This window comes from Pseudovibrio sp. WM33, from assembly GCF_001623165.1.
Lineage (GTDB): Bacteria > Pseudomonadota > Alphaproteobacteria > Rhizobiales > Stappiaceae > Pseudovibrio.
Genome location: NZ_LMCK01000126.1, coordinates 1 through 57,671, shown reverse-complemented (window position 1 = coordinate 57,671; position 57,671 = coordinate 1). Strand labels below are relative to the sequence as shown.

The 57,671-nt window shown below is 51.6% G+C and carries 54 protein-coding genes and 1 other RNA gene (1 of these 55 running past the window's edge); 38 read left to right on the top strand and 17 right to left on the bottom strand.

The features are described from left to right. Positions 1-1,256, bottom strand: partial view of a DNA polymerase III subunit gamma/tau gene (locus PsWM33_RS22235; RefSeq protein ID WP_063301670.1) — the 5' portion only. 667 nt of this gene lie to the left of the window's left edge; 1,256 of the gene's 1,923 nt are visible here — the first part of the coding sequence; its start codon is at positions 1,254-1,256; its stop codon lies off the left edge, out of view. Between the two features lie 49 nt (positions 1,257-1,305). Further along, positions 1,306-1,404: signal recognition particle sRNA small type (gene ffs / locus PsWM33_RS22230), an RNA gene on the bottom strand. Between the two features lie 192 nt (positions 1,405-1,596). Between ffs and nudC the strand changes: the two genes are divergently transcribed. The 10 genes from nudC (at position 1,597) to PsWM33_RS22185 (ending at position 9,309) form a co-directional block, all read left to right on the top strand. After that, positions 1,597-2,562 (top strand): NAD(+) diphosphatase, encoded by a 966-nt coding sequence (gene nudC, locus PsWM33_RS22225; RefSeq protein WP_063301669.1) that lies wholly within the window; start codon positions 1,597-1,599, stop codon positions 2,560-2,562. A 61-nt stretch (positions 2,563-2,623) separates the two neighbouring features. After that, entirely contained in the window at positions 2,624-3,238 is a 615-nt protein-coding gene (locus PsWM33_RS22220; protein WP_063301668.1) for a histidine phosphatase family protein, read from the top strand. Positions 3,239-3,240: 2 nt separating this feature from the next. Next, positions 3,241-3,423 carry a hypothetical protein gene (locus PsWM33_RS28535; RefSeq protein WP_244276738.1) on the top strand — a complete coding sequence of 61 codons (183 nt, stop codon included), beginning with the start codon at positions 3,241-3,243 and terminating at the stop codon, positions 3,421-3,423. Further along, positions 3,383-4,057 (top strand): sulfate transporter family protein, encoded by a 675-nt coding sequence (locus PsWM33_RS22215; protein WP_063294837.1) that lies wholly within the window; start codon positions 3,383-3,385, stop codon positions 4,055-4,057. Before PsWM33_RS28535 ends, PsWM33_RS22215 begins: the two co-directional genes overlap by 41 nt. 46 nt (positions 4,058-4,103) lie before the next feature. After that, positions 4,104-4,580, top strand: a complete 477-nt coding sequence (locus PsWM33_RS22210) for a GNAT family N-acetyltransferase (RefSeq protein WP_063301667.1) — start codon at positions 4,104-4,106, stop codon at positions 4,578-4,580. 261 nt (positions 4,581-4,841) lie between these two features. Next, positions 4,842-5,372 (top strand): dihydrofolate reductase family protein, encoded by a 531-nt coding sequence (locus PsWM33_RS22205; RefSeq protein ID WP_063294839.1) that lies wholly within the window; start codon positions 4,842-4,844, stop codon positions 5,370-5,372. A 465-nt stretch (positions 5,373-5,837) separates the two neighbouring features. Then, positions 5,838-6,236, top strand: a complete 399-nt coding sequence (gene sdhC, locus PsWM33_RS22200; RefSeq protein WP_063294840.1) for a succinate dehydrogenase, cytochrome b556 subunit — start codon at positions 5,838-5,840, stop codon at positions 6,234-6,236. Between the two features lie 13 nt (positions 6,237-6,249). Beyond that, complete coding sequence (gene sdhD, locus PsWM33_RS22195; protein ID WP_208994707.1) at positions 6,250-6,630, top strand: succinate dehydrogenase, hydrophobic membrane anchor protein; 381 nt, start codon at positions 6,250-6,252, stop codon at positions 6,628-6,630. A 5-nt stretch (positions 6,631-6,635) separates the two neighbouring features. Continuing rightward, a complete protein-coding gene (sdhA, locus tag PsWM33_RS22190) occupies positions 6,636-8,501 on the top strand; it encodes a succinate dehydrogenase flavoprotein subunit (RefSeq protein ID WP_057462992.1) in 1,866 nt (621 codons plus the stop codon). Between the two features lie 25 nt (positions 8,502-8,526). Then, complete coding sequence (locus PsWM33_RS22185; protein ID WP_063294842.1) at positions 8,527-9,309, top strand: succinate dehydrogenase iron-sulfur subunit; 783 nt, start codon at positions 8,527-8,529, stop codon at positions 9,307-9,309. An 80-nt stretch (positions 9,310-9,389) separates the two neighbouring features. Here the strand turns inward: PsWM33_RS22185 and PsWM33_RS22180 are convergent, their stop codons facing one another. Together PsWM33_RS22180 and PsWM33_RS22175 are read right to left on the bottom strand one after the other, a co-directional pair. Continuing rightward, entirely contained in the window at positions 9,390-10,076 is a 687-nt protein-coding gene (locus PsWM33_RS22180) for an outer membrane protein (RefSeq protein ID WP_063301665.1), read from the bottom strand. 250 nt (positions 10,077-10,326) lie between these two features. Next, entirely contained in the window at positions 10,327-10,926 is a 600-nt protein-coding gene (locus PsWM33_RS22175) for a TetR/AcrR family transcriptional regulator (RefSeq protein ID WP_057462990.1), read from the bottom strand. A gap of 209 nt (positions 10,927-11,135) precedes the next feature. Here PsWM33_RS22175 and PsWM33_RS22170 point away from each other — a divergent pair, with 209 nt between their 5' ends. Both PsWM33_RS22170 and PsWM33_RS22165 read left to right on the top strand, forming a co-directional pair. Continuing rightward, positions 11,136-11,489, top strand: coding sequence for a carboxymuconolactone decarboxylase family protein (locus tag PsWM33_RS22170; protein ID WP_063301664.1), 354 nt, complete (start codon positions 11,136-11,138; stop codon positions 11,487-11,489). 138 nt (positions 11,490-11,627) lie between these two features. Next, positions 11,628-12,452, top strand: a complete 825-nt coding sequence (locus tag PsWM33_RS22165) for a DNA polymerase beta superfamily protein (RefSeq protein ID WP_208994702.1) — start codon at positions 11,628-11,630, stop codon at positions 12,450-12,452. A 142-nt stretch (positions 12,453-12,594) separates the two neighbouring features. Here the strand turns inward: PsWM33_RS22165 and PsWM33_RS22160 are convergent, their stop codons facing one another. Next, the gene (locus PsWM33_RS22160) at positions 12,595-12,972 is read right to left on the bottom strand and encodes an MAPEG family protein (protein ID WP_063286410.1); all 378 of its coding nucleotides are present in this window, start codon (positions 12,970-12,972) and stop codon (positions 12,595-12,597) included. 262 nt (positions 12,973-13,234) lie between these two features. Between PsWM33_RS22160 and PsWM33_RS22155 the strand changes: the two genes are divergently transcribed. The 9 genes from PsWM33_RS22155 to lpdA all read left to right on the top strand — a co-directional run bounded on the left by PsWM33_RS22155 (position 13,235) and on the right by lpdA (position 25,413). Continuing rightward, positions 13,235-13,693 carry an arsenate-mycothiol transferase ArsC gene (locus PsWM33_RS22155; RefSeq protein ID WP_063301662.1) on the top strand — a complete coding sequence of 153 codons (459 nt, stop codon included), beginning with the start codon at positions 13,235-13,237 and terminating at the stop codon, positions 13,691-13,693. A 188-nt stretch (positions 13,694-13,881) separates the two neighbouring features. Beyond that, the gene (locus tag PsWM33_RS22150; protein ID WP_063294848.1) at positions 13,882-14,421 is read left to right on the top strand and encodes an AprI/Inh family metalloprotease inhibitor; all 540 of its coding nucleotides are present in this window, start codon (positions 13,882-13,884) and stop codon (positions 14,419-14,421) included. Positions 14,422-14,655: 234 nt separating this feature from the next. Then, entirely contained in the window at positions 14,656-15,813 is a 1,158-nt protein-coding gene (gene zapE / locus PsWM33_RS22145; protein WP_063301717.1) for a cell division protein ZapE, read from the top strand. A gap of 188 nt (positions 15,814-16,001) precedes the next feature. Beyond that, on the top strand, positions 16,002-16,964 hold the full coding sequence (mdh, locus tag PsWM33_RS22140; protein WP_057462983.1) for a malate dehydrogenase: 963 nt from the start codon (positions 16,002-16,004) through the stop codon (positions 16,962-16,964). A 93-nt stretch (positions 16,965-17,057) separates the two neighbouring features. Beyond that, positions 17,058-18,257, top strand: coding sequence for an ADP-forming succinate--CoA ligase subunit beta (sucC, locus tag PsWM33_RS22135; RefSeq protein ID WP_063294851.1), 1,200 nt, complete (start codon positions 17,058-17,060; stop codon positions 18,255-18,257). Next, positions 18,257-19,180 (top strand): succinate--CoA ligase subunit alpha, encoded by a 924-nt coding sequence (sucD, locus tag PsWM33_RS22130; protein ID WP_063301661.1) that lies wholly within the window; start codon positions 18,257-18,259, stop codon positions 19,178-19,180. Before sucC ends, sucD begins: the two co-directional genes overlap by 1 nt. A 183-nt stretch (positions 19,181-19,363) precedes the next feature. Next, positions 19,364-22,333 (top strand): 2-oxoglutarate dehydrogenase E1 component, encoded by a 2,970-nt coding sequence (locus tag PsWM33_RS22125; RefSeq protein WP_063301660.1) that lies wholly within the window; start codon positions 19,364-19,366, stop codon positions 22,331-22,333. Between the two features lie 66 nt (positions 22,334-22,399). After that, on the top strand, positions 22,400-23,908 hold the full coding sequence (gene odhB / locus PsWM33_RS22120; RefSeq protein WP_063301659.1) for a 2-oxoglutarate dehydrogenase complex dihydrolipoyllysine-residue succinyltransferase: 1,509 nt from the start codon (positions 22,400-22,402) through the stop codon (positions 23,906-23,908). Positions 23,909-24,009: 101 nt separating this feature from the next. Beyond that, positions 24,010-25,413, top strand: a complete 1,404-nt coding sequence (gene lpdA, locus PsWM33_RS22115) for a dihydrolipoyl dehydrogenase (protein WP_063301658.1) — start codon at positions 24,010-24,012, stop codon at positions 25,411-25,413. Positions 25,414-25,470: 57 nt separating this feature from the next. Here lpdA and PsWM33_RS22110 read toward each other — a convergent pair whose 3' ends face one another. The 6 genes from PsWM33_RS22110 to PsWM33_RS22085 form a co-directional block, all read right to left on the bottom strand. Beyond that, positions 25,471-25,902, bottom strand: a complete 432-nt coding sequence (locus tag PsWM33_RS22110; protein WP_063301657.1) for a hypothetical protein — start codon at positions 25,900-25,902, stop codon at positions 25,471-25,473. A gap of 79 nt (positions 25,903-25,981) precedes the next feature. Further along, positions 25,982-26,623 carry a thiamine phosphate synthase gene (thiE, locus tag PsWM33_RS22105; RefSeq protein WP_063301656.1) on the bottom strand — a complete coding sequence of 214 codons (642 nt, stop codon included), beginning with the start codon at positions 26,621-26,623 and terminating at the stop codon, positions 25,982-25,984. Continuing rightward, positions 26,607-27,419 (bottom strand): hydroxyethylthiazole kinase, encoded by an 813-nt coding sequence (thiM, locus tag PsWM33_RS22100; protein ID WP_063301655.1) that lies wholly within the window; start codon positions 27,417-27,419, stop codon positions 26,607-26,609. The genes thiE and thiM overlap by 17 nt, the downstream gene beginning before the upstream one ends. A 234-nt stretch (positions 27,420-27,653) precedes the next feature. Then, complete coding sequence (locus PsWM33_RS22095) at positions 27,654-28,613, bottom strand: tyrosine recombinase XerC (RefSeq protein WP_057462974.1); 960 nt, start codon at positions 28,611-28,613, stop codon at positions 27,654-27,656. 81 nt (positions 28,614-28,694) lie between these two features. Further along, positions 28,695-29,780 carry a phospholipase D-like domain-containing protein gene (locus tag PsWM33_RS22090; RefSeq protein WP_063301654.1) on the bottom strand — a complete coding sequence of 362 codons (1,086 nt, stop codon included), beginning with the start codon at positions 29,778-29,780 and terminating at the stop codon, positions 28,695-28,697. 90 nt (positions 29,781-29,870) lie between these two features. After that, positions 29,871-30,605, bottom strand: a complete 735-nt coding sequence (locus PsWM33_RS22085; RefSeq protein WP_063301716.1) for an endonuclease — start codon at positions 30,603-30,605, stop codon at positions 29,871-29,873. A gap of 288 nt (positions 30,606-30,893) precedes the next feature. On the opposite strand from PsWM33_RS22085, the gene PsWM33_RS22080 reads away from it, so the two are divergent. Next, the gene (locus PsWM33_RS22080; protein WP_063301653.1) at positions 30,894-31,448 is read left to right on the top strand and encodes a transglutaminase domain-containing protein; all 555 of its coding nucleotides are present in this window, start codon (positions 30,894-30,896) and stop codon (positions 31,446-31,448) included. A 51-nt stretch (positions 31,449-31,499) separates the two neighbouring features. Here PsWM33_RS22080 and PsWM33_RS22075 read toward each other — a convergent pair whose 3' ends face one another. Both PsWM33_RS22075 and fsa read right to left on the bottom strand, forming a co-directional pair. Continuing rightward, positions 31,500-31,988, bottom strand: a complete 489-nt coding sequence (locus tag PsWM33_RS22075) for a DUF523 domain-containing protein (protein ID WP_063301652.1) — start codon at positions 31,986-31,988, stop codon at positions 31,500-31,502. 118 nt (positions 31,989-32,106) lie between these two features. Further along, the gene (fsa, locus tag PsWM33_RS22070; RefSeq protein WP_057462970.1) at positions 32,107-32,760 is read right to left on the bottom strand and encodes a fructose-6-phosphate aldolase; all 654 of its coding nucleotides are present in this window, start codon (positions 32,758-32,760) and stop codon (positions 32,107-32,109) included. Positions 32,761-32,997: 237 nt separating this feature from the next. Between fsa and PsWM33_RS22065 the strand changes: the two genes are divergently transcribed. The 6 genes from PsWM33_RS22065 to PsWM33_RS22040 all read left to right on the top strand — a co-directional run bounded on the left by PsWM33_RS22065 (position 32,998) and on the right by PsWM33_RS22040 (position 40,337). Next, on the top strand, positions 32,998-35,175 hold the full coding sequence (locus PsWM33_RS22065; RefSeq protein WP_063301715.1) for a primosomal protein N': 2,178 nt from the start codon (positions 32,998-33,000) through the stop codon (positions 35,173-35,175). Positions 35,176-35,389: 214 nt separating this feature from the next. Next, entirely contained in the window at positions 35,390-35,950 is a 561-nt protein-coding gene (locus PsWM33_RS22060; RefSeq protein ID WP_082596855.1) for a F0F1 ATP synthase subunit delta, read from the top strand. Continuing rightward, complete coding sequence (gene atpA / locus PsWM33_RS22055; protein WP_063294239.1) at positions 35,950-37,479, top strand: F0F1 ATP synthase subunit alpha; 1,530 nt, start codon at positions 35,950-35,952, stop codon at positions 37,477-37,479. The genes PsWM33_RS22060 and atpA overlap by 1 nt, the downstream gene beginning before the upstream one ends. A 33-nt stretch (positions 37,480-37,512) precedes the next feature. Next, complete coding sequence (locus PsWM33_RS22050; protein ID WP_057462967.1) at positions 37,513-38,400, top strand: F0F1 ATP synthase subunit gamma; 888 nt, start codon at positions 37,513-37,515, stop codon at positions 38,398-38,400. A 25-nt stretch (positions 38,401-38,425) separates the two neighbouring features. Then, positions 38,426-39,850 carry a F0F1 ATP synthase subunit beta gene (atpD, locus tag PsWM33_RS22045; protein ID WP_063294865.1) on the top strand — a complete coding sequence of 475 codons (1,425 nt, stop codon included), beginning with the start codon at positions 38,426-38,428 and terminating at the stop codon, positions 39,848-39,850. A 79-nt stretch (positions 39,851-39,929) separates the two neighbouring features. Next, on the top strand, positions 39,930-40,337 hold the full coding sequence (locus PsWM33_RS22040; RefSeq protein WP_063294866.1) for a F0F1 ATP synthase subunit epsilon: 408 nt from the start codon (positions 39,930-39,932) through the stop codon (positions 40,335-40,337). A 133-nt stretch (positions 40,338-40,470) separates the two neighbouring features. On the opposite strand, the gene PsWM33_RS22035 is transcribed toward PsWM33_RS22040, so the two are convergent. From PsWM33_RS22035 to PsWM33_RS22020, 4 genes are all read right to left on the bottom strand, one after another. After that, a complete protein-coding gene (locus tag PsWM33_RS22035) occupies positions 40,471-40,686 on the bottom strand; it encodes a hypothetical protein (RefSeq protein ID WP_063294867.1) in 216 nt (71 codons plus the stop codon). 382 nt (positions 40,687-41,068) lie between these two features. Beyond that, entirely contained in the window at positions 41,069-42,697 is a 1,629-nt protein-coding gene (locus tag PsWM33_RS22030; protein WP_063301651.1) for an NTP transferase domain-containing protein, read from the bottom strand. Position 42,698: 1 nt separating this feature from the next. Continuing rightward, positions 42,699-43,757 (bottom strand): XdhC family protein, encoded by a 1,059-nt coding sequence (locus PsWM33_RS22025; RefSeq protein WP_063301650.1) that lies wholly within the window; start codon positions 43,755-43,757, stop codon positions 42,699-42,701. A 200-nt stretch (positions 43,758-43,957) separates the two neighbouring features. Beyond that, a complete protein-coding gene (locus PsWM33_RS22020) occupies positions 43,958-45,568 on the bottom strand; it encodes a phosphoenolpyruvate carboxykinase (protein WP_063294870.1) in 1,611 nt (536 codons plus the stop codon). A 424-nt stretch (positions 45,569-45,992) separates the two neighbouring features. Here PsWM33_RS22020 and PsWM33_RS22015 point away from each other — a divergent pair, with 424 nt between their 5' ends. From PsWM33_RS22015 to PsWM33_RS21965, 10 genes are all read left to right on the top strand, one after another. Beyond that, positions 45,993-46,691, top strand: a complete 699-nt coding sequence (locus PsWM33_RS22015) for a response regulator transcription factor (RefSeq protein WP_037036395.1) — start codon at positions 45,993-45,995, stop codon at positions 46,689-46,691. Between the two features lie 79 nt (positions 46,692-46,770). Next, entirely contained in the window at positions 46,771-48,600 is a 1,830-nt protein-coding gene (locus tag PsWM33_RS22010; RefSeq protein ID WP_063301649.1) for a sensor histidine kinase, read from the top strand. Continuing rightward, positions 48,597-49,091, top strand: coding sequence for an HPr kinase/phosphorylase (locus tag PsWM33_RS22005; protein WP_063301648.1), 495 nt, complete (start codon positions 48,597-48,599; stop codon positions 49,089-49,091). The genes PsWM33_RS22010 and PsWM33_RS22005 overlap by 4 nt, the downstream gene beginning before the upstream one ends. 108 nt (positions 49,092-49,199) lie before the next feature. Continuing rightward, complete coding sequence (locus PsWM33_RS22000; RefSeq protein WP_057462958.1) at positions 49,200-49,604, top strand: PTS sugar transporter subunit IIA; 405 nt, start codon at positions 49,200-49,202, stop codon at positions 49,602-49,604. Between the two features lie 6 nt (positions 49,605-49,610). Further along, complete coding sequence (locus PsWM33_RS21995; protein ID WP_063294873.1) at positions 49,611-49,895, top strand: HPr family phosphocarrier protein; 285 nt, start codon at positions 49,611-49,613, stop codon at positions 49,893-49,895. Positions 49,896-49,920: 25 nt separating this feature from the next. Next, on the top strand, positions 49,921-50,373 hold the full coding sequence (locus PsWM33_RS21990; protein ID WP_063294874.1) for an NUDIX hydrolase: 453 nt from the start codon (positions 49,921-49,923) through the stop codon (positions 50,371-50,373). Positions 50,374-50,549: 176 nt separating this feature from the next. Continuing rightward, on the top strand, positions 50,550-51,950 hold the full coding sequence (ahcY, locus tag PsWM33_RS21985; RefSeq protein WP_063294967.1) for an adenosylhomocysteinase: 1,401 nt from the start codon (positions 50,550-50,552) through the stop codon (positions 51,948-51,950). A 317-nt stretch (positions 51,951-52,267) separates the two neighbouring features. Then, a complete protein-coding gene (locus PsWM33_RS21975; protein WP_208994700.1) occupies positions 52,268-54,784 on the top strand; it encodes a PAS domain-containing sensor histidine kinase in 2,517 nt (838 codons plus the stop codon). 251 nt (positions 54,785-55,035) lie between these two features. Further along, a complete protein-coding gene (gene tsaE, locus PsWM33_RS21970) occupies positions 55,036-56,547 on the top strand; it encodes a tRNA (adenosine(37)-N6)-threonylcarbamoyltransferase complex ATPase subunit type 1 TsaE (protein WP_063301645.1) in 1,512 nt (503 codons plus the stop codon). Between the two features lie 31 nt (positions 56,548-56,578). Beyond that, positions 56,579-57,313: a nucleotidyltransferase family protein gene (locus PsWM33_RS21965; RefSeq protein ID WP_063301714.1), complete on the top strand. Its 735-nt coding sequence runs from the start codon at positions 56,579-56,581 to the stop codon at positions 57,311-57,313. The last annotated feature ends 358 nt before the right edge of the window (positions 57,314-57,671 follow it).

Sequence of the window (57,671 nt, the reverse complement as noted above, 5' to 3'; positions counted from 1 at the left end):
TTCAGCGCCTCTTCCGGATCAGGAAGATCGGAGGCGTAGCACAAGCGCACCAGAACCATGTCAGCCGCAGCCAACGGCTTAGGCGCATTCTGTACTTCGTTAATTCCCTTCAGCAATATCTGCCATGTCCGGGAAAGAACACGCATGGAAAGCTTTTCAGCAAAGTCCCGCCCACGCTGCCGTTCGCTCTCAGTCACAGAGTTCTCTTCACCCGCCTTCGGCACTGCTTTCAGCCGAGTCACCAAATGGGTAAAGTCTGCAAGGTCAGAGAGGACAACTGCCGGATCGGCACCCACATCGTATTGGGCTTTGAGCTCATCAAGAGCGCTGGCAATGTCGCCGCGCATCACGTGCTCAAACAAATCTATCACCCGGCTGCGGTCAGCAAGGCCTAGCATCTGGCGCACTTCATTGGCTTCAATGCGGCCCGCACCATGCGCAATGGCTTGATCCAGAAGGGATAAACTGTCTCGGGCAGAACCTTCACCAGCGCGCGCAATGAGGGCCAACGCCTCATCAGAAATTTCTATGCCCTCTTTGCCGGAGATCTCGCGCAGCAGGGACACAAGCGTAGAGCTCTCAATCCGGCGCAGGTCAAACCGTTGACAACGAGAGAGGACAGTCACAGGAACCTTGCGGATTTCTGTGGTCGCAAAAATGAATTTCACATGCTCCGGCGGTTCTTCCAGCGTCTTCAACAACCCGTTGAACGCCGACTTGGAGAGCATGTGCACCTCATCGATGATGTACACTTTGTACCGCGCACTCGCCGGACGGTACCGCGCTGCTTCGGTAATCTCGCGAATATCATCAATACCAGTATGAGACGCAGCATCCATCTCGATCACATCGACATGACGCCCTTCCATGATCGCCTGGCAATGAGTGCCGATTTTGTCTAAGTGTATGGTTGGTTTATCGATTTCACCCGGAATGTCGTAGTTCAAGCCGCGAGCAAGGATACGTGCCGTTGTTGTTTTACCAACACCGCGAACCCCGGTTAGCATCCACGCTTGAGCGATACGGCCAGTCTCAAATGCATTCTGCAGAGTCTGAACCATCGGCTCCTGACCATAAAGGTCATCGAACGTACTAGGTCGGTATTTCCGGGCGAGAACGCGATATGCACCATCGCTGCTGGAAGAATTATCTTCCGCGCCTGTTGTTGTCTGGTGCTCGTCTTGAAGGTCTATTCCGTCCATATCGCCCAAATCCTCAGCCACTTCAAAGGCAAGGTAAAACTTACTCCCGGCCATTCAAGACGAAGACCGGCCGCTTGTCGAGTATGGGCGCGGGGAAAATTAGGTGGGAGGCTGGCACGATGACCCGTGCCATGGACTCGTTAGGGCTGCTTCCTTCCGGATCTGACCCGGTTGGCGAGTGGCTCGTCCACCACCAACCTCCCGAACGTGTATATGGTCGTTTTACCTGTATTTTGCAAGCGTTCATTGATGTTTACCGCTTGCTACTGTGGACGAGACTGTGAATCTTCAAAGAGTTCTACCAAATCCGAAATCAGAAAATGTCGCCACAACATTGCATTTCAGTGTTATCTCGGGTTCACTTTACATAAGTTTATAATTTAAGGAATTCGAAATGCTGGCCGAAACAGCCGAGGTGTATGATGCCTCTGCGGCTCTTTGTTATTCTGCCAACTCGCTTAATCGCTGTGGTGAAAAACGTAAAGATACCGAATGGGTTAACTCGCTAAAGACAAGCCCGGATGCCCGCTTTCTAATTCAGGCAAACGATGCTTTCATCTTCAATAAAGAGGTCATGACTGAGCCTTTCATCCATCCCGTTGAGATGCTCAAAACTCTGAATATCACTGATCGGACAACCATCTTTCTTGGCATTGACGAGACTGATGGAGACCGCCCATACTTTGGTGTGCGTTACACAGCGGATGCTGAAACGCTTGATGAGGAGCTGGAAAAACTCGGGGCTTTCGCGGCATATGGACTGCGCGGAATAGCGATGAAACGAGCAGCCAGCCAGAGAGTGCTTGGAATGATGGCGCAGGCTGCTTCTGTAGGCCGGTGGCATTCCTCCCATAAGATGTGTTCTCAGTGTGGGCAGCCAACGGAACTCGCCGAATCTGGCTATCGACGGGATTGTCCGTCTTGCTCAGCGCAGCATTTCCCAAGAACGGACCCTGCGGTGATAATGTTGATCACCCACGGGGACAAATGCCTGATGGGGCGTCCTTACCATCTGATGGAAAATGTCTACACAACACTCGCTGGGTTTGTGGAACCAGGCGAAACCTTTGAAGATGCCGTCCGCCGAGAAGTTTTTGAAGAAGCAGGCGTTAAAGTCGGCAAAGTGGAATACGTCGCCAGCCAACCATGGCCGTTCCCGTCAAACATTATGATCGGGTTCCACGGCGAGGCGCTGACGACTGACCTGAATATCGACTATGAAGAAATGGAGGATTGTCAGTGGTTTTCCAAAGAGGAGACACTGAAGATGCTCCAAGGCGAAGCAGGGTCAGGATTAATTTGTCCCCCTGACATCTCTATCGCGCATCATTTGATCAAGAAATATATCGAGGAAAAATGACCCATGGACGAGTAGAGCCAGTGGTTATTTAACAGGTGCCTGATGGCACCGGGGAGGTGCCATGACTTACTGTATATATTTGACCCACCCAAATGTTGACATCGATCCGGCAACCCCAGTTCCGCACTGGGATTTGTCGGATAAAGGTCGCGAACGTTTAGAACAAGGCCTGCGCCAGCCATGGCTTTTGCAAATCGATCATGTCATTTCCAGTCGCGAAAAAAAGGCAATCGAAACTGGTCAGATTATCGCGAGCCACCTGGGTATGGAGCTGATCACATCCGCAGGCCTCCACGAAAATGATCGCAGCTCCACCGGTTTTCTTGAGCCAGATGAGTTTGAGCGAGTCGCTGATGAGTTCTTCAGCCGCCCCGCAGTGAGCGTTCGCGGCTGGGAACGAGCGCTGGATGCACAAAGTCGTGTCATCACTGCAATTAAACAGACGCTCACCACAATTCCAAGCGGCGAACCTGTTCTATTCTCTGGCCACGGAGGCGTAGGAACATTGCTCAAATGCCACCTCGCCAACAACGCCATCGACCGCGCCTTCGATCAGCCTCCAAATGTTGGAGGTGGTTGCTGGTTCCGTTTTGATCCAGTAGATCTTGAGAAGTGTTCTGCTAGTCTCGAGAGCCTGAAGTGGCAGCTGATCGATGAGATGGAACTCGCGCAGTAAACTTGGGAACGTTCTGGCGCACAGAACTGAAGCAGCTTGTTGATCCTGATGGATGGCAAGCTGCTTTACAAGCGTCAGCTCTTGTTGCAGCCCGGGGAAATGCTTATCTAAGTGCCATCTGTTTTCATAAATTTGGCACAAGAGATGTTATCGGCAGCAATAAAATCATTCTCGCAGGTTTTTGAACCGCATTTCAGAAGCATCTTTTTCAAAGCCTTAGGGCTAACATTGCTTCTTCTTCTTGTCGTCTGGATCGCCATTCAAGGCGTAGTCGGGTATTTCATAGACTTGCCACAGGACTGGCAGGATACGACCGTTAGTATCGTAACAGGCATCGGCGCATTAATCGGTCTTGGCTATATCTTAGCTCCGGTTTCAGCGATGGTCGTCGCCTTCTACCAAGATCAGATTTCCGAACTTGTTGAAGAGCACTCTTATCCCAATGAAAGGCGAGGCAATGCACTGCCGCTTGGCGAGGCTATTGTTACGGCTCTTCGTTTTGTCGGTGTGATCATTGTCGCCAACATTTTTGCCCTGATGTTGTTCTTCATTCCCGGCATCGGCCAAATCGCATTTTTGCTCGTGAATGGCTATTTGCTGGGCCGTGAATATTTTGAGTTTGTGGCAATGCGCTTTATGCCGCCACAAGAAGCGAAAGCTTTTCGTAAATCGCAAGGCGGAACCGTATTTGCAGCCGGAGTGATTGTTGCGTTCGTTCTTGCAATTCCAATCGTAAACCTGATCACTCCACTCTTTGCGACGATCTTTATGGTGCACGTTTTCAAGACATTGCGGACAAAACGCAATCTATCCGTTTAGACTCAAAGATAACTACAATTTTAAGAAATAGCAGGAAGTAGCTACGTTGCCTATTCGAAGCTTTATTGTTGATGATCTGACCTGGACGCATGCTCTGAACGAAGAGCATACCGTCGAGTTGTCCTCTCTGACACGTGATGGTTTTGCAGAGCTTATTGAGAAAGCAAGCTATGTAAGGATTGCTGAAAAAGAGACCGGCCTTCTCATCTCATACGACCAGGACGGTGATTATTCTTCGATTAATTTCAAATGGTTCTGCGCAGTCTACGACAACTTTCTCTATGTTGATCGGATTGTGATTTCTAAAGCTGCACGAGGGCAAGGCATTGCAGGCAAACTCTACGATGACCTGTTCAACTTCGCGAAGGCAAAGGGATACGAGCGCATTGTATGTGAAGTAAACTCAGATCCTCCCAACCCGGCATCAGACGCATTCCATGCTTCACTAGGCTTTCAAATCGTCGGTGAAGCTAAGCTGGAAGGAAAAGGAAAGACCGTCAGATACATGGAAAAAGCGCTCTGAAGAGTGTTGATCTATGAGATTTAAGGGAGCGAAGTTTGGCTGTCTCTTGTTACTCAAACATCACATCAACTCTCTTTTCCCTCCATTTGACTGCTCTTCGTTTCGTGTAGGTTGATCCGGAGAGAAATCTGTTTCAGCATGTAATCCAGCAATGAGGAGGACTCTGTCAGTGAACAACTAAGGCAACTCAATTCTGTTGAACAGCACTCCCACAATCTACGTGGGTGGTGTTTGATGCCTGTTTGTTTTGATGGAGTCTTTATGAGACGCATTATCTATGACGTCGCCGTTAGTCGCGACGGTTTTATTGCTGGCCCGAATGGCGATGTTTCAATCTTCCCCCATACCGGTGATCATGTAGACGCTTACAACGAGCGTTTAACGACCTACGACACTGTCATCATGGGGCGACATACCTATGAGTTTGCCTACCAGTATGGTCTTCCCGCAGGCGCTAAAGCTTACCCGCATATGCGGCATCTGATTTTCTCAGAAGGAATTCAGCTGCCTGAAGACGCTCAGGTTGAGGCAGTGCGAGCAGACTTCCCCACGCACATCTCTGCGCTGAAGAATGAACATGGTGGCGATATCTACCTGTGCGGAGGAGGGATGTTTGCAGGTTTGCTGGCTGCGTCTAAACTGATCAATGTCCTACGCCTGAAAGTTGCACCTGTCATATGCGGGGTAGGGACACCGTTATTTGCGAATGTCTCTGAGCCGATTGATCTCAAATGCACCTCCTCAACGCTATATGATAGCGGCGTTGAGTATTGTGAGTTTGATCTGCAGTAGCTTATTACCAACACGGGGCAGGCCACACCTGCTCCGTCTCTTTTTACCAGTGAATAGAGCACGGGATAGTTGCCTAAACTGGAAATCAAGATCGGCTGCTCTAAATTTGAAGTAGAGGGTCGCGTCAGCTTGCTCACATTAAATAAAGTTTACGTAAACGTAATTTGACTTTAAGTGATTTTCTGAAAAATTTCGCGCAATTTCAGTAAATTAAAACATGACTACAAAACTCAAGATAATAAACTGCCGGATTCTTGTTACTTGATCGGGTAGAAACCAACAAAATTTACACCGCAAAATCTAATCATTTCGGCCAATTTTAAGGGCAAACCTAGTAGAAAAAGCATTTAGTCGCATAGGATGCTTTGACGCACCCCGAAACTGAAGGTATTAGAACCTCATACAACGCCTTGCTTTGTTACGTTTACGTAAGCGTAACTGTAACCAGGGACGGGAGAGAGATTTATGGCGAACGCTGACCTCAAGGCCAACCGGCCATTATCGCCCCATCTTCAGATCTATAAGCCGATCGTGACGATGGTGATGTCCATTCTACATCGCATCACCGGGGCGGCGCTTTATTTTGGAACGATTTTGATGGCGTTCTGGCTCATCTGCGCAGCAGCAGGTCCTGAGTCCTATCAATTCGCAATGGACGTGTTCGGTTCCTTCCTGGGCCGTCTGGTCCTCTTCGGCTTCACTTGGGCACTTGTGCACCACATGATTGGCGGTCTGCGTCACTTCATCTGGGACATGGGGCATGGCTTTGAATTGTCTGCAGCGAACTGGATGGCTCGCGCGACGATTATTGCCTCTGTTGCTCTTACCGTGATCCTCTGGATCATCGGTTTTATCGTCGCTTAAGGAGAGATCAATGATCGATATGCGCACTCCGCTCGGGAAAGTTCGCGGCCTTGGCTCTGCTAAGGACGGCACGTCGCATTTCTGGCGCCAGCGTTTGACCGCTGTAGCAAATGTGTTCCTTATTTCCTTCTTTGTTATCCTCGTCATCGCGCTGCAAGGCGCTGATTATGCGAGTTTCATTGAAGCACTTCAAAATCCGATCATCTCCACCTTGCTGCTTTTGGTGATCTTGGTCGGCTGCCTGCACATGAAGCTGGGCATGCAAGTCATCATCGAAGATTACTTCCATTCAGAAGGGCTCAAGCTTCTTCTTCTTATGGGAAACATTTTCTTCGCTTCTTTTATCGCACTCGCTTCCGTGGTTGCAGTGCTTAAAATCAGCTTCGGAGGCTGATCTAGATGGTTGAACAGACCGGTGTATCGACAGCGCCAAGCCAGAGCGGCAAGGCCTATGAGTTTGTAGACCACAAGTTTGACGTTGTGGTTGTAGGTGCTGGTGGTGCTGGCCTTCGGGCAACGCTCGGTATGGCTGAGCAGGGATTGAAAACAGCTTGTATCTCCAAGGTGTTTCCAACTCGCTCCCACACCGTGGCAGCGCAGGGCGGTATTGCAGCAAGCTTGAAGAACATGACGCCAGACTGCTGGCAGTGGCATATGTATGACACTGTAAAGGGTTCTGACTGGTTGGGTGATACCGACGCTATGGAATACCTCGTTCGTGAAGCGCCAAAGGCGGTTTATGAGCTTGAGCATTACGGTGTGCCATTCTCACGTACGGAAGAAGGTAAAATCTACCAGCGTCCGTTCGGTGGGCATATGCAAAATTATGGTGAAGGGCCTCCAGTACAGCGCACCTGTGCAGCAGCTGACCGTACCGGTCACGCCATTTTGCACACGCTCTACGGTCAAGCTCTGCGTCACAACGCTGATTTCTTCATCGAGTATTTCGCGCTTGATCTCATTATGTCTGAAGATGGCAAATGTGAAGGCGTTATCGCATGGAACCTTGATGACGGTACAATCCACCGCTTCTCTGCGAAGATGGTTGTGCTGGCAACCGGCGGTTATGGTCGTGCCTTCTTCTCTGCAACATCTGCCCACACCTGTACAGGTGACGGCGGCGGTATGGTCGCCCGTGCAGGTTTGCCATTGCAGGATATGGAATTCGTACAGTTCCACCCAACTGGCATCTACGGTTCCGGCTGTCTGATTACAGAAGGTGCTCGTGGTGAAGGTGGTTACCTGGTAAACTCCGAAGGCGAGCGCTTTATGGAGCGTTACGCTCCTTCTGCCAAAGACCTTGCTTCTCGTGATGTTGTTTCCCGTTGTATGACGATGGAAATCCGCGAAGGCCGTGGTGTTGGCAAAAATAAAGACCACATCTTCCTGCATCTGGATCACCTTGATCCTGATCTGTTGGCTGAGCGCCTTCCAGGCATCTCTGAAAGCGCACGCATTTTTGCTGGTGTTGATTTGACTAAGGATCCAATTCCGGTCCTTCCGACTGTGCACTACAACATGGGCGGCATTCCAACCAACTATTGGGGCGAAGTGCTGAACCCAACCAAAGAAGATCCAAACGCACTCGCGCCGGGTCTGATGGCCGTTGGTGAAGCGGGATGTGCATCCGTTCACGGTGCAAACCGTCTCGGATCCAACTCTCTGATCGATCTTGTTGTGTTTGGTCGTGCCGCTGCTATTCGCGCTGGTGAAGTTGTTGACCGTGAAGCTCCAATTCCAGAGCCTAACGAAGCTTCCAGTCAGAAAATCATGGCTCGTTTCGACAAACTGCGCTTTGCTAAGGGCTCTACCCCAACTGCTGAGTTGCGCTCCAAGATGCAAAAGACCATGCAGGAAGACGCTGCTGTGTTCCGTACACAGGAGAGCTTAGAGCAGGGTTGTAAGCGCATCTCCGCAATCTGGGGTGAAATGCAAGACATTCACGTGTCAGACAGCTCTATGGTTTGGAACTCTGATCTCGTTGAGACTCTTGAGCTTGAAAACCTCATGGCAAATGCAATCACAACTGTTTACGGCGCTGAAGCGCGTAAAGAGAGCCGTGGTGCGCATGCTCGTGAAGATTACAAAGATGGTCCTTTCGATGGTCGTAATGATGAAGAGTGGCGTAAGCACACCATCTCTCACCTCTCTGAGGATGGCAAGGTGACCTTGAGCTACCGTCCGGTTGTTCTTGAGCCGTTGACCACCTTTGAACAAGGCGGCATCGACATGAAGAAGATCGCACCGAAAGCCCGCGTCTACTAAGGCGCCGAAACCTGGAGTAACTGTTATGGCTGAATTCAAACTGCCACAAAACTCCCGGATGGGAGAGGGCAAGGTCTGGCCAAAGCCGGAAGGCGCCACTAACACCCGTGAGTACCGCATCTACCGCTGGTCTCCGGATGATGGACGCAATCCACGCATCGACACCTACTACGTTGATGCTGATGATTGTGGCCCAATGGTTCTGGACGCGCTCATCTACATCAAGGACAAGGTCGACCCAACACTGACCTTCCGCCGGTCTTGTCGTGAAGGGATCTGTGGGTCCTGTGCGATGAACATCGACGGAACCAACACACTGGCATGCACAAAGGGTGCTGACGAATGCTCTCACGAGATCGTCAAAATCTACCCTCTGCCGCACATGCCTGTTGTGAAGGATCTTGTGCCAGATCTGACGCGTTTTTACGCGCAGCATCGCTCAATCGAGCCATGGCTGAAAACCACAACACCTGAGCCTGAGAAAGAATGGCTGCAGTCCCATGAAGATCGCCAGAAACTGGATGGTCTTTATGAGTGCATTCTGTGTGCTTGCTGCTCCACCTCTTGCCCAAGCTACTGGTGGAATGGTGATCGCTACCTCGGCCCTGCAGTCCTTCTGCAGGCTTACCGTTGGTTGATCGACAGCCGTGATGAAGCTACTGGTGAGCGTCTGGACAATCTGGAAGATCCATTCCGTCTGTACCGCTGCCACACCATCATGAACTGCTCTCAGGCATGTCCAAAGGGGCTGAACCCTGCAAAGGCAATCGCTGAGATCAAGAAGATGATGGTCGAGCGCCGCGTTTAATCAGCGTGTGAGTACTTTATAAAATCAAGAAAAGCCGCCTCACTGAAATGAGGCGGCTTTTTTCATTTGAGGCTAATAGCCTAAAACTTATAGGAAATACCGATCCGGATAGCGTCGCTGTCAATGTCTTCCTTGAAGCGCGTTCCACCAACTGTGAAGCTACGACCAGGAAAGACAATGCGCTCATAGTCCAGGCGTACAATCACTCGCTCGGTGACGAACATCTCAAGGCCAGCGCCGCCAACCCAGCCAAGCATCGTGTTGCTGTCGGAGCCAGGACCGAAATTCGGGTTAGAGGCACGGAAGGTGGAAACAGCTGCACCACCAGTCACATACGCCATGAACCAATCGTAGGTAAGGCCAGCTCGGATCTTCGCGGCGGCGAAGTAATCAGAGCGCAATGACATTTCACCGCGAGAACGTTCACCAAAAGACCAGTAAGCGCCTTCGCCTTCCACGCCGATCAGAATATTCTGATAGGTGTAGTTGTAACCGCCATATAACCCAACAGTCCCGCCGTTATACTGCGTACCACTGTTGTTGAAGCGGTTCGTGCCATGAAGGCGAGCCCAGCCACCCTGCACACCGAGATAGAAGCCATCCCAGTCATATTTAGGCGGGGTGATCAGTCCATCGACAACTTCTTCCTCGTAAACTTCATAGGGCTCTTCCACCTCTACACCAGGTGGGTATTCAACAGCATAGGAATGGCTGCTGAAGCCGAGCAATCCCAATACCGCAAACGCAAATACTCTTAAGCGACTCATTGGTTCCCCCAAAATACGCAAGAGGATGACACGGCTAAATAATCAGACGTGATAGGTAACTTGATACAAATAAGTCTAGAACTGCGATCTTTATAAATGCTTGATTTTAAAAAGGAAAATTTGCGTTAAGGCTAGTTGGAATTGACAAGCACTGATATGCTGATTTCTCAGTTTCAAGGGGGGGATATCTGTAATCCCTACGAAACCGTCAATGAGCTCATGGCGGGTTTACAAAAAAGTCAGCAACTCTCTAGCGTCGCTCAACGCCTCGCAGAACCAGCTTGATAACGCCAATGCATTCTTTGCGCTGTATCTCATAGGGTTCGTGGCTGTGCAGTTGAGGAAAGCGGAACTTCATCGTCGCAGCGTGAATGTGTCTTGCCACCTGACTGACTTCTCGCAGGTCAAATTCCTCAGCAAGATTGCCGGAATGCAGGATGGTGTGCATTGGTTGCCGCACAAGCCGGAACAGTTCTTCAAAGTCTTCCGGGCGCTTCTGTTCCAGCACCTGCAAGCAGTCTGCCAGACCCTTGTTGAGTTCCAGCAGGCGATAAGTCTCTTCAAATTCCATCATGAGAAACTTGCTCAGACGTGCTGAGGCACTGGCGTTGGGGTCAGTCGCTGTTTCAAGACGCGCAACCAGCTTCACCACTTCTGCAGCGACAACAGCACAGGCAAGGTCTATCTTGCTTGGATAAAAATTATAGATATGCGCCATTGAGATACCTGAGGCATCTGCAATCTCGCTCACCGAGGTCTTCTTGTACCCTTGGGTGAGGAATGCATCACGGGCGGCAGCGAGCAGGTCAGCAGCACGGCCCTTTGCAGTCAGGATTTCTGCGATGGACATTTTAATTTCCGAAAATGAAAAAACGAGAGTTCCTTCAGTAATCATAGCTGAGTAGAGATTGCAATGACGTATGCGTCATATTAACGGACAAATTATGTAAAAACACGAATGATATTAATGCGCTAAGCGCAATTTCTTTGATTTTAGTCATTGTTGGATTTTTGCGAATTATTAGTATTAGTAATACCTAATATAAAAGGAGTCGAAGCATGGCTGTAGAAAATTGGCAAGAATTCCTCACCCAAACGGATGGTCGCATCGCTGAACTGCGCCCGGGTATTCCTGGCGTTATGAAGGGATTTGGTGAGATCGCAAAGAGTGCGATTGGAACCGGTGCTCTTGAACCGAAGCAAAAAGAGCTCATCGCGATCTCCATCGGTGTTGCTGCACGCTGTGATGCCTGCCTTGGATACCATGCAAAAGCCTGCATCAAGTATGGTGTAACCCGTGAAGAGTTGATGGAAGCTCTCGGTGTGGCTGTTTACATGGGCGGCGGACCTTCTCTCATGTACGCAGCAGAAGCGCTCAGTGCATTTGATTCTCTGTCTTCAGAAGCAAAGTAAGAAGTGACGTATCTTCACCCAATCTCTCTGTTTTCCTAAAACTTAGAGAGCAAACTGCTTGCGTGCACTTGCCCTGAATTGCGTTCAAGGGTAAGTGCAACGAGGGGAAGCCTCTTAGATTTCAGGTAGGCAATATTGGTGGGTGCACCTTCACAGGTTGGTTCGGAAAGCTCTTCTGTTTTTATGGAGCTGGAAAAGAGCTTTCGTGACTTGGAAAACAAAAGAAATCTGCGTGTTCTGCACGCGGGCGATCTTTCGCACCTGTATCTTCATAAAAAGTCTGAAGCCCACTACGCCAATTGTCGGTTCATCTACATTCGATCAATTGAGCACTATCTTTCTCTTTTTCCGGTCGATGAGACGGTAGACGTTGATGTGAATGTCCCGGCAAACGTGTCTGGCTGGGACTTGAAGAAAACGCTCATTGCGCTGTTAAAAGGCAATCCTGAACCGCTTGATTGGGTTCAGTTGAAGGATCCATATGCGGGGCATGACGAATTTCCGAAGTCGTTGATCTCTTTTGCCCTTGAGCATTGTGACCCGGTTCGCTTCGCGCTTTATCATTACAATCGGATTGAGCGACAGAAGCACCGATTTGACGGTGTGTCACTCGGCGAGATCGTGCCTGAACGCTTGTATGACCTCATCCGCTCATCACTGGTGCTGCGTTGGTACAACCAGAATCGCTATCAAGGCGTTCCGCCTTCTCGCCTCTCAGATATTGCCGAGGCGACCTTTATTCGCCCTGTGCTTCGTGGTGAGATTGAAGAATTGGTAGAACGTAGCGAGGCTGGGATGATCAAGGATGTCGTTCGCCCTGCTGGCGCTATCAATGATCTGATCCTGGCTGAATTGGAGGCTGGCCCTGCATTGCTGGCCCGCCGTCGTCGCCAGTTTACTCAGGAAACGGCTGCCCAAGCAGATCGTTTCTTCCTGAAATGGGCGGTCATCCCTAAAAACTAAGGGTCTCACAGGGCCTTCTGTTTACTTCTCTCACCTGTAGTCCTGCAGAAACAGCAGAACCGTGCCAGTTTGCGTGAGAAAGATCTTTACCTTTCTCACAATACCTTGAAATCGCGGGGATTATGACCCCCAGCGCTTGCTGTTATGACCACGCCGGAGACGTGAACAGCGCAACAGCGCAAATCAAACCAACGAACCAGACAAGAGAACGCAGGGTGGCGCGGTTAAGCCAATAGCATGCGACGAACAGCACGCGCATTGCGATGAACAAACCGCACAATCTTTCAATCCAGTCTGGGTCACCGCCATAGGCGAGGGCAACGAGCACAGATACTGCATAAAGAGGGAAAGCTTCGAGGCCGTTGATCTCTGCGGAGCGCGCGCGCAAGCGAAATCCTTCTTTCCAATATTCTGGGTCTCTTGGGTTTGAGTTGTCGAACTTGCGGGAAAATTTGGCAGGAAGAACAGAAAGCCATGGCATCAGACCGGCAATCAGTATGGTCCATAAAGGGAAAGACATTGTGCAGCTCCAAATAAACTCAGAAAAATCGGAGCCTTTATACAGGCATAAAGAAGCAAAGTGAACTGAGTTCACTTAGGTTTGAAGCCTCCATTGCGAATATTTCCGCACTTTGGCTTCGCTCATTCCAATTCTAATCGCAATTATTTTAAGCGCATCGTCTGGTTGTCATCGATCCGAAGAAAAAGGGCACTATGAAGTGCTGGAATCGAGTGACACCGAATGATTGGACATTGTCCGGCGCTCCAGTGGAGACGTGCCTATGACTAAGGCAAATGTACTGTTTGTTTGCGTAGATAATTCATTTCTGAGTCTGGCCGCAGAAGCCTACTTAAACCAAACCTCAATGGGAGAGTTGCGTGCCTTCTCTGGTGGCCCCTTGCCCCGAGAGGAAATGGTTTCGCTTACCAAGAAGGTTCTTTTCGCCAACGGTATGGATGAGGGGGGATTGCATCCGAAGCCCTGGACAATTTTTTCGCTGCCCCATGCACCTCAACCTGACTATATAATAAGACTTCAGACAAGTGTGCTTCTTGACAAGCAACCAATGTGGCCCGGTCATCCAGTAAAGTTGAACTGGGATATTTGCCTAGATGAAGATGTTCCCCGGAACATAAAAGAGGCAACAGATGCATTCCGCAAAATTAAAGAATCTATAGATCTTGCAACCTCCTCTAAGGTTTTTTCTAGTGATTCTCTAAATTGGCGTGCAGCTTGTTAAGGTTGGTTGGCCCAATGCTTTATGAGAGTTGTCAGATTTTCCCATGTTTCCCTTAGGAAATAGGGGTTTCAGTGGGAAACTCACAATTTTTTGAGTGGTAAACCTTTCACCTGCCTTGTTTTAGGGGCAGTTTCTTAAGGTCTTTATGGTTAATACGCCTTAATTCACAAGGCTGGGATGACACCACTATGAATCGTAGTTTGACGATTGCATTTGTTTCTGTAATTGCACTTTCCACAATAGCGTGCCAACGGACGACGTATACCCGTAGCTATGTCTCTCCGTTGCCTGCTTCTCCGATCTCACCAATCGAGGGTCAGACCCTGTCGCCGATCACTCCTGGTCAGCCAGGCGCTGAAGGCCAGATCTTGGTTGACGGTCAGGACGCGAACGCTAATTCGCAGGTTGTTTCTGCACCTCCTGCTCCAAACGTCAATGCAACAGGTGGCTCTGTGGGCCGCACCGATCTGCTTGGCGGCTGGAGCGTCTCTTCAGGTGGCGACAACTGTAAGCTCTTCATGACGCTGACCAAGTGGAGCGGCGGTTACCGTGCAAATACGCGCGGCTGTAGCGATGCAACGCTCTCTCAGATTTCTGCATGGAATCTGAATGGCAGTCAGGTTGTCTTGAAAGACGCTGGCGGCGGAAACGTTGCGACCCTCTCTGGGGCTGGAACCAACTTCTCTGGTCAAACAGCGAACGGCGCTCCAATCAACTTCGCCCGCTAATCATCATCTGATGATCCTATAAGTTTCGAAGCGTTGCGCCGATATCAGGTGCAGCGCTTTTTGCCTTTGTTTAAGTGCGCCGCAGAATTTGATCAGATGTGAGACGTTGGTTTTACGAATAAACCCTATTGTACTTGCGTCTGGGTAGCGCTCTCCTTTATGCCATGGGCAAATATAGCCCATCGGATCGGCGTGATTTGCCCTCTGAAATACAGCTTAAGGAATGTGAGCTCCGTGCTTGAGAATACGTCTAACCTAACAACCGTCCTTGCCCACTACGAAGCGATGGTGGCGCGGGGCGACCTGGAAGCCGATCCGGCGCAAATTCAGGTGGCAAAGTCTCTGGATGCTTTGACTGCAGAAATGGTGCAGCGAAAGCCGGAAGAAAAGAAGGGGCTGTTAGGTCGCCTGCTTGGAAAAAGCAAGGAAGAGCCAGACTACATCAAAGGCCTGTATATTTGGGGATCTGTAGGACGCGGCAAAACCATGCTCATGGATTTGTTCTACGATCTAAGTCCTGAACCTAAAAAGCATCGTTCCCACTTCCATGAGTTTATGGAGGAGATCCACGATCGCATATTTATGGTCCGCAAGAAGATCAGTGCTGGGACGATCAAAGACCGCGATCCGATCATCCCGGTTGCTGAGGAGATCATCAGTACAACGCGGCTCCTGTGCTTTGATGAGTTCACTGTAACCGACATCGCAGATGCCATGTTGCTCGGGCGGCTTTTCGGCAAATTGTTCGAGGCTGGCGTTGTCGTCGTGTGTACCTCAAACGTGGTGCCGGATGAGCTCTATAAAGACGGACTGAATAGAAATCACATTCTTCCATTCATCCGTTCTTTGAGTGAGCGAATGAGTGTCATCCATTTGGATGCGCCGACGGATTACCGCCTCGAGAAGCTCTCTGGCTCCGACACGTATCTTGAGCCGCTTGGTCCTGAAAGTCTTCAGAAAATGGAGAAACTTTGGGCTAGTATGACTTATGGCCTTCAGTGCCATCTTATTGAGTTGGAAAATAAAGGCCGGAAAATACCCGTGAGCCGCACCTGTAGCGCGATTGCCTGGTTCACATTTCAGGAATTGTGTTGCACCCCGCTAGGGCCCTCTGATTACCTGCGTATTGCACATGCTTTCAACACAGTTTTCCTCGAAGGTGTACCTGTCTTGGACAAGGCGCGTAGGAACGAAGCAAAGCGATTCATCAATCTGATTGATACGCTCTACGACAATCACGTTCATCTCGTGATTCAGGCAAGCGCAGAGCCGCAGGAGCTCTATGTTGCCTCATCTGGAACCGAAGCATTTGAGTTTGATCGGACAGCTTCGCGCTTGATCGAAATGCGTTCGGAAGAGTACTTGATGCGTGAGCATAATATCGAAATCTGAAAAAATTTAATTTTATTCAGAAATGACGTATTGAGAGCTTATCCAAACTGCTAAAAAAACGTCATTTTACGGAAAATAACGCGGATGTGTGCTTCATTTGGGTTGCGCACATCCGTCAAAACCGCTACCCACTGCGACAAATAGGCACCATATATCATGGTTCTATGTTACGTAAAGGGGAGCTCCTCATGGCGCGCAACAAGATTGCTTTGATTGGATCCGGTCAGATTGGTGGCACACTTGCACACCTCGCTGGTCTGAAAGAACTGGGTGATATCGTTCTGTTCGACATCGCTGAAGGTATGCCTCAGGGCAAAGCTTTGGACTTGGCAGAATCTTCTCCAGTTGACGGCTTTGACTCTGGTCTGTCTGGCACAAACACCTATGAAGGCATCGCTGGTTCTGATGTCGTCATCGTGACTGCAGGTGTTCCTCGTAAACCTGGCATGAGCCGTGATGATCTGCTTGAAATTAACCTGAAGGTTATGGAGCAGGTTGGTGCTGGTATTAAGAAGTACGCTCCAGACGCTTTCGTAATCTGCATCACCAACCCACTCGACGCGATGGTTTGGGCTCTGCAGAAATTCTCCGGTCTTCCAGCAAACAAAGTTGTTGGCATGGCTGGCGTATTGGATAGCGCTCGCTTCCGTTACTTCCTTGCAGAAGAATTCAAAGTATCCGTAGAAGACGTAACCGCATTCGTTCTTGGCGGTCACGGCGATACAATGGTTCCACTGACACGCTACTCCACTGTTGCTGGCGTTCCACTCACCGATCTGGTGAAAATGGGCTGGCTCACTGCTGAGCGTCTCGAAGAAATCGTTCAGCGCACCCGTGATGGTGGCGCAGAGATCGTTGGTCTTCTGAAAACAGGTTCCGCATTCTACGCACCAGCTGCATCTGCTATCGCAATGGCAGAAAGCTACCTCAAAGACAAAAAGCGCGTTCTTCCATGTGCTGCATACCTTGATGGCCAGTATGGTCAGAAAGACATGTACCTTGGCGTGCCAACTGTTATTGGCGAAAACGGCATCGAACGTATCATTGAAATTGATCTCAATAGCGATGAAAAAGCGATGTTCGACAAATCTGTTTCTTCTGTAAACGGCCTTGTTGACGCTTGTAAGAAAATCCAGCCTGCTCTGGCATAAGCCACGCAAGCTATGATCTGAAAGACTGGCAGCACTAGGCGTTGCCAGTCTAGCTCCCTGCTTCGGCAGGGCCCCTTAGAATGGGAAGGGCAGATGAACATACATGAATACCAGGCCAAACAGGTCCTGAAGGAATACGGCGCACCTGTTGCTGAAGGTGTTGCAATTTTCTCCGCTGATGAAGCTGAAGCTGCTGCAAAAAGCCTTCCAGGCCCGTTGTGGGTTGTGAAGTCCCAAATCCACGCAGGTGGTCGCGGTAAGGGTAAGTTCAAAGAACTTGGCCCAGAAGCAAAAGGCGGCGTTCGTCTTGCATTCAATTTGGATGAAGTAAAGTCCCACGCTGCTGACATGCTCGGCAACACGCTGGTGACTGCGCAGACCGGTGATGCTGGTAAAGTCGTAAACCGTCTCTACATTGAAGACGGCGCAGACATTGACCGCGAACTGTACCTCTCTCTGCTCGTCGACCGCACATGTGGTCAGGTTGCTTTCGTAGCATCCACCGAAGGCGGCATGGATATCGAGGAAGTTGCGCACAACACGCCAGAACTTATCCTCACTCTGCCAATCGATCCGCTTCAGGGCGTGACCGAAGACAAAGCATCCGCTCTTTGTGACACCCTCAAGCTTGAAGGTGAAGCACGCGCGGATGGCATGAAGCTGTTCCCAATCCTCTACAAAGCATTTGTAGAAAAGGATATGGCGCTTCTCGAAATCAACCCACTGATCGTTATGGAAAATGGTCGTCTGCGCGTTCTGGATGCGAAAGTGTCCTTTGACGGCAACGCACTGTTCCGCCACGAAGACATTGTTGCCCTGCGCGATAAGACCGAAGAAGACGAAAAAGAGATCGAAGCTTCCAAGCACGACCTCGCTTACGTTGCTCTCGACGGTAACATCGGCTGCATGGTGAACGGTGCTGGTCTGGCAATGGCGACCATGGACATCATCAAGCTGTATGGTGCTGAGCCTGCAAACTTCCTCGACGTTGGTGGCGGCGCTACCAAAGAGAAAGTAACCTCTGCGTTCAAGATCATCACGTCCGATCCAAACGTACAGGGCATTCTGGTTAACATCTTCGGTGGCATCATGCGCTGTGATGTGATCGCAGAAGGCGTTCTGGCTGCTGTTAAAGAAGTTGGTCTTCAGGTTCCACTCGTTGTGCGTCTCGAAGGCACCAACGTTGAGCTTGGCAAAAAGATCATTAGCGAAAGCGGCATGAATGTTATTCCTGCTGACGATCTCGACGATGCAGCTCAGAAAATCGTGGCTGCTGTGAAGGAGGTCGCATAATGTCTATCCTCGTCGACAAAGACACCAAAGTCATCGTTCAGGGTCTGACTGGTAAAACCGGTACATTCCACACTGAGCAGGCACTGGCTTACTTCGGCACCCAAATGGTTGCTGGCGTACACCCTAAAAAAGGCGGAGAAACCTGGTCTTCCGGACTTGAATCCGCTGCTGAACTGCCAATCTTTGCTTCCGTTAAAGAAGCTAAAGAAGCAACCGGTGCAAACGCTTCTGTTGTTTACGTCCCACCAGCAGGTGCAGGCGCAGCAATCATCGAAGCTATCGACGCTGGCATTCCTTTGATCGTTTGTATCACTGAGGGTATCCCGGTTGCAGACATGGTGAAGGTTAAAGCTCGCCTCGACGCATCCGACAGCCGTCTTCTCGGTCCAAACTGTCCAGGTGTTCTGACACCTGAACAGTGCAAGATTGGCATTATGCCAGGCTCCATCTTCCAGAAGGGCTCTGTAGGTATTGTTTCCCGTTCAGGTACACTTACTTATGAAGCAGTCTTCCAGACTTCGCAGGAAGCCCTCGGCCAGTCCACGGCAGTCGGTATTGGTGGTGACCCTGTAAAAGGCACTGAGTTCATCGATATGCTGGACCTGTTCCTGGACGATCCAGAAACAGAATCCATCATCATGATCGGTGAGATCGGTGGTTCTGCAGAAGAAGAAGCAGCTGAATGGCTCAAAGAACAGGCTGCAAAAGGCCGTTCTAAGCCAATGGTTGGCTTCATTGCTGGTCGTACAGCGCCTCCAGGCCGTACCATGGGTCACGCAGGTGCTGTGATCTCTGGCGGTAAAGGCGGAGCTGACGACAAGATTGCTGCAATGGAAGACGCGGGCATCCGTGTATCTCCATCCCCAGCTAAACTTGGCAAGACCCTTGTTGCTCTTCTCGAAGAGTTGAAGCAGGGTGCTTAAAAATTACACCTCCTATACCATTTAGGAGGCATACTAAATCGACTGTCGGTGAATCACTTTCATCGACAGTCTTGAGAAGGCAGTAAGTCCCCAGGCTTGCTGTCAGTCGCGGGACCCAAGGGTATGTGGTGTGTGACACCCGCCCAAAGAAAGTAGGGCGGATCAACAGTCCGCTTAAAAACGATGGCTCGGCAGGACGCGAACAACGTATTCGCGCTGACGTCGTTTCTTTACGGCGCCAACGCTCCTTATATTGAAGAGCTTTATGCTCAATATCAGGAAAACCCGAATTCACTCGACCCCGAGTGGAAAGAATTCTTTTCTTCGCTTCAGGACAATCCAGAGGACGTAATCAAGGAAGCTCGCGGAGCAACCTGGCAGCGTTCTGATTGGCCAGTTCCAGCAAATGGTGAACTGGTTTCAGCTCTTGATGGCGACTGGCCTGCTGAAAAAGAAGTCAGCAAAAAGATCAAGTCCACGGCCAAGAAGAATGGTGTTGAGCTAACCGAAGATCAGGTGCTGCAAGCAACTCGCGATAGTGTTCGTGCGATCATGATGATCCGTGCTTACCGTATGCGTGGCCACTTGCATGCTGATCTTGACCCGCTCCGCCTTGCTGTTCCTGGTGACCATGAAGAGTTGCATCCCGCGACCTATGGCTTCTCTGAAGCGGATTGGGATCGGAAGATCTTCCTCGACAACGTTCTGGGTATGGAATTTGCCACCATCCGTGAGATGCTGGAAATTCTGAAACGGACCTATTGCTCCACCCTCGGTGTTGAGTTCATGCACATTTCTGATCCTGCTGCAAAAGCATGGATTCAGGAGCGCATTGAAGGTCCGGACAAGCATGTTGCCTTCACACCAGAAGGTAAGAAAGCGATCCTCAATAAACTTGTTGAGGCCGAAGGCTTCGAGAAGTTCCTTGATGTAAAATACACCGGTACAAAGCGTTTCGGTCTGGACGGTGGTGAAGCACTGATCCCGGCGCTTGAGCAGATCATCAAACGCGGTGGTGCTCTTGGTGTTAAAGACATCGTTCTGGGCATGGCACACCGTGGCCGTTTGAACGTTCTGTCTCAGGTGATGGGCAAGCCACATCGCGCGATCTTCCATGAGTTCAAGGGCGGTTCATACGCTCCTGATGATGTGGAAGGTTCAGGTGATGTAAAGTACCACCTCGGTGCTTCTTCTGACCGCTCCTTCGACAACAACAATGTTCACCTGTCTTTGACTGCGAACCCGTCTCACCTTGAGATCGTAAACCCGGTTGTTCTGGGTAAGGTTCGCGCGAAACAGGACCAGCTTTCTGAATGGAAAGAGACATCGGAAATTGATCGCAGCAACGTCCTCCCATTGCTTCTGCATGGCGATGCTGCGTTTGCTGGTCAGGGTGTTGTTGCTGAATGTTTCGGTCTGTCCGCGCTTCGTGGTCACCGCACTGGTGGTTCGATCCATGTGATCATCAACAACCAGATCGGTTTTACAACCAACCCACGTTTCTCACGGTCTTCACCTTATCCGTCTGACGCCGCGAAAGTGATTGAAGCGCCGATCTTCCATGCAAATGGTGATGATCCGGAAGCTGTGACTTTTGCCGCAAAGATTGCAACTGAATATCGTCAGAAGTTCGGACGCCCAGTCGTGATTGATATCATCTGTTATCGCCGCTTTGGCCATAACGAAGGTGACGAGCCTGCGTTTACGCAGCCAATCATGTACCGCAAGATCCGCAAGCATGAAACAACCCTTCAGATCTATGCTGACAAGCTGGTCAAAGAAGGTCTGATGTCTGCTGAGGACGTTAATAAAGCAAAAGCTGATTGGCGTTCGCATCTGGATCGTGAGTTCGAAACAGGCCAAACCTACAAGCCAAACAAAGCCGACTGGCTTGATGGCCGTTGGTCTAAGATGAAGATTGCTAAGGAAGTCGATGAGCCGCGTCGTGGTTCTACTGGTCTTTCAATGGATGAACTCAAGGAACTTGGCGGCAAGCTGACTAATGTTCCTGATGACTTCAATGCACACCGCACGATCCGCCGCTTCATGAACAACCGTGCCAAAATGATTGAGACCGGTGAAGGTATCGATTGGGCAATGGGCGAAGCAATGGCATTCGGTGCATTGCTGAAAGAAGGCCATTCCGTTCGCTTGTCCGGTCAGGATTGTGAGCGCGGTACCTTCTCTCAGCGTCACTCTGTTCTGTATGATCAGGAAGACGAAGACCGTTACATCCCGCTGAACCACGTTGGTGAAAAGCAGGGTCGTTACGAAGTCATCAACTCAATGCTTTCTGAAGAAGCAGTGTTGGGCTTTGAATACGGTTACTCGTTGACAGAACCAAATGCGCTGACCATGTGGGAAGCACAGTTCGGTGACTTCGCAAACGGTGCGCAGGTGCTGTTTGACCAGTTCATCTCCTCTGGTGAGCGTAAATGGCTTCGAATGTCCGGTCTGGTATGTTTGCTGCCGCATGGCTATGAAGGTCAAGGGCCTGAGCACTCCTCAGCACGCCTTGAACGTTTCTTGCAGATGTGCGCGGAAGACAACATGCAGGTAGCCAACTGTTCGACACCGGCAAACTACTTCCACATCCTTCGCCGTCAGTTGAAGCGTGACATTCGTAAGCCACTCGTTCTGATGACGCCAAAGTCTCTGCTCCGCCACAAGCGTGCATTTTCCAAACTGGAAGACTTCGGCGCAGACGAAAGCTTCCACCGTCTCCTTCACGATGATGCTCAAACGAACCCGGGTTCAACTGTTGAGCTGAAGAAGGATGAAGACATCCGTCGCGTGATCCTGTGTACAGGCAAGGTCTACTATGACCTGCTCGAAGAGCGTGAGAAACGTAACATCAATGACGTTTACATTCTCCGTGTTGAGCAGCTCTACCCGTTCCCGACCAAGTCTTTGTGCGTAGAGATGGGACGCTTCAAGAATGCAGATGTAGTCTGGTGTCAGGAAGAGCCAAAGAACATGGGCTCCTGGTTCTTCATTCAACAATATATTGAATGGGTTCTGGAGCATGTGAATGCAAAAGTGCATCGTCCGCGTTACGTTGGCCGTCCACCAGCTGCTGCAACAGCAACCGGCTTGATGTCAAAGCACTTGGCTCAGCTACAAGCTTTCCTCGACGATGCATTCGCCGAGTAAGTACCTCGTAATCAGGTAAGTCCGACAGGCCTTTTAGGGGCCCTGAAACGAAAAGAGATAGAGACAATGGCGACGGAAATTCGAGTACCCACTCTGGGTGAATCCGTAACCGAGGCAACAATCGCTCAATGGTTCAAAAAACCGGGCGATGCGGTGAATGCAGATGAGCCACTGGTTGAGCTGGAAACAGACAAGGTAACTGTTGAAGTGCCTGCACCTGTAGCCGGTAAACTGGACAGCATTGATGTGAAAGAAGGCGAGACTGTTGAAGTTGGCACCCTTCTTGGTTCCATCGCAGAGGGCGCAGCTGGTGCTGTGTCCGCTCCTGCTGCCGAAGCTGCACCGGCTGCTAAAGCAGCGCCTGCTGCAGCTGCTGAAACAGTTGAAGTTCTGGTACCACACGCTGGTGAAAGTGTTACCGAAGCTGAAGTTGGCGAATGGTCAGTTAAAGTTGGTGACGTTGTAAAGGCTGACGATATCCTCGTTGAGCTGGAAACAGACAAAGCTGCTCAGGAAGTACCTAGCCCAGTTGCTGGTACCGTGGTTGAAATCGCTCAGGCAACTGGCGCAACTGTTGAGCCTGGTAACCTGCTCTGCAAAATCGCTAAAGGCGACGGCGCAGCTGTTGCCGCTGCTGCTCCGGCAGCTGCCGCAACAGCTCCAGTGGTTTCTGGCACAAGCATGCCAGCAGCACCTTCTGCAGCAAAGATGATGGCTGAAAAAGGTCTCTCCGCTGATCAGGTTGCAGGCTCTGGCAAGCGCGGTCAGGTTCTTAAAGGTGATGTTCTCGCAGCTGTTGCTGCTGGCGTTTCTGCTGCTCCGGCAGCTGCTCCAGCTCCTGTTGCAGTGCGCGTCGTTTCAGCTCCGACTGACGAAGTGCGTGAAGAACGTGTTCGCATGACCAAGCTACGCCAGACGATTGCGCGCCGCTTGAAAGATGCTCAGAACACTGCGGCTATGCTGACCACTTACAACGAAGTGGACATGAAGCCGATCATGGACCTGCGCAAGCAGTACAAGGACATCTTTGAGAAGAAGCACGGCGTAAAGCTTGGCTTCATGGGTTTCTTCACCAAAGCAATTACCCATGCTCTTAAAGAAATCCCGGCTGTAAACGCTGAGATCGATGGCACTGACATCATCTACAAAAACTACGCGCATATCGGTGTTGCTGTTGGCACTCCGAAGGGTCTCGTGGTTCCTGTTGTTCGTGATGCAGACCAGATGTCTATTGCTGAAATCGAAAAAGAAATCGGCAACCTCGGTCGTAAAGGCCGTGATGGCAAGCTCTCCATGGCAGACATGCAGGGTGGCACTTTCACCGTCTCTAATGGCGGTGTTTACGGCTCCCTGATGTCCTCTCCAATCCTGAACGCACCGCAGTCCGGTATTCTCGGCATGCACAAAATTCAGGAGCGTCCGGTTGCGATCAACGGTCAGGTGGAAATCCGTCCGATGATGTATCTGGCTCTGTCCTACGATCACCGTATCGTAGACGGCAAAGAGGCAGTGACCTTCCTGGTTCGCGTTAAAGAGAGCCTTGAAGATCCACAGCGTCTGATTCTGGACCTCTGATATAAACGTGCCCGGCACTGGCCGGGCACATTTGTTTTAAGGGAAATTGGCGCACTTCTCTTCGTTGCAGCCTTCTCCCGCCTACTTACAGGGATTTGCAAATGTCCTACGATCTCGTCGTCATCGGTACCGGCCCAGGCGGTTATGTTTGTGCAATCAAGGCAGCTCAGCTCGGCATGAAAGTTGCTGTAGTTGAGAAGCGTAAGACCCATGGTGGTACTTGCCTGAACATCGGTTGTATTCCATCCAAAGCTCTGCTGCATGCCTCTGAAATGTTTGAGGAAGCAAACCACAGCTTTGAAGCCCTGGGCATCAAAACTTCCAAGCCCAAAGTGGACTGGAAGGCAATGCTGGCGCACAAAGACAAAGTGATCGACGGCAATGTAACCGGCATCGATTACCTCTTCAAAAAGAACAAGATCGACGTTCACACTGGTACTGGCCGTGTGCTTGGCGCTGGTCGCGTAGAAGTAAAAGCTGAAGACGGCTCTACTTCCATCGTTGAAACCAAGAACATCGTGATCGCAACAGGTTCTGACGTGATGCCTCTGCCAGGTATCGAGATTGACGAAAAAACTATCGTCTCCTCAACCGGCGCTTTGGTTCTGGATAAAGTGCCTAACCGCATGACTGTTGTCGGCGCTGGCGTTATCGGCCTTGAGCTTGGTTCCGTCTATGCCCGTCTTGGTGCTGAAGTGACCGTTGTTGAGTTCATGGACAAGATCCTTGGCCCAATGGATGCAGACGTTTCCAAGCAGTTCCTGCGTATGCTGAAAAAGCAGGGCCTCAAGTTCAAGCTGTCCTCCAAGGTAACTGCGGTTCAGAAAAAAGGCCGTGCTTTGGAAGTGACCGTTGAGCCAGCAGCGGGTGAAGCCGCCGCAGCAGCTATGGATGCAGACGTGGTTCTCGTCGCAATCGGCCGTCGTCCTTACACTGAAGGTCTTGGTCTGGCAGAAGCAGGTGTTGAACTGGATGAGCGCGGCCGCGTGAAGACAGACAACCACTACAAGACCAATGTTGACGGTATCTTTGCTATCGGTGATGTGATTGCAGGCCCAATGCTTGCGCACAAAGCGGAAGACGAAGGTGTTGCTGTTGCCGAAATGCTTTCCGGTCAGGCTGGTCATGTAAACTATGACGTCATTCCTGGTGTTGTTTACACCTCTCCGGAAGTTGCCAGCGTTGGTAAGACTGAAGAAGAGTTGAAAGCTGCTGGTATCAAATTCAAATCCGGCAAGTTCCCGTTCTCCGCAAACGGTCGCGCAAAAGCAACGCTTCACACCGACGGTTTTGTGAAAGTTCTGGCTGACGCTGAAACAGATCGCGTGCTCGGTGTTCATATCGTTGGCGTTGGGGCTGGCGAAATGATTCACGAAGCATGTGTTTTGATGGAATTCGGCGGTTCCTCTGAAGATCTGGGGCGCACCTGTCATGCGCATCCAACAATGTCTGAGGCAGTGAAAGAAGCTGCTATGGCGACATTCGCTAAGCCAATCCATATGTAATCTGGAAGTTTCAGATTAAGAAAAAGCCGCTTCAGGAAACTGAGGCGGCTTTTTTTGCTATTGGCGAACAAGGATGTAGCTGCGTGTCTTATTGGGAACCGTTGGATCGTGGATTTCTGTTCGCACGTAAGCCTGAATACGCTCCCCCATTGGCCTAAGCTCAATGTGTTGTGCTTTGAAGAAGCCGCCAAACCGGAACGTGAGTACGCCAGAAAAACTAAGCTGCCCTGGAGCCCAACCCCATTTACAATCGCGAGGGGAGCAGCTGGTAAATGCGCGGGCGCGCACAACCAGTTGTCCATCAAGGCACTGGCCTTCAATTTCAATCCGAGAAAGCTCTTTCAAACGTGCTTTGGGATTTTCCCAATCCCCCAGCTCCGCCATCTCTGATTTGCGGATTTCACAGGCTGTTTGAGCTTGAGCTGCTGAAACAAGAAAAGCAAACGTGCTGAAGAACATGCACATAAATGTTGTTTGTCTAAGTTTCATGACTAAAAGCTCCCCGCCTAGTCCTCTCATATATCAATGTAAATGGGCTCTGCGAGGAGTAAATGCGTGTTTTATCCTATCACCCTAGGTCTTTTACGCTTTTGACGATGTCCTGAAGCTCGCGCGTAGCTGCGGATGGACTGGATGCCCCACAGATTGCTGAAATAACTGCAACTCCATCTGCTCCAGCTTTGATCACCTGATCCGCATTAGCAAGCGAAATTCCGCCAATTCCAACCACAGGTAACTGAGACTGAGCTGTCAGACCTGCAAAGCTCCGCATGCCCACCTCAGCCGCATCATCCTTACTGTTCGTCGGGAAGCAGGCGCCTATGCCAAGGTAATCGCAGGCAGAAATATCCGCAGCATCAAGTTCATCCTGAGTGCTGACCGATAGGCCAAGTAGCTTATCAGAGCCGATCAATTCCCGGGTTTTAGTGGCATCCATATCATCCTGCCCAACATGAACCCCGTCCGCATCAACTGCTAACGCAACATCCACACGGTCATTGATGATCAACGGCACATTCAGCGGTTTCAACGCTTGCATCAACCGCTCTGCCAGCTCAATTTGCTTGCGCGTGCTGCCAGTCTTGTCACGAAGCTGCACAATAGTTGCGCCGTTTTGTGCGGCTGCGATTGCTATGTCGACGGGGTCCTGACCGGGGCAGTCTTGCGGCCCCAGCACCAGATAAACGGAAAGATCAAGCAACGGTTTCATGCATTTCAACCCGTGCTGTTGCGTTGAGGATATCGCTGTTCAGTTGATAGAGGCCGTTAATGATATCCAGCTGCAAGCTTGCTGGTCCTGCTGAATTTTTTGCAGCAATCTCACCAACAACCCCGAGAAAGACCATTGCATCAACAGCAGCATCAAATGGGTCATCGCAAACTGCCAGTGTTGCGCCAGTCAAAGCCGTTGCCGTACAGCCAAGACCAGTCACATAAGGCATCATCTTATCCCCGTTGGCGACTTCAGCAGTGCGCGCACCATCAGTGATGAAATCGACCGGACCAGAGACAACAACAACAGCGCCCGTCTGCTTCGCCAGTTCTTTCGCTCCTGCCAGAGCAGCCTGAGAGCTATCCGTGCTATCAACGCCTTTTCCACCTGCACCCTGACCAGCAAGTGCCATGATTTCAGAGGCATTGCCACGAATGACGCTCGGCTTGTTCTCCAGCAATTCACCAGCCAACTTGGTGCGGAAGGTCAGCGCTCCAACAGCCACCGGGTCCAGCACCCAAGGGCGATCAGCTTTGTGGGCAGCAGCAGTTGCCAGCTTCATGGCCTCTGCCTGAGCAGGAGTAACCGTGCCAACGTTGACCACTAATGCACCTGCAACACTTGCAAGTTCAGGGGCTTCTTCCGGGCCGTCCACCATGGCAGGGGAGGCGCCAATGGCCAGCAGGGCGTTGGCTGTGGTGTTCGCCACCACGATGTTCGTCATGTTATGGACGAGTGGACTGTTGTCACGAATTGCGGAAAGAGTTGCGCAAGCGCTTTCGACACGACCCATTTTTATCCTCGGTCTTGTTGTGCGAAAGAGAGCTGGTATCAGGGACTTGGCAAACTGGCAGACAATCTATCCCCCAACACGGCGTGAGTGCTCCCTTCGCTGGAATTATCCAGAGCAGGTTCTTCGAGTATGATCTCAGCCACAACAAACGTGTTGGGCACCCCGTTTCACATCGACGAACCTAGGGGATCTGCTAAGGGAGATCAAGGTGATGTGAGGGACGGTGACAACCTATCAACGACGCGGGTGTGCCTTGTCATAAGCGTCCAACAGCTGTGCACTGTTCACTTCCGTATAAATCTGTGTGGTAGAAAGGCTTGCGTGCCCCAATAGCTCTTGAATGCTCCTCAAATCCCCGCCTTCAGAGAGCAAATGAGTTGCAAACGAATGGCGTAAAGCGTGAGGCGTAGCGGTGTCTGGTAGACCAAGAGCACTGCGGATTTTTTGCATGGCCAGCTGGATCATGCGCGCATTCAGCGGGCCACCACGAACGCCGCGAAACAGCGGTGAGCTGCCCGACAGATCATAAGGACACTGCTTTTTGTAGGCCTCAATAGCTTCTATTACCACTGGCAGAACCGGAACAAGCCGTTCTTTGTTGCCTTTACCGCGAATCTTCAGCGACTTATCCCCCTCCTTCGGCGCGGAGGCCGATGTAAGAGACAGCGCTTCAGAGATACGAAGACCGCAACCATAGAGCAGTGTGAACACCGCTGCGTTGCGGGCTTCAACCCAGGGAGTGTCCTCGAAAGCGAGATCGCTGCTGACAATCGCTTTGGCTTCCTCAACGGGGATAGGCTTGGGCAGGCTGCGGGGAAGTCTCGGCGTGCGAACAGCTGCAGCACCAGCCGCATTCACCTCACCGCGCTCCTCCAGAAACGAGAGGAAGGAACGGATGCCAGCAAGGCCACGGGCAAGTGTTCGCGTCTGTGCGCCATCCCTCCGGCGGGTTGCCAGAAATGCGCGAAAGTCCTTTGGTTTCAAAGACTCCAGATGCCGCAGAGCAACCGGTTCACCTTCATAACTGGTCATGAAGCGCAGGAACTGACGGGTATCGCGTTCATACGCTTCCAGTGTCCGTTCAGCCAGTCGCCGTTCAGAGCCCAGATGATCAATCCAGTCTTCAATCGCTGCGGTAACATCTGGTTTGCAGATGATGAGTAAGTCTTCGCCGCTATCAAGGGAATTTGCCATTCGCAAAGTGTAAGCGCCAAATCTGGCTGAATGGTTACCAAAAGATAAACATACACGCCTTTGCGAAATGCTTGAGCAAATTTAGTTGATGACGACTGGCTGCCCGTGATCACTGATGATCCGGTCAATTTCCTGCCGAGCGGCCATCGCAAACCGTTTCTGGTTCTCTGTTGGCACCACAGAATCCCCCAGAACGACGATGTTCTCGTCATTAAACCGGTTCGCCGGGCCTGTGTAATTGAAGCTACCGACAATCATAATGCTATCATCAATCACCATAAGCTTATGGTGCAGCTTACCAATTCGACTTGAACCGCGAACGAAATGCAAATCAGCACCAGCTTCCGCTAAAGGTTGAGTGGCTGCCCAGTCCTGTCCGCCTTGCCGGGCATCAAGCGCACCGCGCACCTTTCGTCCTGCCTCCATCAACAGCAACATGGCATCATCAATACCGGAGCTTTTGGAGAAGGTGAAGATAGCAAAGTCCACTCGTTCCTTAGCTTTTGTCATCTGTTTGGTGACTTCCATCTCTGGCGCGTGGTCTGGTGCAAAGCAAACTTTCACGCGGATGTCGTCAACAATCACTTCTTTCGGCGTGTTCTCAGATTCGTTCTCATCAACGCTGTATCGGCCAAATCGCCCCCGTTTAATCTCCCTGAATTCCCGTTCAAAGATATCGGCAACCTTCTCATTCTTGATGATGAGAAGATGGTTCAAGTTGCGATGTGTGCCGGTCTCAGTGAAGTTTGTGGAGCCGGTCAGAACAGCATTGCCATCGCGAATGATGAATTTCTGATGGAATATCCGTGGGTTAAAGTCAGTCCGAACCCACACCTTAGAGCGCAGCAACGCCGCGTGAAGCTGTCGGTTCACCTCGTTCTCAACACGAGGGTCGCTTGAGTGCGGGTCGTCTGCTGGCTCATCAACGCTCAGGTAATCCGCCTCGGATACCACCCGCACCCGCACCCTGCGCCGCTTTGCGTTGATAAGTGCGTTGGTTATGCGTTTATTGTCTATTTCTTGAATTGCTATGTCGAGCGAGCGCTCTGCAGCATCAATAAACCCGATAATCTCGCCCTCAAGATCATCCAGCGGGTTATCCTCTAAATGATCGAGGACTGTCTTCGGACCAACAAGGAATTTCAGATTCTCAGTTTCAACTGCCATTGTACCCTCCCACCGTCATAACACCTTACCCTAGGGTAGATGATGTGTCGGTACACAATTATGACGGTAGGAAGTGAAAAGAGCGCCTGGCTAGAAACCAACTGAGATGAGTGGATTGGTGTTACCCTGAATCTCCAGGATGCGCGCATCACGCAGCTGCTCTTCTTCAGAGACCGGATCCTCTGCCATCCACTTGTTGAACATCTCCACCTCAGTCTCTGTCAGTGGCATGCCGTAGGTGGTCTGCATGTACAGATAGATACGCGCAATATCACCACGCGTCTCAGCCATCGGCTCGGCAACTTTCCGGCTGCTGTCAATTTCAAAATCACAAGCGCCATAAGTCCGGTCCTCGCCGGTGATAACAGCCATACGATAATTGGAGCGGTCTCCGTTTAACTCACCAACGGCTGGAACGAGGTTATGGAGATCAGCTTCCATACGCTTGAAATCTGCATCAACTTTGGAGCAGCACCGGCGGCCTTTGTAGGATTTGCCCTTCTTGGTGGTACAGGCCGGGTCACCTTCACTCCAACAAGCGCGTGTTTTGCCAAAACGCGAAGCTGGCACGATGTGCTCCCACTCAATCCGCTTGCCGCGTTTTGCATTCTTGCGTGGTTCGTACCCGCAGCTGTCAGCATCCACCTGCTTTTTTCCATTGTAGGTGCAACCACAATAGAAGGTTTCACGATACTCTTCTGACGGATAAATATGCTTCTCCAACAGGCGCTTGGCCTGAGAAAAGCTGGTTGGTGGTGCAGAAAAGGCTGCAGTTGTCCAAATGCAAGCCAAAAGGGCAGCAGAAAATACAATGAGTTTACGCATGAAGGAGTCTTTCGAGGTCACCATCAGAAACTGGCGAGGGAGAGTTAAGAATACCCTGCCAACACTGTTTGACGCGGTGGATACTGGTTTGTGCTGGTCCACTTTGACCGAATGAATGGGTGTGAACCTTGCCGATGGTGATGAAGAGGAGGGAAACAGTACTTAGCGAAAATGTAGAGCCTAAGGCTTTGCTTGTGAGGTTTTTCGGGAAATACTAGCTGTTTCTTATTTTGAACAGGGAGCATTGACAGCTAAGTGAGGAAATACAAAGAATTTCTGCAGAAAATTATGCGGGAGAATAGCTTACGGTCTCTTCCGCAGATCTATCACCACGTGCGCAACATCCCATACGGGTCAACTGGTAACCGAGATCCAAAGGCCGTTTATACAAGCAACGTTGGTTCTTGCTCGGGGAAACACATTCTGCTGAGAGATTTTCTCCGTGAAGCTGGATATCAGGCCGAGATCATCACGATGTTCACGTACTTCAACGAGAGCACACCTGTTCATGGAAGTTTTCCGGAAGAGCTAAAAACAATTGCTACTCGTGAACGCGTGCCGGACTTTCACCACTATGTGCGGGTGTTAGAGCAGGGGGCATGGCTCAATCTGGATGCAACCTGGCATGATGGACTTGCGAGATTCGGTTTTGAAGTGAACCACGACTGGAGTGGCTCAAATCACACTGCGCTTGCATCAGTTGCAGAGCGTGAATACCCCGCTACGGAGAACATAATTGATCTGAAAGCAGATCTCGTCTCTAGCCTGCCTCAAGACCAGCGTGATTTGCGAGCAAAGTACTTCCGGCTTGTGACGGAATGGATTGCAACATATGCATCGTAGGGCGTGAAAATAGAGTGAGTTAACTGCACTCTTAGTTCCTTTGCTGAATGCTTAGCTGCACAACTGCTTGGCCAAATCTTTTATCTGATGTTGTGCAAATACTTCAACGCCGTTCCTGCGCAGATCAGCAGCGACGACACCCATCCCCGAACGTGTCTGCCCATCGTGATTGCCGCTGTAGATAAAGGTGCTCCCGCAGGATGGGCTGCCATCAGTGAGCAATGCGAAGCGACACCCTGTTTCAAGTGCAGTCTGGACGGCGATGCTAGCACCAAGGCGAAACTGGTTGGTGACGTCGCGCCCATTGTCTTCAAAAATTTCGCCATGGCCTTTGAGAACATCTGTGCCCAATCGGTTCTCTTCAATCTCAGCTGGTGGGCGCGGTGTTGGAAATCCTGCTGCGATTTCCGGGCAAAGGGGCACCAGAATACCGGCTTCCTTCCAACCAGTTAGAATACTGCTTTCAAGCGGTAGGCCACTGCCGTTGTAGCGGACTGGCTCACCAAGCAAGCACGCACTTATCAGGATTTTCGTGGTCATACTGCGGATACCTGAATTTTAGATAGGCTTGGGCTGGCTGGGACTGCACGATAAAACAAAAAACGCGGACCCGATGGCCCGCGCTTAATATCATCGCGATATGCGAAAAACAAAGAGCTTAAACGATGCTCTGACCGGTTGCTGCCCAGTCCTTCATGAATGCTTCCAGACCTTTGTCGGTCAGTGGGTGCTTCACGAGGCCCTTCAGTGTTGAAGGTGGGATAGTTGCAACATCAGCGCCGATGAGCGCGCAGTCTTTTACGTGGTTTGCGCTACGGATAGAAGCTGCAAGAATTTCGGTGGTGAAGCCGTAGTTATCATAGATCTGGCGGATTTCAGCAATCAGGTCCAGGCCTTCAATGTTGATGTCGTCCAGACGGCCAATGAATGGAGAGATGAAGGTCGCGCCAGCTTTTGCAGCCAGAAGAGCCTGGTTTGCAGAGAAGCAAAGGGTCACGTTGGTTTGCACGCCTTTGTTCGCCAGAACGCGGCAAGCCTTCAGGCCTTCCAATGTCAAAGGCAGCTTGATGCAGATGTTATCTGCAATTGCGATCAGCTCTTCAGCTTCTTTCAGCATGCCTTCAGCGTCAGTTGCAACAACTTCAGCAGAAACAGGACCATCCACAAGCTCGCAGATCTCTGCGATGACTTCTTTCATTGGACGGCCAGATTTCATGATAAGAGATGGGTTAGTGGTAACACCATCGAGAAGACCGGTTGCAGCCAGCTCTTTAATGTCGTTGGTGTCAGCAGTATCAACGAAGAATTTCATGCCGGAAAGGCTCCTGATTTCTTAGTAGCCTCTCGTAGGGTACCGGAGGCCTAGGGGGGAATTCCGGTATGTGTTTAGCCCAGAGTGTATAGAAACAACAAGAGTAAAACCCGCTAAAGCGTATTCCCGAAAACTGGATTTCGGTTTTAGGATAAGAATGCGCGGCAAAACCAGCAAGTGCTCAACAAGGAATGGAGTTTCGTGAGTCAGCAAACTGAGTTTTTTGGCAACGGCCAGATGTGTGAACCAGAGGTTATTGTACCTGTGCTGGTTCCTGTCGCTGTCGCAGGTGCTTATTCCTATAAAGTACCCGCTGACATGGACGTACGCCCCGGTTCCATCGTGCGTGTGCCTCTTGGCCCGCGTGAGGTGATCGGTGCCGTTTGGGATGGAGAACCGGACACAAAGGTTAATCCCAAAAGGCTGAAAAGCATCCTGCATGTCTACGATACGCCCCCAATCGCTGAAGATCTTAGGAAATACATAGACTGGGTTGCCGCATGGACGCTGGGCGCTCCCGGCATGGTTTTGCGCATGGTGCTGCGTTCTGAAGAGGCTTTAGAACCAGAAACGCTGCTCTCTGGTGTGCGCTACATTGATGGCATGCAGCCGGACCGCATGACACCTGCACGTTCAAAAGTCATGGAACTCGTCGAAAATGGCATGGCATGGACTCGCCCCGGCTTGGCGGGAGCCGCTGGTGTCAGCTCCTCGGTCATCGACGGCCTTAAAAAGCAAGGCGTGCTGGAAGAAGCAATGCTGCCAGCAACCCCGCCACTGCCTGATCCTGATCCAACTCTCCCGGGCCGAAAGCTGACAGATCTTCAGGAAGGTGCCGCGAATCAGTTGTGCGAGTCCATAGGAAAAGGCTTCAAAGCCTTCCTTATCGATGGGGTGACAGGCTCAGGAAAGACCGAAGTTTATTTTGAAGCCGTCGCTGAGGCTCTCAAAAATAATGAACAGGCTCTGGTTCTCATCCCTGAAATAGCGCTCACCAACCAGTTTTTGGAGCGGTTTGAACAGCGATTTGGGGTCAGACCAGCCGAATGGCACTCGCAAGTACCTCCAAAACGACGCGCAAGAACGTGGCGGGGAGTCGCAAATGGCGAAGTGAAGGTCGTTGTTGGTGCGCGGTCAGCACTTTTCCTTCCTTTTCACAGGCTAGGTTTGCTGGTCGTGGATGAAGAGCATGATACAGCCTACAAGCAAGATGATCGTGTTCCCTACAACGCTAGGGATATGGCCGTTGTTCGGGGGCATATCTCTGGTTTCCCTGTCGTGCTTGCCAGTGCAACACCATCTGTGGAAAGTCAGGTAAATGCAAAGCTGGGCCGATACACGAAAATCGTGCTTCCAGTGCGTGCTTCCGGTGCGGAAATGCCGACAATCAAAGGCATTGATATGCGCTGCGACGGGCCTGAGCGAGGCAAATGGCTGGCACCTGCACTGGTCAATGAGATTCAGGAAACACTGACCAACGGTAATCAGGTTCTGCTCTTTTTGAACCGTAGGGGTTATGCACCACTGACCCTGTGCAGAACCTGCGGCCATCGGTTCCATTGTGAAAACTGCTCAGCTTGGCTTGTAGAGCACCGCTTTAAGGGCAAATTAGTGTGCCACCACTGCGGCTATTCACAGCCTATGCCGGATAAATGCCCCGAATGCAGCAAGCCCGATACGCTGGTTGCGTGTGGTCCTGGCGTGGAACGAATTGCTGAAGATGTCTCAGCGTTATTTCCCGAGGCACGCGTCCTTGTTCTCTCTTCGGATTTACCGGGCGGAACAGAGCGCATAAATCGCGAAATGAAGCTCGTTGAAACGGGCGAAGTTGACATTGTCATCGGCACGCAATTGGTCGCCAAAGGGCATAACTTTCCATTAATGACCCTTGTAGGGGTGGTTGATGCTGATTTAGGCCTGGCAAATGGCGATCCTAGGGCAGCAGAGCGCACTTTCCAGCTTCTGGCTCAGGTGACGGGACGTGCTGGCCGCATACACGGAAAAGGCAGGGGATTGCTGCAAACTTACAACCCTGACCAGCCTGTTATAAAGGCACTTCTCTCCGGAAATCCCGAGGAATTTTACGCTGCGGAAATCGAGTCGCGAGAAAACGCCGGCCTGCCTCCATTCGGGAGACTCGCAGCATTGATTATCTCTGGAGCGGATAGAACTCTCACCGAAAAATTTTCCAAAACTCTTGCAGTAAATAGTCCTAGTTCGGAAGGCGTTCAAATCCTCGGTCCGGCAGAGGCTGCAATGGCGCTGGTGAGGGGCAGATATCGGTTCCGTTTGCTCGCAATCGCACCCCGGAGTGTTGATTTACAAGGCTTTCTGAGAAACTGGTTGTCTGCCGCTCCCAAGCCAACTGGCGGTATCAGAGTGCAGGTTGATGTTGACCCCCAAAGTTTCATGTAGTGCTGCGCAGAAAGTTTGATACCTCAATGTATGCGTTGGAATACCTACGCCATGTTGCAAGGTGTTCAAGCGTGTGCTATGCGAAGCGCGGCTTTATCGGCACGGTTATCTCAGATTGTGCCATTCAAATTGAATTAGACGCGACTTATCAAGGATTTGGATTTCCGGCGAGCCAGCCGCCAGAATCTTGTATGCGCGGGAGAGCACGGATCCAGTGACTGACAACGTATCTCTCATTTCGGGCGTGGCCTTGCGTTATGCTTCTGCGCTGTTGGACCTTGCTGAGGAGCAGGGTGCGACGGCAGAGGTGGAGAAGGGTCTCGACCAGTTTGAGGCACTCTTGAACGAGAGTGCTGATCTTGATCGTCTTATCAAGAGCCCCGTTTTTAGTGCAGACGCTCAATTAAAGGCGATCTCTGCTATTTTGGAAAAGGCCGGAATTTCCGGTCTGACCGCAAATTTTGTGAAGTTGGTTGCCCAAAACAGGCGCCTCTTTGCCATTCCAGGCATGATTCAGGGTTTCCGTGAGCAGCTTGCTGCAAAACGTGGAGAAGTTACTGCTCTAGTAACCTCTGCAACGGAATTGAACGCTGAGCATGTCGCTGCTCTTAAAGAAGCACTCAACGCTTCTACGGGCAAGAATGTGAAGATTGTAGTGAAGGTGGACTCATCCATTCTTGGTGGTCTGATCGTGAAGATCGGCAGCCGGATGATTGATACGTCACTGCGAACCAAGCTCAACTCTCTTAAGTTCGCGATGAAAGAGGTCGGTTGATGGATATTCGGGCTGCGGAAATTTCCGCTATCCTCAAGGACCAGATCAAGAACTTCGGCCAAGAAGCTGAAGTGACTGAAGTTGGTCAAGTACTTTCCGTAGGCGACGGCATTGCCCGCGTTTACGGCCTGGACAACGTCCAGGCGGGTGAAATGGTTGAATTCCCAGGTGGTATCCGGGGAATGGCATTGAACCTTGAAACTGATAATGTCGGTGTTGTTATCTTCGGTAGCGACCGTGACATTAAAGAAGGCGACACGGTAAAACGTACCGGCGCTATTGTGGAAGTTCCAGTAGGTAAGGGTCTGTTGGGTCGCGTTGTCGATCCACTCGGTAACCCAATCGACGGCAAAGGTCCGATCGAATCTACTGAACGTCGCCGCGTTGACGTGAAGGCACCAGGCATTCTGCCTCGTAAGTCCGTTCACGAGCCAATGTCTACAGGTCTTAAAGCGATTGATGCTTTGATTCCAATCGGACGTGGTCAGCGCGAGTTGGTGATTGGTGACCGTCAGACCGGTAAAACCGCTATCATCCTCGACACCTTCCTCAACCAGAAGCCTTTGCACGCATCTGACGACGAACACGAAAAGCTGTACTGCATCTATGTTGCGGTTGGCCAGAAGCGTTCAACTGTTGCTCAGTTCGTGAAAGCTCTGGAAGACGCTGGTGCTCTGGAATACTCCATCGTTGTTGCTGCAACAGCGTCTGATCCTGCTCCATTGCAGTATCTGGCACCGTTCGCAGGCACCACAATGGGTGAGTACTTCCGCGACAACTCCATGCACGCTGTGATCGGTTATGATGACCTTTCCAAGCAGGCTGTTGCGTATCGCCAGATGTCCCTGTTGCTCCGTCGTCCACCAGGACGTGAAGCGTACCCAGGTGACGTGTTCTACCTGCACTCCCGTCTGCTCGAGCGTTCTGCGAAGCTGAACGAAGATCACGGCCTCGGTTCTCTGACTGCGCTGCCAGTGATCGAAACTCAGGGTGGTGACGTTTCTGCGTTTATTCCGACCAACGTGATCTCCATCACCGACGGTCAGATCTTCCTTGAAACCGATCTGTTCTTCCAGGGCATTCGTCCAGCGGTTAACGTTGGTCTGTCAGTTTCTCGTGTGGGCTCTTCCGCTCAGATTAAAGCGATGAAGCAGGTTGCTGGCCCGGTTAAGGGTGAGCTGGCTCAGTACCGTGAAATGGCTGCGTTCGCGCAGTTTGGTTCTGATCTGGATGCAACCACTCAGAAGCTTCTGAACCGTGGTGCACGCCTGACCGAATTGCTGAAACAGCCGCAGTTCTCTCCGCTTAAAACGGAAGAACAGGTTGCAGTGATCTTCGCTGGTGTGAACGGCTACCTGGACGATCGTCCGGTTGGCGAGGTTCGCGACTTTGAAGCTGGCCTGCTGCGCTTCCTGCGTGCAGAACATGCAGACCTTCTCTCCGCTATCTGGGAGAAGAAGGCACTCGACGCCGATTTGACAGACAAGCTGAAAGCTGCAGTGGAAGCTTACGTCAAGACCCTCGGTTAATTCGAAGCAACGGGATAAGGAACGAGAGCGCCCATGGCGAGCCTCAAGGACCTAAAAAACCGCATCGCTTCGGTCAAAGCGACGCAGAAAATCACCAAGGCCATGAAAATGGTGGCCGCGGCGAAACTGCGTCGTGCCCAGGATGCTGCAGAAGCAGGTCGTCCCTATGCTGAACGCATGGGGACAGTACTTGGCAATCTTGCAGCTGGGTTCGAAGGTCGGGATGATGCGCCGAAGCTGATGACGGGTACAGGACGGGATCAGACACATCTGCTCCTCGTCTGCACAGCAGAGCGTGGCCTCTGTGGTGGTTTCAACTCGTCGATAGCACGTCTGGCACGTGAGCACGCAGACAAACTTCTTTCCGAAGGTAAGACGGTCAAGATCGTCACCGTTGGTAAGAAGGGGCATGATGCCCTGAAGCGTGGCTACGGTCAGTACATTGTAGAGAATATCGAACTACGCGGCCTGAAATCTGTTGAATTCAGCGACACAAAGCACATCGGCGATCTCGTCATGGAAATGTTCCAGGATGAGAAATACGATGTTTGCACACTGTTTTACGCGCAGTTCCAATCGGTAATCAGTCAGGTTCCGACCGCCAAGCAGCTCATCCCAGCTCAGTTTGAAGCGAAAGATGAAGCTCAGGACGGTTCCTCTGAGGACGCGCTTTATGAATACGAACCAGGTGAACAGGAGATCCTTGAGACTCTTCTGCCACGTAACGTCGCTATTCAGATTTACAGCGCAATCCTTGAAAACGGTGCCTCCGAGCAGGGCGCGCGCATGGCCGCTATGGACAGTGCAACGCGTAATGCCGGCGAGATGATCGACAAACTGACAACGACGTACAACCGTCAGCGTCAGGCACAGATCACGACGGAACTGATTGAAATTATTGCGGGCGCGGAAGCGCTCTGACCGAGTTGAGACGAGGATTTAAGTGATGGCTGACACGAAAGTCGGACAGATCACGCAGGTAATCGGCGCTGTTGTCGACGTTCACTTTCCAGGTGAACTCCCTGCAATTCTGAACGCTCTGGAAACTGACAACGGCGGTAACCGTCTGGTTCTCGAAGTTGCTCAGCATCTGGGCGAAAATACAGTACGTACAATCTGCATGGACGCGTCCGAAGGTCTCGTTCGTGGTCAGGAAGTACGCGACACTGGCGAACCTATCGCAGTTCCTGTTGGTGACGGCACTCTGGGCCGCATCATGAACGTGATTGGTGAGCCTGTTGATGAAGCTGGTCCAATTGAACATGATGCCAAACGCGGTATCCACCAGGAAGCTCCAGCATTTGTAGAACAGTCTACAGAAGCTGAGATCCTTCCAACCGGCATTAAGGTTGTTGACCTTATCGCTCCTTACGCAAAGGGTGGTAAGATCGGCCTGTTCGGTGGTGCGGGCGTTGGTAAAACCGTTCTCATCATGGAATTGATCAACAACGTTGCTAAAGCACACGGCGGTTACTCCGTATTCGCTGGTGTTGGTGAGCGTACTCGTGAAGGTAACGACCTTTACTGGGAAATGATCGAATCCGGCGTGAACAAGGAAAAAGGCGGCGAAGGTTCTAAAGCTGCTCTTGTTTACGGTCAGATGAACGAACCTCCAGGAGCACGTGCACGTGTTGCTCTGACAGGTCTGACCATTGCGGAAGACTTCCGTGATAAAGGCCAGGACGTTCTGTTCTTCGTGGACAACATCTTCCGCTTTACGCAGGCTGGTGCTGAAGTGTCCGCACTTCTCGGCCGTATTCCTTCTGCTGTGGGCTACCAGCCTACACTTGCTACCGATATGGGCGGCATGCAGGAGCGTATTACGACCACATCTAAAGGTTCTATCACTTCCGTACAGGCCGTTTACGTTCCTGCGGATGACTTGACTGACCCTGCACCTGCTTCCACATTTGCTCACTTGGACGCGACTACGGTTCTTAACCGTGCGATCGCTGAAAAAGGCATCTATCCTGCAGTGGATCCACTGGATTCCTCCTCTCGTATGCTTGACCCGCGTATCATCGGTGACGAGCACTACGAAGTTGCGACCCAGGTCCAGGAAACACTTCAGCGCTACAAAGCACTTCAGGACATCATCGCCATCCTTGGCATGGATGAACTTTCTGAAGAAGATAAGCTGGTTGTTGCTCGCGCACGTAAGATCGAGCGCTTCATGTCCCAGCCGTTCTTTGTTGCTGAGGTCTTCACTGGTTCCCCAGGTAAGCTGGTTGCGCTCGAAGACACCATCAAAGGCTTTAAAGGCCTTGTTGCTGGTGAATACGACCACCTGCCAGAAGCTGCATTCTACATGGTTGGCTCTATGGATGAGGCAATCGAGAAAGCGGCTAAGCTGGCTGAGGACGCTGCTTAATCTCGGTTCTTTTGAACCGGTGACTTCTTTGGGTGACGCTTTTGGCGTCACTCTTAGAAACGGATAGAGGATGAGCTAAATGGCTGAAGCATTTCAGTTTGAGCTGGTTTCACCAGAGCGCCTTCTGCTCTCGGCAAAGGTTACTGACGTAATCGTGCCAGGTTCTGAAGGTGAATTTGGTGTTGGCGCTGGTCACTCGCCGTTCTTGTCAACCATGCGTCCGGGTGTTGTTAAAGCGCTCAGCGAAGATGGTTCCAAGCACGAGTACTTCGTGCGGGGTGGTTTTGCTGACGTTTCCGCGTCTGGCATGACTGTTCTGGCGGAACAGGCGATCCCGATGGCCGATCTTGATGCAGGTTACATCGCACAGCAGATTCAAGATGCGAGTGAAGATGTAGCTGATGCTAAGGACGAAGATGCACGTCAGGCTGCACGGCTGGTACTTTCCCAGCTGCAAGAGCTGCAGGCAGCTATCAAAGCTTCCTGATTGCACTTCGATGCCAAGAAAAACAAAAGCCTCGGCAGTGCCGAGGCTTTTTTGTATCTGCCTATGCAGAAAGCAGGCTCTTTAAACCGTTAGCGGGAGAAAAGAGCGCAGGATGAACGAGCAGCCCAGTCGATTAGGCTGCAAGTCTCTTTTTGTTTGCTGCTGCGTTTGCAGCGCGCATTTCCTCAGCACGCGCTTTACGTTGCTCAGGTGTCTCGTAAACAATCTTGCGATGGTGGTCGCAATAAGAGCCATTTTCAGCGCGGTTCTTGCAAGGGAATGTATAGCTCCCGCTGTCACCTTCAGTCCACTTACACTGGCCCGCCTTAGGCATAACTGGTGCTTTCATTTACCTACCCTTGTTCTTTGGAGCCAGTCGATCAACACTTGCATGCACGCGGGAGGAGCGTGAATACCATGCTCGCCGTTGGATCGTTGGAACCATTTTTGATTATGGGATCACCGGAATTTTCTTTTGCTACATTAAAAGCAAACAAATTTACCGGACGGGAAAAAGATTATCTCTCCCCTTTCCAAATTACCAGATATTTTTAGCTGTGTAAAAATGCTTACACAAGAAAATCTGGATAAAATATTTTTCTGATTTTCAATAGTGCAAGTAAAACAAATAGATAACAGAGTGGATGTGTATGCACCAATATTAACCACCACGTGAATTCTGCTGAATTGTTGTGGTTACTGCACCAAATTGATTCATCAATTGTGGCGAATTATGGTTTTTCAGAGTGCCTTCCCAGCACACCACCGGCATTGTGAAGTGCTTCGGGATCATCCAAATCACGTCGCGCCGCTTCTCCAAGCTCCACGGTGTAAACCACCGAAGGGTTCTGCTGAATGATTGGTTTGCCGCCAATATCACCTCGCAGACTAAGGAGATCATCAAAAAACGCACGATCCCAAAGCACTGGGTTGCCTCGTTTGCCATGCGTTGTAGAGACGCCGATCAGCTGATCCTGCATGGAATCGTGATTCTTTAAAAGCTTGTTGAAGTCATCCGTAGATACGAAAGGCATGTCACCGAGCAGAATGAGTGCAGCCTGTGATTGGTCGTTGACGCTCTCGATTCCCTTTTTGACGGAGGATGAGATCCCTTTATCGTACTCAGCATTATGTCTGAACCGGATCGGCAACCCGGAAAGTGCCTCTTCTACCTTAGAGGCCATCGCGCCTGTGACGACAATGAGCTCATTCAACTTACTTGCAAGCGCATGCTCGGCAACGAGCCGGACGACAGGCTTCCCATCAATAAGCGCCAGCAGTTTGTTATGGTCCCCCATGCGAGAGGAGTTACCTGCCGCAAGTAGAATGCCGCTGCAGATGGCTTTGTCAACCTCCTCAGAGAGAGGATGGTCTCGGGGTTGAGGACGACTATGGATTTCTTTCAAAAGCCCGCCAACCCCCATCGACATGATGTCTCTGCTGGTAATGCGGATATTGGCCAGCAAGCGCCGTAGGATCCAGTCAAACCCGTTCTCTTGCGGACTACGCGCACATCCTGGTGCACCAACAACTGGGGTGCCATTCAGCTCCCCAAGAACGAGCAGGTTGCCCGGATCAACCGGCATCCCAAAATGGATGAGCTCGCCGCCAGCGGCTTGAAGGGCCGCAGGAATAACATCCCCTTGATCCACCACCGCTGATGCGCCAAACACAACAATCAGGTCAGCGTCCTGCACTTGCGCTGTACCGAGCGCATTCGTGAGCGCGTCTTCGTCATGAGGCACACGCACATCCGCAGCAATCCTACTCGCTGCAATGTCCAGCCGTTCCTGCAAAACACGAAGGCTCTTTGCAATAACGGTCTCTTTCAAATGCGGAAGCGTCGTGGAAATGACTGCAACCGATTTAGGCGTATAAGCAGCCACCGAGATAGCCTCGGAAATCTTGTCAGCAGCGCTCTGTGCCAGCTTTTGACCAACGGCCAGCGGAATAATCTTGGCAGTCGCAAGCATACGCCCTTCGCGAACTTCTGTGAACGGAGGCAAGCAGGCAAACGTGATAGCCGGATCAATCAGGTTAGCTTCTGTCACTTTCTCAGCATCTACCTGTAAAATCCCGCTTTGCGAGGCATAAAGGTTGGACCGTCCTGTAAAGGGCGTAGAAGCAGAAACAGCTGCGCCGCAAGCATGGTTGGCCAGCAAAGCAGCGGCGTCATCTTCGTGCAGATCAGTTGCCTCAACTTGCGCAACAATAACCTCCGCAAACCCTGCTGCAATCAACTGGCCCACATCCGCATCACTGAGCTGATGTCCTTTGGAGAGGGAGAGGCCATTATGTTTGATGGAGTGGGCAAGGTAACATCCTGCACTCTCTGCGGCTGATCTGCTTCCAAATTTCACGTCAGCTTGCCTTCTTCTGGTCAGCCTTGGTCCCACGCAGGGTCACAATAATCTCCGCAAGCACGGCCACTGCAATCTCAGCTGGGTTGGCGGCGCCAATATCAAGACCAATCGGCGCTTTGATACGGGCAAAGTCCTCTTCACTCACGCCAGCGGCCAAAAAGCGCTCACTGCGCTTTGCATGGGTCTTTCGGCTTCCTAACGCGCCAACATAAAAGCAGCCTGCTTTTAGCGCTTCCATCAGTGGCACATCATCAATTTTCGGGTCGTGGGTCACAGCAGCAACGGCAGTAAAGGGATCAAGCTTCAACTGCGCCAGCACATCCTGGGGCCATTCAGCAAGCAACGGGACCTCAGGAAACCGTTCTGCGGAGGCAAACGCAGTGCGTGGATCGACAATCGTAATGTCAAACCCTGCTGTCTGAGCAATAGGAACCAGTGCCTGTGTGATGTGAACAGCTCCTACCACCACGATCCGCGTGGCCGGAACCTGCATGCTCAGGAAATACTCTTCACCATCCTGCGCCTGAACCCGTCCAGACTTGCCACTGCGAACACCGTTTTCAAAAGCAACGGCAATAGCACTATCTTCTGCGTCGTCTGCATAAAGCATCACAGAGGATAGGCCGGTCGCCAGATTTGTGAGCAGTGCAGCCGGCTGGCGTGCAGCTCTGGATGTGTTCAGCAGGCGAACATGCCCGTGATCTGCCTCTGACGTCAGAGGCTCCAGATAAACGCCAATCTTACCACCACAGGAAAGGCCAACGCGCCACGCAGTTTTATCGGCGACGCCAAACTCAATCTTGCGCGCTTTGCCGTCTTCCAGCACATCCATGGCCTCAGCAACCACAGCGCCTTCCACACAGCCGCCGGACACTGATCCCTCGAACTCTCCACTCTCATCAATGATGAGATGGCTGCCAACAGGGCGCGGCGCTGAACCCCACGTTTCAATCACCGTTGCCAGCACCAGTTTGCGCCCCTCTGATTGCCAGCGCTCAGCAACACCAAGGACGTTGAGGTTTTTGGAAAGCTCTTGAGGCAACGTGGAAACAGACATGACAGGCTCGCAAATAAACAGGGTCCCTAAGCGTCCTCCTATGCGAAAAACCTGAGAGATCTCGCGTAGGACGATGCCCTAATAGAATGAGGAGCCTAGCCTGCTTGTTCAAGGGGATGCAACAACAGAACAGTGTTCAGTAAAACAAAAAAAGCGCCGGGGCTTTCGCTCCAGCGCTCTCTTCGGGGGACTGATGACTACTATTCAGCAGCAATTTTGGTGATCGGGCCTGCATGAAGGACCAGATCATCAACGTGATCCTGGAAGATTTGGAAGTTCGCAGCGAACATGTCGACAAGCTTTGCCGCCTGCACGTCATACTCGGCTGGATTGCTCCAGGTGCTCCGTGGATCAAGGATACTGGTATCAACACCTGGCACCGCAACAGGAACCATAAAGCCGAAGTTCTCATCCTTGCGGAATTCAGCGGTGTTCAAAGAACCGTCCAATGCAGCACGAAGCAGGGCACGGGTTTCTTTGATTGGCATACGGTGACCAACGCCATACGCACCACCGGTCCAACCGGTATTCACCAGCCAGCAATCCACGCTGTGCTCACGGATCAGATCTTTCAGCAAAGCACCATATTCTGATGGGTGACGCGGCATGAACGGCGCACCAAAGCAGGTGGAGAATGTCGCCTGCGGTTCAGTGACCCCACGCTCTGTGCCAGCAACTTTCGCGGTATAACCGGAAAGGAAGTGGTACATCGCCTGAGCATCACTGAGCTTCGCGATTGGAGGCAAAACACCAAACGCATCAGCCGTCAGCATGATGATGTTCTTAGGGTTCGGTGCGCGGCCACTTTCACTAGCATTCGGAATGAAGTGAATAGGGTAGGAGCAGCGGGTGTTTTCCGTTTTGGAACCATCGTCAAAGTCTGGAACACGAGCTTCATCCAGCACAACATTCTCAAGAATGGTGCCGAAGCGCTGGGTGGTCGCAAAAATCTCTGGCTCGGCTTCTGCTGAAAGACGAATGGTTTTCGCGTAGCAGCCACCTTCAAAGTTGAAGATGCCCTCTGGCCCCCAACCGTGCTCATCGTCACCGATCAGCGTACGGGCTGGATCAGCGGAAAGCGTGGTCTTGCCGGTGCCGGACAGGCCGAAGAAAACGGCAGCATCGTCGTTATCGCCAACATTCGCGGAGCAATGCATTGGCATCACACCGTCTTCTGGCAACATGTAGTTCAGCATGGAGAAGACGGACTTCTTCATTTCACCGGCGTAGGCAGTACCGGCGATCAGAACGATCTTGTTGGTCAGATCACAAGCAATAACCGTCTCGCTCCGGCAACCATGACGCTCTGGGTCAGCCTTGAAGCTTGGCAGATCGATGATGGTCATCTCTGATTCAAAGCTTTTCAGGTCTTCGCGGGACGGGCGAAGAAGCATGTTGCGGATAAAGTGGTTATGCCATGCCAGCTCGTTATAAACGCGAACGTTCAGCTGATGCGCAGGGTCAGCGCCTCCATAAAGATCCTGTACATACAGGTCCATGCCTTCAGCATGATCCAGCATATCTTGCAAAAGAACATTGAAGTTCTCCGGGCTCATCGCCCCGCTGTTTTCCCACCAGATCGTATCTTCGGTCTTGGTATCACGAACAACAAACTTGTCTTTTGGAGAGCGTCCTGTGTGAGCACCTGTTTCGGCACAAAGAGCACCGCCAGCGGCGATCTGTGCTTCACCATTCCTGATAGCATGCTCATAAAGTTCAGCTTCGGTCAGGTTCCAGTACACACTGTTGAGGCCCTTCAGTCCGAAGGTGTCACACCCAAACGCGGAATTCCGTAGTCCGAACTCGTTCATGTTCAGTAGTCCTTAATCGGCTCACTATTTAGCTTGCGTCATTCAATGGCACTGTGCCAGTGAATTTAGCGATAACGCCCCTTGGATGGGGCAGTCATGCTTACAAAAGCAAGACCAGAAATCCTGCGTTTTTCTATTAAACCGATTGAAATACGACCTTTTGCTGGCATAGATTTATTTTGCTTATAAAAATAAACTCGACACAAACTTGGTTTTCACTTTTAATCGTTTAACGATACACTTCATGAAGAACACGTGGCACTTGGCAGGCGAAACCTTGTCAAAAGTAGCGCTAAATAAGGAATTTTTCCGAGTATCTTGCTAAAACAGGGTTTTGCCTTATTTCGAGGTTAGGGATCGCGCAAGTTAATCTCAAATCCCAACTAAGTAGCGAAACGTGCAAGAGAGGAATAAGGTCTCTGATATGCCAACGATTGCTCTGGTCGATGACGACCGTAACATTTTGACATCCGTCTCAATAGCTTTGGAGGCCGAAGGATATCGGGTCCAGACCTATACAGACGGAACAGTCGCACTGGAAGGGCTCCAGGCCGACCCGCCGGATCTTGCCATCTTTGATATCAAGATGCCGCGTATGGATGGAATGGAACTTCTGCGCCGTTTTCGCCAGATGTCCGATCTGCCTGTAATCTTCCTCACGTCTAAAGACGACGAGATTGATGAGTTGTTTGGCTTGAAAATGGGCGCTGACGACTTTATCCGCAAACCATTCTCCCAGCGCCTGTTGGTTGAGCGTGTGAAGGCTGTTCTGCGCCGTGCTGCACCACGAGATGCTGCAAGTGCTGCGACTGAGACCTCCAAGCTGCTGGAACGTGGCAACCTTGTCATGGACAAAGAGCGCCATACCTGCACATGGCTTGCAAAGCCGGTCACGCTGACAGTGACGGAATTTCTCATTCTCTTTGCTCTCGCTCAGCGTCCAGGCGTTGTGAAAAGCCGTAATGCGCTCATGGATGCTGCCTACGATGATCAGGTCTATGTTGATGATCGCACCATCGATAGCCATATCAAGCGCCTTCGCAAGAAGTTCAAAGTGGTTGATGATGACTTTGATATGATCGAAACACTCTACGGTGTAGGTTATCGCTTCCGCGAGAACTAATCTGAAGCAGCTTGTACAAGGCTGTCTGAAGGTTGGAAAAGCCTGAGAACACACGTTCCTGAGAATTCGATAAGAGTGAATGTCGGAAAATAAAGAAGAACAAAAGCGGGAAGACATCGAAGCAGACGACGCTTCTGATACTCTTGACCCGCAACATACAGGTGCGTTCCGTTGGTTGGGACGTAGGCAAGTGCGCCAACGCGTCTTTACGCGCTGGATCTCGCTCGCCGGTATCTATGCCTTTTCTTCTTTGACCCGCCGCATTCTGGTGCTCAACCTCGTCGGTCTTCTGGCGATGGTGATCTCCATTCTGTACTTGAACCAGTTTCAGGCCGGTCTGATCGATGCACGCGTTCAATCATTGCTGGTTCAGGGTGAGATCATTGCAGGCGCCATTGCGGCGTCCACCACAAGCGATGGTGATTCTCTTATGGTTGATCCGGAGATGCTGCTGCGTCTGGAAGCCGGAGAGTCCACCAGTGCTCGCTCAACGCTGGGAAGTCTGGACTTCCCGATCAACCCTGAGATTGTCGGACCTATACTACGGCGACTGATATCGCCCACCAAAACACGGGCCCGAATCTACGACCCCGAAGGCATGTTGATGCTGGATTCACGCCAGCTCCATGCCCAAAACCAAATTTTCCGCTTCGATCTGCCGCCGCCGGACGAAAGCAAGGATCCCTTCTTCCAGAAAATGTGGGAGGAGCTGAAACTCTGGATCCGCCGTGGCGAGTACCCGCCATATAAAGAAGTCGGACGGACGGAAGGGCGCGAATACCCTGAGGTCGAGGCCGCACTGGCTGGTTCCCCTGCATCCGTTGTACGTGTTGGCGCAAAAGGCGAAATGGTTGTCGCCGTGGCTGTGCCAATTCAACGCTTCCGCGGTGTCCTTGGTTCACTACTCCTGTCGACACAAGGCGGGGACATTGACGATATCGTCGCCGCAGAACGCAATGCGATCCTGAAGATCTTTCTCGTTGCTGCTGTTGTGGTGATGATCCTGTCCGTGCTGTTAGCCGGTACTATCGCAGGACCAGTCCGCCGCTTGTCAGAAGCTGCGCAAAAAGTGCAATCAGCGATCAATACGCGGGAAGAAATTCCCGAGTTTGAAGATCGTTACGATGAGATTGGTCATTTGGCGCGTGCGCTGAGGAATATGACCAAGGCTCTGTATGGCCGTATGGATGCGATTGAGAGCTTCGCCGCAGATGTGGCACATGAGCTGAAAAACCCGCTGACATCCCTTCGAAGTGCCGTTGAAACACTGCCATTGGCAAAGAACGAGCGATCACGTGAACGCTTGCTAGAAGTCATCCAGCATGATGTAAAGCGCCTTGATCGCTTGATTACAGACATCTCTGAAGCATCGCGAATTGATGCAGAAATGTCTCGCGCAGAATCCCACGATGTTGATATTGCAACGTTGTTGCAGGCTGTCGTATCCATTGCCAATGAACGCGCTTGTGATGATATCCCTCATGTCGACTTGAAGTTTGAGCCATCCAAGACTGACAAGAATTTCCAGATGCAGGGCAATGACCAGCGTCTCGGTCAGGTCATCAATAACCTGATCGACAATGCGCGCTCGTTTGCACCAGAAGGAACTCCTGTTACAGTTACGGCGAAGCGCAAGAACAATCAGATTATCATCTGGGTCGAAGATTCTGGTCCTGGTATTAAAGAAGAACTCCGCGAACGCGTCTTTGAGCGCTTCTATACGGATAGACCGGAATATGAGGGCTTCGGAAACAACTCTGGCTTGGGTCTCTCTATCTGCCGCCAGATTATTGAAGCACACCGGGGTGAAATCTCGGTCATGAACCGAACCTCTGAAGAAGAGGGGCAAGAGCCGAAAGTGCTTGGTGCCCGGTTCGTGATCAAACTGAGGGCCAAAACAACCACATGACGACACTGGATCAGAAGCAAAGTGTACAGGCAGCAGAGGGACAAGCGATCCACGCGACGTGCCTGGTGGTTGGCACGAAAGGCATTCTGATCCGCGGCCCCTCTGGTACCGGCAAATCAGCGTTGGCGCTGGAATTGATACAGCGCGCGCATCTTAAAGGCAGTTTTGCAGCCCTCGTTGCTGATGATCGTGTCTACATTGCTGAGAAAAATAGTCGATTAATAGGGGCTTGCCCAAATCCAATTAAGGGAAAGGCCGAGCTGCGAGGCTATGGCGTTGTCGATGTTCCTTACCTCGATACTGTAGTAATCCATATGGTTCTGGATCTGGAAGCCCGAGAGGAAATCGATAGATTGCCGGAGGAGCAAGCGCAGACTTGTGAACTTTGCTCAGTCAAATTAATTCGACAACAAGTACCTAAAGAAGATCATTTAGCCGCTCTTCGGCTCGCGAATGCACTTATTTTTACTAATCCAGTGCACAACTATTAGCCCTCTGTGTATGAGCATGCCGATTTTTCTTGCACTGCAGCGTGTCCTTCAACAAAGTAGGATTGGAATAACCTAAGAGTAGACACTCTGTTAGTTCGCGGGAAATATATGATTGGTCTAGTTCTTGTCACCCATGGTCGGTTGGCAGAAGAGTTCAAATCGGCTCTTGAGCATGTTGTGGGTCCACAGGACCGGGTAGCAACCATTAGCATCGGCCCAGATGATGATATGGAACAACGTCGTCAGGACATCCTGCGTTCCGTTGAAGCTGTCAACGACGGCTCTGGCGTTGTCCTTCTTACCGACATGTTTGGCGGTACGCCTTCTAATCTCGCTATTTCTGTGATGGATGGTGGTAGCGTTGAGGTCGTAGCTGGTGTAAACCTGCCGATGCTCATAAAACTGGCAAGCGTTCGAAATGAAAAATCGCTCGCCGAAGCGGTAGAAGAAGCCCGCAGTGCAGGACAGAAGTATATCTCCGTAGCTTCGCAGGTCCTGTCCGGGCAAGGCTAAGAAAATATGGATGAATGCACTGTGTTAGCTCGCGATCTGACCATCGTGAACACCCGTGGTTTGCACGCGCGCGCCTCAGCTAAGCTGGTCAAGCTGGTTGAGACTTTTGATGCCCACGTAAGAGTTTCTAAGGACGGCCAAACTGTTGGTGGAACCTCCATCATGGGGCTGATGATGCTTGCAGCCAGCCCAGGCTGCTCAATCCACGTTGTCGTAACCGGCAATCAGAAAGAAGAAGCTATCTCCGCGATCGCACATCTGGTGGAAGATGGTTTCGGTGAAAGAGACTAAATAAGGCCAGCACCTAGAGGATCTCATGAAAAAGCGCCCAGCTTCCCGCCTGTTGGTGGTTGATCCTCAAGACCGAATTCTCCTCTTCAATTTCAAGTTCGACAAAGGCCCTCTCAAAGGCCAGGACTATTGGGCCACCGTTGGCGGTGGTATTGAGCCGGGTGAGAGCTTTGAAGAAGCCGCCCGCCGCGAACTTCTGGAAGAAACCGGAAGCACCGAACCTGTCGGTGAGGTGATCCACGCCAGAAGAGCGGTTTTTCAGACACCATCCGGTGAGGTGGTAGATGCTGAAGAGCATTTTTTCTTTGTCACCGTTTCCGACTCGAAAATCGACTATTTCCCCCACACAGTGATAGAAACTCAGGTAATGAGAGTGCATCACTGGTGGACGCGGAAAGAGCTCGAAGCCACATCACTGACGATCTTCCCTGAAAATATCCTAGAAATTCTAAAGCCTTACCTTCCAAGAAGCGTATAAGCCACTCCGCATTCCTGAATTCACCTGTACTTTAGGTTGATATAAAGAAACCTTTATATCTTTATTGCGTTCGTCTTCTCCTGTGATGTATAACAGCATGCAGTGTACGCTCATTTTGCGAGCACTCATCAATCACGCGGGAGGGGACTATGGGCCCGGGCTTTCAGGAAGATTTAATGACTGCGTCTAACGATTACTACGTCAAAGACATCTCACTTGCAGAGTGGGGTCGTACTGAAATTGAAATTGCCGAAACCGAGATGCCGGGCCTGATGGCTTGTCGTGAGGAATTTGGTGCAAGTAAGCCTCTGAAAGGCGCGCGCATCGCTGGTTCTCTGCACATGACCATCCAGACAGCGGTTCTGATTGAGACCCTCATTGAGTTGGGTGCAGAAGTTCGCTGGGCATCTTGTAACATCTTCTCCACGCAGGATCAGGCTGCAGCTGCAATCGCAGCAGCTGGTGTTCCGGTGTTCGCTGAAAAAGGCGAAACCCTTGATGAATACTGGACCTATGCGGACAAAATCTTCGATTGGGGCGACGGCCAAACCGCAAACCTCATTCTGGATGATGGCGGCGACGCAACTCTGATGATTCTTCTCGGCGCGAAAGCTGAGAAAGACCTATCCGTTCTCGACAACCCGTCCAACGAAGAAGAAACCGCTCTCTTCGCAGCGATCAAGCGTCGCCTCGAAAAAGACCCGGGCTTCTACTCCAAAGTTAAGGGCAACATCCAAGGCGTCTCCGAAGAGACAACCACGGGTGTTATGCGCCTATACGAAATGCAGAGGAAGGGCGACCTGCCATTCCCTGCGATCAACGTGAACGACTCTGTCACCAAGTCCAAGTTCGACAACCGCTATGGCTGCCGTGAATCTCTCGTAGACGGTATCCGCCGCGGCACTGATGTCATGATGGCTGGTAAAGTTGCTGTTGTCGCTGGTTACGGCGACGTTGGCAAAGGCTCTGCGCAGTCTCTGGAAGGAGCTGGTGCCCGTGTGATCGTGACTGAGATCGATCCGATCTGTGCACTTCAGGCTGCGATGGATGGCTATGAAGTGAAGACGATGGAACAGGCCATCGGTGAAGGCGATATCTTTGTCACCACCACCGGCAACAAAGACGTCATCACAGCTGACCACATGCGCGACATGAAAGACATGGCGATCGTCTGTAACATCGGTCACTTCGACAACGAGATTCAGGTTGCTGCGCTGCGTAACTACAAATGGCGCAATGTGAAGCCACAGGTTGACCTGATCGAGTATCCGGATGGCAAGCGTCTGATCCTTCTCTCCGAAGGCCGCCTGGTTAACCTTGGCAATGCGACCGGTCATCCATCCTTTGTTATGTCCGCCAGCTTCACCAACCAGGTTCTGGCGCAAATGGAGCTGCACACCAAAGGCGACGACTACAAAAACGAAGTCTACGTGCTGCCGAAGCATCTGGATGAGAAGGTTGCGCGCCTGCATCTTAAGAAGCTTGGTGCAACCCTGTCTGAATTGACCGATGATCAGGCCAACTACCTCGGTCTCGACAAATCCGGTCCGTTCAAGGCTGAGCACTACAAGTACTGATACGCGTTCTTCGTAATTGCTGTTAACGCTAAGGGACTTAGCGTTAACAGCTCCATGAATTCTACTGGGCCCAATAAGCACGCTTTCAATATATTGGGGGTGCGCTTGTTGGGCTTACTACAGATTGTGGTGGATGATTATTTCGCCCACAGGATTTGTTTACTTTTTGTAAAGATCCTCTTCTTCCCAAAAATCAATCAGGTTATGTTGATTATCGAATCAGTCGTTAAGTTAGGCAGTTGAGCGACTTATTCGCGATTCGTGACACCAATGCGGCGTGTGACACGAATCTGAGGCGGCGAAGAAAGGGGCACAACATGCCAGCATCCTGGCATAAACACGCGCGTGTTAACGTGCTGTGGCGTAGAAGGTTTAGGCTCGTTCTGAACCTGATGGGCGTTGCTGTGTTTGCTCTCCTGGGTGCTGCTGGTTTCTCTCAGGCTATGGATATTCTGCCAGCTCTTTCAGGTAGTTCTGTTGACGCCTTCAAGGTTGTCTGGGTCGCGGCAACGGCCGGCATAGCCTTGTACGCAGTCGCAGCCTCCGTCGTGCTTGTCCGCATCCGCAGGAATGACTCATTGTCGATCCTGCAACTGCGTCAGGACCGAGCCGATGCGATGGCGCGCATTGACCGCCTTGAAAGCTTGCTGGAAACAGAAGACAGTCTCCTTTTGGTCTGGGATGGTGAGGCCAAGCATCCCGGTGTTGCCGGACATCTACCTGAAAACCTTGAACTTGCAGGCGGCCTTTCGCAGCTCGTCGAGTTCGAGACATGGTTGGACGTCAAATCCGCCGAGGCCCTGCGCGCTTTCTTGGAGCATTTGCGCGGCCACGGCGAAGTCTTCCGGTTAACCTTAACGACCACCGAAGGGGTCTATCTGGAAGCATCCGGCCATACAGCAGGTGGGCTGGCAGTCCTGCGTCTGCGTGATCTGACCGGAGACCGTCAGCTCAGCGCCCGCCTTGCTGAGCAAAACAAAGAACTGCGCGAGCAGATCTCCTCGCTTCATAGCCTGTTGGACGCATTGCCGGGGCCTGCATGGCAACGCGACAACCATGGCCAGCTCGTCTGGGTCAACTCAGCTTATGTGGATGCTGTCGAGGCCGAAAGCACCCGCACTGTGGTTGATGAACAGATCGAGCTTCTGGAAGCTAAAGGCCGCAACAAACTCAACATGATGCGCCAGACTGACGGTGTCTATCATTCGCCAATGCCAGTTGTGGCAGCTGGCGAACGGCGCGTCTTTGAGCTGACTGATGTGAATTCTGAGCATGGCAATGCCGGTCTTGCTCAGGATATTTCCGAGCTTGAACGTGTACAGGGACAGCTTCGCCGCACACTCGAGTCCCATACGCGCACACTCGATCAGCTTCAAACACCTGTGGCCGTGTTTGGTGCTGATCATCGTCTCCAGTTCTACAATGCAGCCTATCGCTCCCTATGGGATATCGATCAGAGCTTCCTGGAGACCAAGCCGGAAGAAGGCGAGCTGCTCGACGCCCTGCGCGCAGCTCGTAAACTGCCAGAGCAAGCTGACTATCGTGGTTGGAGAACCAAGCATCTGGAATGCTACCACGCCTTGGATGCACAGGCGTATTGGTGGCATTTGCCAGATGGACGGACACTCCGCGTGATCGCCAGCCCGCATCCGCAAGGTGGTGTGACGTACTTCTACGAGAACGTGACCGAGCAGCTGGATCTGGAAAGCCGCTTCAACGCACTGACCCGGGTACAGCGGGAAACGCTCGACCACCTGACAGAAGCTGTCGCCGTGTTCGGCTCCAACGGACGCATGCGCCTGTCCAACCCGGCCTTTGCCGAGGTCTGGGGCCTGTCTCAGGAATTCCTCGAAGGTGATCCGCACGTCAACGACCTGCTGGACACCTGCAAGGAGCTGATGGGTGAATCCGACCGTTGGCAAGAGCTTGCACGTGGCGTAACAGGCCTGTCCGACAATCGCACCAGCGTTTCTGGTCGCATGGAGCGGATCGACGGGTCTGTCATCGACTATGTTACCGTACCGCTGCCAGATGGTGGCACGCTGCTCACCTTCGTGAACGTCACTGATACGGTCAACGTGGAACGTGCCCTCCACGCCACCAATGATGCGCTTCAGGAAGCTGATCAGCTCAAGAACGCCTTTATTCAGCACGTTTCCTACGAGCTGCGATCCCCGCTGACCACCATCATCGGCTTCGCTCAGCTGTTGGGCGATGCCAAGTTTGGTGATCTGTCTCCGAAGCAGGAAGAGTACACCGACTACATTCTGTCCTCTTCGTCTGCTCTGCTGCACATCATCAACGATATTCTGGATCTGGCAACCGTTGATGCCGGCATCATGGAGCTCGAAATCTCCGAGGTCGATGTTGCGCAGACGGTATCTGAAGCTGTCGAAGGTCTGAAAGATCGTCTGGTCGAATCCGACATCACGCTCCGCACCCACATGCCGAAGGGCATTGGCCATCTCAAAGCAGATGAGCGCCGGTTGCGTCAGGTTCTCTTCAACCTGCTGTCCAACGCAATCAGCTACTCTGACAAGGGCGGCTTGGTAGATATCAGCTGCCAGCGTGATGAAAACGAAATCCGCTTCCGCATCAAAGATCATGGAGCAGGCATCCCTCAGGAGATGCTGGATCAGGTCTTCTCGCGCTTTGTAGGCCGCGGGGCCGGTGGAAACCGTCAGGGCGTTGGCCTTGGCCTCTCGATCGTGAAGAGCTTTGTCGAGCTGCACGGCGGTACAGTCGATATTTCCTCCGCCGAAGGGCAGGGCACCACAGTGGATTGCACCTTCCCACTTGAGCCGCATGTCCATTCGCTGGAAGCGGCGGAATAACTCATCCTTCAGTTTTCGGTCAGATAAATGCCTCTGGGGCTTGAGTTCCCTTGCTGGTTTTGGCAAGTGCTTACTCTTGAAGAATTCCGGGTGCGTCGTGTGTCTGCAAAAAAAACGCGGCCTGCTCTAATAGATTGGTACGTATCCTTGGTAAGTAAGTTCAGTCTTTCTTGGAGGGTACGCTTGGAAAGTATAGATTAGAGCATTCTGCGTGAGCGCGAATATGTGCAGCTGCTCTTGAGGCGAATTGTATGAAGGTACTTCTCGACAATCAGAGAGCAACTGAGCTCTTTGCTGCGGATTTGGCTGAGCTGCTGAAAGAGGGAGACGTACTTGCTCTTTCCGGAGATCTGGGCACGGGCAAATCCACTTTGAGCAGAGCACTGCTGCGGCATCTGGCAGCTGACCCTCATCTGGAAGTCCCAAGCCCCACCTTCACACTCGTTCAAACCTACGACCTGCCGAGAATGTCTGTCGCCCATCTCGACCTCTATCGCATTGAAGAGCCGGAGGAGTTGGAAGAGCTCGGGCTCGACGAATATCTGGAAACCGGCGGCGCGTTGATTGAATGGCCAGAGATGGGAGATCCCTCCTACTGGCCAGAAGCGCTGGACCTGAAGCTGACAGAAGGCACCGAGCCAGACACCCGCGAGATCACCCTCACAGCCAACTGCGAAAGCTGGCAAAACCGTCTTGATCGCCTCGCCGCCCGCCGCGCTCTGCTGCAAAAATCCGACTGGATTGATGCCGAGCGTGAGCACGTGCAGGGCGATGCCTCTATGCGGACCTATTTTCGTCTTCACAAAAACGGTGAGACAGTCGTCTTTATGGATAGTCCGCCAACTGGGCCAGAGCCGCGTCTGCCCACTGGCAAAACCTACGGCGAAACCGTACATCGCGCCAGGGACGTTACTGCCTTCTTCGCGCTCAGTAACGCCTTGGCGGATCATGGGTTCCGCGTACCAAAACGACTGGCCGCCGACCCTGAAAACGGATTGGCGCTGCTGGAGGATTTCGGCGACCAGATCATCACCGAAAACGGTGAGGCGGTCAAAGAGCGCTACGAGCTGGCCATTGATGATATCGCCCGGCTCCACAGCTGCAACTGGCAAACAGAGCTGCAGGCTGATGGCAAACCCCATCAGCTGAAACCCTGTGATTTCGAAGTACTGATCACGGAAGCTGACCTCTACCTCCAATGGTATCTGCCTCACGCCAGTGGAGAGCCTGCAACTGAACAGCAAGGCCGCGACTACGTTGAAGCGTGGCGAGAGCTGCTGGAGCCCGTCCTCCAGAGCGAACCGACACTGCTTTTACGGGATTACCACAGCCCGAATATCATGTGGTTGCCAGAAGCATCAGGCCTCAATAAGCTGGGTCTTATTGACTACCAAGATGCAATGATGGGCCCCGCGGCCTATGATGTTGCCTCGCTCGTGTACGATGCACGCGTGGACATGCCAGCCGACCTGCAGGAGCATTTGCTGCAGAGATATTGCGGCTTGGCAAGAAAACATAAACCCATTTTTGATGAAATGGCGTTTCGGAATGCTGTTGCTGTGTTGGCGTTGCAGCGCAATGCCAAAATCCTTGGCGCGTTTGTACGTCTTGATAAGCAGCTCGGAAAACCTAAATACATGGAGATGCTTCCTCGCATCCGCAATTATGTGCGGCAGTGCTTTGCACAATTAGGGGAAGTAAAACTCAAACCCATGTTCACTGTCATACTCTCGTCAAATGAGACGAGCCAAAGTGACGACTGAAACAAGAGAACAAAACAACAGAGACAACGAGATGCCTAAAGAAATTTCCTTCCACCCTAAATCGGCAATGGTTTTGTCCGCGGGGCTGGGTAAACGTATGCGGCCCCTGACGGCGACAACCCCAAAACCTCTCATCGAGGTGGACGGTAAGTCGATGTTCGCGCGCGCAGCAACACGTTTGAAGGATGCTGGCCTCGAAACCTGCGTTGTCAACGTGCATTACCTTGCAGACCTTGTCGAGGCCCATGCTCGCAGGTTTGAAGGCTTGGATGTCAAGATCTCAGATGAACGCGAAGAGCTTTTGGATACTGGTGGCGGTATTAAAAAAGCCCTGCCAATTCTAGGCACCGATCCGTTCATCCTGAAAAACTCCGACAGCTTCTGGCTGGAAGGGGTAAAGCCGAACCTGGATCTCCTCGTAGAAACCTGGGATGACAATCAGATGGATATGCTCATGCTGCTCGCACCAGCCGTCAATGCGGTTGGTTATGACGGCAAAGGCGACTTCCTGATGGATGATGAAGGCAAGCTGGAACGCCGCGATGAGCGCTCGGTGGCACCTTTCATCTATTCCGGTACCGCGATGATCCATCCACGGCTGTTCAAGGATACGCCGGAAGGCCCATTCTCCCTCAACCTGCTGTTCGACAAAGCAATTGAGAATGGACGCCTCTTCGGTGTCGAAGGCGATGGCCTTTGGCTGCACGTTGGAACGCCTCAAGGCCTCGATGACGCCGAACGCGCCATCGCCAACAGCGCAAACTAATTTAAAAACAGGACAGGCCCGCCAAATTGTGCGGGCCACCTCAGCCAACCTCCCCCATAGCTGATGCGCCAATACTCAATGTATTTGGGAAATTTCGACAAACACCTGGGCTCTGGATACCGGATCACCGCTCCGCTCGTCCGGCATGACGGCAGAGGATAAATCGTGGGACTGAGTGATTCCATTCAGAAAATGCACCCTCTATGACGTCATCCCGGCCCCCGAGCCGGGACCCATAACCCCTTGAGTTTGCGGATTAACAGAGCATATCCCACAAAGAATATGCCTAAATCCAATCTCCATTAACGCATCTAAAAACACACACGAAGATGCTGGCCTGCGGGCACACTTCGCCCGG

Bases quoted from the DNA above. Each gene is read 5' to 3' on its own strand.
- PsWM33_RS21965 (WP_063301714.1), top strand. From the start codon at position 56,579: ATGCCTAAAGAAATTTCCTTCCACCCTAAATCGGCAATGGTTTTGTCC.
- sdhA (WP_057462992.1), top strand. From the start codon at position 6,636: ATGGTTGAACAGACCGGTGTATCGACAGCGCCAAGCCAGAGCGGCAAG.
- PsWM33_RS21990 (WP_063294874.1), top strand. From the start codon at position 49,921: ATGAAAAAGCGCCCAGCTTCCCGCCTGTTGGTGGTTGATCCTCAAGAC.
- PsWM33_RS22040 (WP_063294866.1), top strand. From the start codon at position 39,930: ATGGCTGAAGCATTTCAGTTTGAGCTGGTTTCACCAGAGCGCCTTCTG.
- nudC (WP_063301669.1), top strand. From the start codon at position 1,597: ATGCTGGCCGAAACAGCCGAGGTGTATGATGCCTCTGCGGCTCTTTGT.
- odhB (WP_063301659.1), top strand. From the start codon at position 22,400: ATGGCGACGGAAATTCGAGTACCCACTCTGGGTGAATCCGTAACCGAG.
- PsWM33_RS22160 (WP_063286410.1), bottom strand. From the start codon at position 12,972: ATGTCTTTCCCTTTATGGACCATACTGATTGCCGGTCTGATGCCATGG.
- PsWM33_RS22220 (WP_063301668.1), top strand. From the start codon at position 2,624: ATGACTTACTGTATATATTTGACCCACCCAAATGTTGACATCGATCCG.
- sucC (WP_063294851.1), top strand. From the start codon at position 17,058: ATGAACATACATGAATACCAGGCCAAACAGGTCCTGAAGGAATACGGC.
- PsWM33_RS22015 (WP_037036395.1), top strand. From the start codon at position 45,993: ATGCCAACGATTGCTCTGGTCGATGACGACCGTAACATTTTGACATCC.
- PsWM33_RS22065 (WP_063301715.1), top strand. From the start codon at position 32,998: ATGTGTGAACCAGAGGTTATTGTACCTGTGCTGGTTCCTGTCGCTGTC.
- PsWM33_RS22090 (WP_063301654.1), bottom strand. From the start codon at position 29,780: ATGGCAGTTGAAACTGAGAATCTGAAATTCCTTGTTGGTCCGAAGACA.
- atpA (WP_063294239.1), top strand. From the start codon at position 35,950: ATGGATATTCGGGCTGCGGAAATTTCCGCTATCCTCAAGGACCAGATC.
- PsWM33_RS22150 (WP_063294848.1), top strand. From the start codon at position 13,882: ATGAATCGTAGTTTGACGATTGCATTTGTTTCTGTAATTGCACTTTCC.
- PsWM33_RS22000 (WP_057462958.1), top strand. From the start codon at position 49,200: ATGATTGGTCTAGTTCTTGTCACCCATGGTCGGTTGGCAGAAGAGTTC.
- lpdA (WP_063301658.1), top strand. From the start codon at position 24,010: ATGTCCTACGATCTCGTCGTCATCGGTACCGGCCCAGGCGGTTATGTT.
- mdh (WP_057462983.1), top strand. From the start codon at position 16,002: ATGGCGCGCAACAAGATTGCTTTGATTGGATCCGGTCAGATTGGTGGC.
- atpD (WP_063294865.1), top strand. From the start codon at position 38,426: ATGGCTGACACGAAAGTCGGACAGATCACGCAGGTAATCGGCGCTGTT.
- PsWM33_RS22020 (WP_063294870.1), bottom strand. From the start codon at position 45,568: ATGAACGAGTTCGGACTACGGAATTCCGCGTTTGGGTGTGACACCTTC.
- thiE (WP_063301656.1), bottom strand. From the start codon at position 26,623: ATGAAACCGTTGCTTGATCTTTCCGTTTATCTGGTGCTGGGGCCGCAA.
- PsWM33_RS22010 (WP_063301649.1), top strand. From the start codon at position 46,771: ATGTCGGAAAATAAAGAAGAACAAAAGCGGGAAGACATCGAAGCAGAC.
- PsWM33_RS22050 (WP_057462967.1), top strand. From the start codon at position 37,513: ATGGCGAGCCTCAAGGACCTAAAAAACCGCATCGCTTCGGTCAAAGCG.
- PsWM33_RS22110 (WP_063301657.1), bottom strand. From the start codon at position 25,902: ATGAAACTTAGACAAACAACATTTATGTGCATGTTCTTCAGCACGTTT.
- PsWM33_RS22095 (WP_057462974.1), bottom strand. From the start codon at position 28,613: ATGGCAAATTCCCTTGATAGCGGCGAAGACTTACTCATCATCTGCAAA.
- PsWM33_RS21975 (WP_208994700.1), top strand. From the start codon at position 52,268: ATGCCAGCATCCTGGCATAAACACGCGCGTGTTAACGTGCTGTGGCGT.
- PsWM33_RS22170 (WP_063301664.1), top strand. From the start codon at position 11,136: ATGGCTGTAGAAAATTGGCAAGAATTCCTCACCCAAACGGATGGTCGC.
- sucD (WP_063301661.1), top strand. From the start codon at position 18,257: ATGTCTATCCTCGTCGACAAAGACACCAAAGTCATCGTTCAGGGTCTG.
- PsWM33_RS22125 (WP_063301660.1), top strand. From the start codon at position 19,364: ATGGCTCGGCAGGACGCGAACAACGTATTCGCGCTGACGTCGTTTCTT.
- fsa (WP_057462970.1), bottom strand. From the start codon at position 32,760: ATGAAATTCTTCGTTGATACTGCTGACACCAACGACATTAAAGAGCTG.
- PsWM33_RS22180 (WP_063301665.1), bottom strand. From the start codon at position 10,076: ATGAGTCGCTTAAGAGTATTTGCGTTTGCGGTATTGGGATTGCTCGGC.
- thiM (WP_063301655.1), bottom strand. From the start codon at position 27,419: ATGGGTCGTGTCGAAAGCGCTTGCGCAACTCTTTCCGCAATTCGTGAC.
- PsWM33_RS22075 (WP_063301652.1), bottom strand. From the start codon at position 31,988: ATGACCACGAAAATCCTGATAAGTGCGTGCTTGCTTGGTGAGCCAGTC.
- PsWM33_RS22175 (WP_057462990.1), bottom strand. From the start codon at position 10,926: ATGTCCATCGCAGAAATCCTGACTGCAAAGGGCCGTGCTGCTGACCTG.
- PsWM33_RS22155 (WP_063301662.1), top strand. From the start codon at position 13,235: ATGACTAAGGCAAATGTACTGTTTGTTTGCGTAGATAATTCATTTCTG.
- PsWM33_RS22205 (WP_063294839.1), top strand. From the start codon at position 4,842: ATGAGACGCATTATCTATGACGTCGCCGTTAGTCGCGACGGTTTTATT.
- PsWM33_RS21995 (WP_063294873.1), top strand. From the start codon at position 49,611: ATGGATGAATGCACTGTGTTAGCTCGCGATCTGACCATCGTGAACACC.
- PsWM33_RS22080 (WP_063301653.1), top strand. From the start codon at position 30,894: ATGCGGGAGAATAGCTTACGGTCTCTTCCGCAGATCTATCACCACGTG.
- tsaE (WP_063301645.1), top strand. From the start codon at position 55,036: ATGAAGGTACTTCTCGACAATCAGAGAGCAACTGAGCTCTTTGCTGCG.
- PsWM33_RS22005 (WP_063301648.1), top strand. From the start codon at position 48,597: ATGACGACACTGGATCAGAAGCAAAGTGTACAGGCAGCAGAGGGACAA.
- PsWM33_RS22035 (WP_063294867.1), bottom strand. From the start codon at position 40,686: ATGAAAGCACCAGTTATGCCTAAGGCGGGCCAGTGTAAGTGGACTGAA.
- PsWM33_RS22215 (WP_063294837.1), top strand. From the start codon at position 3,383: ATGTTATCGGCAGCAATAAAATCATTCTCGCAGGTTTTTGAACCGCAT.
- ahcY (WP_063294967.1), top strand. From the start codon at position 50,550: ATGACTGCGTCTAACGATTACTACGTCAAAGACATCTCACTTGCAGAG.
- PsWM33_RS22085 (WP_063301716.1), bottom strand. From the start codon at position 30,605: ATGCGTAAACTCATTGTATTTTCTGCTGCCCTTTTGGCTTGCATTTGG.
- PsWM33_RS22185 (WP_063294842.1), top strand. From the start codon at position 8,527: ATGGCTGAATTCAAACTGCCACAAAACTCCCGGATGGGAGAGGGCAAG.
- PsWM33_RS22025 (WP_063301650.1), bottom strand. From the start codon at position 43,757: ATGTCTGTTTCCACGTTGCCTCAAGAGCTTTCCAAAAACCTCAACGTC.
- sdhC (WP_063294840.1), top strand. From the start codon at position 5,838: ATGGCGAACGCTGACCTCAAGGCCAACCGGCCATTATCGCCCCATCTT.